Origin of the sequence: Herbaspirillum sp. C7C2, from assembly GCF_022627865.1 — a bacterium.
In the GTDB taxonomy this organism is placed as follows: domain Bacteria; phylum Pseudomonadota; class Gammaproteobacteria; order Burkholderiales; family Burkholderiaceae_D; genus Herbaspirillum; species Herbaspirillum frisingense.
Genome location: NZ_JABXGI010000002.1, coordinates 341,924 through 398,961, shown reverse-complemented (window position 1 = coordinate 398,961; position 57,038 = coordinate 341,924). Strand labels below are relative to the sequence as shown.

Genomic DNA, 57,038 nt, shown 5'->3' with positions numbered 1-57,038 from the left:
CCAGGGTGGCCTGCGGGGTGGGCAGGAACAGCGGCTTGATCCAGTGCAGGCCGGTGGCGATCCACCACAGCAGCAGCAAGGCCACCAGGGTGACGGTGCTGATCAGCCAGGTGCTGCCCTGGCCCGGGGCGCCATAGTTGCGCGGGCGCCGGCGACGGCGCGGGGCAGTGGCCTGGGCGGATGCGGTGGCCGCAGGGCGGGTAGTGGGGGGCATGGTGGTCTCCTGCGCCGGTTTGGTGACGGCGGTGGCGGTGGTGCTGTTCATCAGTGCATCCCGGTCGACGAGGTTTGGTGGACCAGCGCCAGCACGCGTTCGCGGGCGGCGATGAATTCAGGATCGGCCTTGGTGCCGCGGGCATCGCGGGTGGCCAGGTAGCGGCGGGCAAAGGGCATGCTCAGGTCATGCACCACGCGGCCTGGGCTGGGCGCCATCACGATCAGGCGGGTGGCCAGGAACAGGGCTTCCTCCACATCGTGGGTGATGAAGAAGAACACCCCCTGGGATTCGTTCCAGAGGTCCAGCAGCAGTTCCTGGATGGCTTCGCGGGTGAAGGCGTCGAGCGCGCCCAGCGGTTCGTCCAGCAACATCACCGAGGGCGAGGAGGCGATGGCGCGCGCCACCCCCACGCGCTGCTGCATGCCGCCCGACAGTTCATAGACCTGCTTGTGGGCCGAGGACAGCAGGCCCACCTTGTTGAGACATTCGAGGGCGATGCGGCGCCGCTCGTGCAACGGCATCTTGCGCAGCTTGAGGCCGAATTCGACGTTTTCCACCACATTCATCCAGGGCATCAGCGCGTGCTTCTGGAACACCACGCCCCGGTCCGAACCGGGACCGTCCACCGCCTCGCCGGCCAGCCGGATTTCGCCCCGCGTGGGCGGGATGAAGCCGGCAATGGTGTTGAGCAGGGTGGTCTTGCCGCAGCCGGAGGCCCCCAGCGCCACCACGAACTCGCCAGCCGGGATGGACAGCGAGACCTGGTCCAGCGCCAGGCTGGGCGGCCCCTTGCGGGCCGGGTATTCGATCGAGACCTGGTCGATTTCAAGCATGCTCGCGCTCCAAGGATGAATGGGTGAAAAAGGGAAGGGACGACGACCTTACTTGCCGGCCGCGATGGCCTTGACGTACTGGTCGGTCACGCCCACCGAGTAATCCGGCAGGATGGCCTGCAGGGTCTTCTGTTCCTTCAGGAACTCGGCCGTGGCCTGCAGCGACTTGACGGCTCCGGCCTCCTTGCCGCCCGAGAGCCACTTGGTGGAAGCCTGTTCGGCCGGCGTCGGGAACTGGTAGAGCTTCAGTGCTGCCGCCACCTCGCCCGGCTCGCCACCGGAGATGGCCGCCACCGCCTTGCCCTGCGCGGTGTCGCCGGTCCATTGACCCGGGTTGGCGCGATACATGGCGTCATACTTGGCCAGCATGCGGGTGAAGCTGAGCATGAACTTCTCATGCTCCTTGGCCCAGTCGCGGTTGACCACGAAGCCGTCGAAGGTGGCGATGCCGGTCTGGGCGGCGATCTTGCCGGAACTGGTCACCACCGTGCCACTGGCGCTGATCTTGGCCAGCACCGGGTTCCAGACGAAGGCGGCATCGATGTCGCCGCGCTCCCTGGCCGCTGCGATCTCGGGCGGGCGCATGTTGAGCACCTTCACGTCGGCCGCCGACAGGCCGGCCTGCTTGATCGCCATGAGCGCATGGAAGTGGCTGGTGGAGACGAAGGGCACGCCCAGGCGCTTGCCCTTGAGCTGCGCCACCGAGCTGATGCCGGACCCGTTGCGGGCCACCATGGCCTCGGCGTCGTTGATGTTGTCCAGGATCCAGAACAGCTGGATCGGCAGGCCCTGCGACAGGCCGGCCGCCACCGGGCTGGAACCGGCTTCACCGATCTGCACGTTGCCTGAGGCCATGGCGCGGATGACGTCGCCGCCACCGCCGAACTTGCGGTAGTTGACCTTGTAGCCGGTTTCCTTGGCGGCTTCGTCAAGCTGCTGGGCGTAGCGCCAGGGGACCATCATGTCCTGGTAGGCGATGGTGACTTCCTTGTCGGCGGCCAGGGCCAGGGAACTGACGCTGACGGCGGAGAGCAGGCAGACGCCGGCCAGCAGGCCGGTCAGGGTAGGACGCAGTGCGAATGCTTTCATGGAGAACCCCTCGTTATCGTGATGTGGCGATGTGAGCAAGGAACGCGGCCCGTGGCTGGCACGCGGTTGCCCGTTTCGGTGTTGGCAACGCTTAGAACTCATTTCATCGATAGGCGTGAGTGCGAGCGAGTCCCGTTTGGGATGAAGTGCAAGGCGCGAATCTGGGTCAAGACTGGGCGTCTTGACCCAGATTCGTAACGCAGCAATTCGCCCAAACGGGCCGCTCCCTCCGGGTTCTGCCCAGAAAGGGCGCTGGCCGCGTTGCGCTCCTTGCGTGTGGCACCACCACACGACGCGTCGCGCGCCTTGCCAGCGCCCTTTCTGGGCAGAACGCATCTCACGCCTATCGATGAAATGAGTTCTACTGTGACGCAGAAACTGCGCCAGCCGATGGAGCCACAGCGGCCTTTCGATTGGACCAGCGCAGCCATGCCTGGTCCGCCGCGTTCTGGCAATGCCGATATCGCTGCGCTCCGCGCCTCCGCCGGCTTCCCGGCGTGGATGCTGTACAGCGGGCAGGGCGCGGCACTGCTTTCGTGCTGTCTTCGTACCATTGTTGTGCGCCTTGCCCACCTGCGGTGCTGTCGTGGCTGGCTCCATGGAAAGGTCTCGCTGGTCTTATGGTCCAGCCGGTGCCGATGCAATGATTGCACCATGTCCCGACTTATCCCTTCTTCTTGCCGCGTGTGCCATCCCGAGGTGGTCGCATGAGCGCCTCCCTGTCGCTGGTCGCCGGTCTCATGGCGGTCAGCCTGCTGGCCGGTCTCACCAAGGGTGTGACCGGCTTTGGCGGGGCGCTGGTCATGGCGCCGCTGTTCGGCCTGGCGCTGCCGTCTTCAGAGGCGGCGGCCCTGATCGTGCTGGTCAACTGCGCGGCGTCGCTGCAGGGCTGGCGCGGCTGGGTCCGGCAGGCTCACTGGCCGACGGTGTTGCCACTGGCGGCCATCGCACTGGCCTGCACTGCGGTGGGGGTGCGCCTGATCGCCAGCGGCAGCCTGCCCGACATGCATCGTCTGATCGGCCTGTGCGTGCTGGCGGTGACCGCCCTGCACGTGCTGGGCTGGCGCTGGCGCCATGGGGGCGGCGCCACGCCGACGCTGGCGGCCGGTGCGGTATCGGGACTGATGACAGCGCTGTGCGGGATCGGCGGGGTGGCGGCGGTGTACTACTTCAATGGCATCCGGCGCGCTGAGGCAGGAGCGATACCGCAAGCGGCCGATCACGGGCAGGCACATGAGCGGGCACATGAGCAGGCCGCACACCTGCGCGCCAACCTGCTGGCTTACTTCATGGTGCTGTTCTTCGGCGCGGCCATGATCCTGGCCTGGGACGGACAGGTGGGTCTGCCGCAACTGGCGCTGACGGCCTGGCTGGTGCCGGCCTTCGCGGCCGGTGTGCTGGTGGGGGAACGGCTCTATGGCCTGCTGTCACCGTCATGGTTCCAGCGCATCGTGTCGGCGCTGCTGTTCTGTGCGGGGCTGGTGGCGCTGGCGGGATGAGCGGGATGCTGCGCTGATAGCAAGCAGCAGGCAGCAGGTACAGCAGACGGGCTTGCATCAAATGGCCCGCCTGATGGCACAATCACGGCTTGCCCCTGATGTCGCACTTTCCTGATCGCGCAGGCCACGTCCCTGCCCAAGAGCCCGCCATGAACCTGACTTCGCTCGCACTCCTTCTCGTCTTCCAGTGCCTGGGAGAAGGCGTCGCCCAGCTGCTGGGCCTGCCTATCCCCGGCCCGGTGATCGGCATGCTGCTGTTGCTGCTGTCCTTCCTGTCATCACCGCGCCTGGCTGAGCTGATGGAGCCCACTTCCTGGGGCATCCTGCAGCACCTGTCATTGCTGTTCGTGCCGGCCGGGGTGGGCGTGATCGCCGCCGCCGGCCAGCTCAAGGCCGACCTGCCGGCCATCGTGGTGGCGCTGGTGGCCAGCACGGTACTGGCCATCGCCGTGGGTGCGCTGGTGACGCAGGCGGCCATGAAGTGGCTTGGCAAGTCCGGTCCGCCTGCCCCGTCAGATCAGCCGACAACGCCCGACGCCGGCCAGGAGTCGCACTGATGCACGGCCTGGCACGTCTGACCGACATCTGGGTCTATCTCGCCGCCTCGCCGCTGCTGGGGCTGACCACCACGCTGGTGGCCTATCTGGTGGCGCTATGGGTGTATCGCCGGCTTGGTTTCAATCCGCTGGCCAATCCGGTGCTGATCGCCATCGCTATCGTGGTGAGCATCCTGACCGTGACCGGCACTCCCTACAAGACCTACTTCGAAGGCGCGCAGTTCGTGCACTTCATGCTCGGCCCGGCCACGGTGGCGCTGGCCATGCCGCTGTACAAGCAATGGAACAAGCTGCGTCACGCCGCCGTGCCGCTGCTGCTGGGCCTGGCGGCGGGGTCGATCACGGCGGTGGTGTCGGCGGTGGGCATTGCCTATGCCATGGGCGCTTCGCCGCAGATCATGGCATCGCTGGCGCCCAAGTCAGCCACCACGCCGATAGCCATGGCGATTTCGGAACGCTTCGGCGGCCTGCCTTCGCTGACCGCCGTGCTGGTGATCTGCACCGGCATCCTGGGGGCGGTGCTGGCGCGCTATGTGCTGAACTTCCTGCGCATCGACAGCCATCCGGTACGCGGCTTCGCGCTGGGCGTGGCCTCGCACGGCATCGGTACGGCGCGGGCGCTGCAGGTGAGCGCCGAGATGGGCGCTTTCGCTGGCCTGGGCATGGGGCTCAATGGGGTCTTCACGGCGATCGTGGTGCCGCTGGCGATGCCGGTGTTCCTGCGCTGGATCGGCGCCTGAGGCCGTGGCTTCAGCGATTCAGGTGGCCGGCTTGGGGCACCAGGGCGGCACCTTGAACTGTTCCACCAGAAAGTCGCGCATGCGCTGGACCTTGGGTGGCAGGTGGGTGCGGGTCGGGTAGAGCGTATGCACCACCAGTTGCTCGCCGGTGCTCCAGCCCTCGAACAGTTCCACCAGTTGCCCCGAGGCGATGGCGGCATTGACGATGAAGTCCGGCTGGATGGCGATGCCCTGGCCGGCGATGGCCATCTCGCGGCAGGTTACGCCATTGTTGACATAGACGGTGGAACGCACGCGCACATGGCAGGTGTCGCCATGCACATGCTTGAAGCTCCATTCGTCGCCATTGGCGCGGTAGCTGTAGGAAATGAAGGGGTATTCACGCAGCTCGGCCGGGGTCTCCGGCCTGCCGTGGCGGCGCAGGAATTCCGGCGAGGCGCAGGCAATCATGCGCACCGGCGCCAGTGGGCGCGCCACCATGCGGCTGTCGCCCAGGGTGCTGATGCGGATGACCATGTCGAACCCTTCTTCGATCAGGTCGATGGTGCGGTCCGAGAGGGTGATGTTGAGTGTGATCAGCGGATTGTCTTCGGCGAATCGGCTCCATAGCGGCGCCAGCTGCTCCACCCCGAAATCCTGGGGCGCGCCGATGCGCAGGCGGCCGCAGGCCTGGTCGGAATTGAGCCCGACCTCGCTTTCCACGTCCTGTATCGATTCCAGCAATTCCTTGCAGCGGGCGAAATAGACGCGCCCTTCATCGGTCAGCGACAGCCGCCGCGTGGTGCGGTGGAGCAGGCGGATGCCCAGGAATTGCTCCAGCTCCGACACCTGGCGCGAGACGGCCGGCTTGGAAAGGCCGGTGACATCCACGGCGCTAACGAAGCTGCCGCTCTCGACCACGGCGACGAAGGTTTCCATGGCTTGCAACTTGTCCAAGCTGTCTCCGATCTGCAAGAAAAATACCGTCCAGCGTGCCACAGGCGCGCGGGCATGAACATGCTACGTTTGGATAATGGTCAGCATGGCCCCAACCATGCTCGGCACCTGGCGCTGGTGCGCTAGCGCACCCCGGCGGCCCAGCCCACCACCTCGGCCGCCAGCCGCTCGCTGGCCGCGCCGAAGGCGGTGACCACTTCCGGCACCTTGCTGCCAGCCACCGGTTGCACCACGGCAAAGCGGCGCGCCGCCAGTTGCTGGCGTGTGGTGGTATCGACCAGGCGGGCGTCATAGACGATCACCACCTGCGGTACACCGTTGCGATATTCGGTCTGAAAGGCAGCCAGCACGCCATTGAGCTCGACCTCGGCCGCGATATTGGCATTGTCGCCGGACAATCGCGGGAAGCGGCCATCGGCCTGGAAGGCCTCCAGCAGGCGGTCACGCAGCAGTTGCGGGGCCGGATCGCTCCAGCGTACGCCGGCATAGGACTTGATCATGTCGCCCTCGGGCAGCACCAGGATGCGTTCGCTGTCGACGCTGCGATTGGCGCTGGGCGTGACGATGCGCAGCGCCCGGTAGGGGCCGGCGCTGTTGCCTGTGCTGGCAGGCGTAGCCACGGTCGGGGCCGGCAGGCGGTACACCGCCAGCGGGTCGGCCTTGGGCAGGATGGAGCAGGCCGTCAATGCCAGGCTGCCGGCCACGAGGGCGGTGCGCAGGAGCAGGGTCTTCATGGTTGGAATTCCTGGAGATTGTCTTGGCCCAGCAGGTAGGCGCCGGGATTGTTTTCCAGCTTGCGGCTGATGGCCCGGACCGAGGCCAGTGTGCCGCGCAGTTCGGTGATGGCCGGGCCGATCTCGGCCACGCCCTGGGCGCCGTTGTTGAGCGCCGCCTGGTTCTGCTGGATCAGGGTTTCGATCTGCTGGCTGCTGGCGGCCAGCGAACTCATGGCCTTCTGCAGGTTGCCCATGGCGTCGTTGCCCCGGGTGGACAGCAATTGGTTGGCCGACTGCATGGCGATATTGGCCTGGCGCGCCGCCTCGGCCAGGTCTTGCATGGCCTGGCCGACATTGCCGCGCTGCGCGGCCAGGCTGCCGGTCAGCTGTTCCAGGTGGGCCAGGGTCTGGTTCAGGCGCTGCGCATTTTCCGGTGCCAGGAACTGCTTGGCATTGATCAGCACTTCATTGACGTTGGAGAGCAGGTCTTCGCCATTGGCCAGCAGCGAGGTCAACGGCGAAGGGGAGGCGATGATGACCGGATCGTTGCCGTCCCTGGACTCCAGGCGCGGGCTTTGCGGCGATCCGTTGGTCAACTGGATCAGGGCGGTACCGGTGATGCCGGCCAGGGCCAGCTTGGCACCGGTGTCTTCCTTGATCGGTGCCTTGCCCGTCACGCGGATGCGCGCGCGCACCTTGCGCGGATCGGCCGGGTCCAGGCTCAGGCCGACCACATCGCCCACCTTGATGCCGCTGTACTGCACCGGGCTGCCCCGGGACAGACCGCTGACGGCTTCGTTGAAGATCACCGTGTAGTAATCCACGTCGCGGTCCTGGCCGACCTTGGTCAGCCACAGGCAGAACAGCAGCGCCGCCAGCGCGACCAGGATGGTGAAGAGTCCGATGAGGACGTGATGTGCGCGGGTTTCCATCAGGGATGTCCTTGCTGGGTTGCGGTGGCGGCCGATCGCAGCGCAGCCACACTGGCGGCCCGTCCACGCGGGCCCTGGAAATATTGGCGTATCCACGGATCGTCGAAGGCTGCCACCGCTTCGATGCGGTCGGCCACCAGGACCCGTCGTGCCGACAGCACGGCCACCCGGTCGCAGATGGCATAGAGGGTGTCGAGATCGTGCGTGACCAGGAAGACGGTCAGCCCGAGGGCATCGCGCAGGGTCAGGATCAGGCGGTCGAAGGCGGCGGCGCTGATCGGGTCCAGGCCGGCGGTGGGTTCGTCCAGGAACAGGATGTCCGGGTCCAGCGCCAGGGCCCGCGCCAGCGCGGCGCGCTTGATCATGCCGCCCGAGAGCTCGGCCGGGAACTTGTCGCCGGCGGCAATGGGCAGGCCGGCCAGGGCCAGCTTCATGGCCGAGACGCCCCGCGCCTGGTCGGCATCCAGGCCACCGTATTCGGTCAGGGGCAGGGCGATGTTTTCCAGCACCGTCAGCGAGGAGAACAGCGCACCCTGCTGGAACAGCACGCCAAAGCGGCGCTCGTAGCGCGAGCGCGCCTGGGTGGAGAGCGCCGAGAGGTCCTGTCCGAACACCTTCACCTGCCCGGCGGCCGGACGTTGCAGGCCGACGATGCTGCGCAGGAGCACCGACTTGCCGGTGCCCGAGCCGCCCACCACGCCGAGGATTTCGCCGCGCCGCACCTGCAGGTCCAGCTGCTCGTGTACCACCTGGGTACCGAACTGGTTGCGCAGGCCGCGCACGTCGATGATGTTTTCCGTGCCGGTGTGAGCGGGGTCGTGGGGTGCGTTCACCATCCCATCTCCATGAAGAACAGGGCCGCCAGCGCATCCAGCAGGATCACCACGAAGATCGACTGCACCACGCTGGAGGTGGTGTGCTGCCCCACCGACTGCGCGCTACCGCTGACCTTGAAACCTTCATTGCAGCCGATGATGGCGATGACGAAGGCAAACAGCGGCGCCTTGACCATGCCCAGCACGAAATGGCGGATGCCCACGTCCTGCTGCAGCAGCGACAGGAACATGGTGGGGCTGATGTCCAGCGACAGGGCGCACACCATGGCGCCGCCCAGGAGGCCGGACATCATGGCGATGAAGGTCAGGATGGGCATGGACACCAGCAGCGCGAGGATGCGCGGCAGGACCAGCAGGTTGACCGGGTCCATCCCGAGGGCGCGGATGGCGTCGATTTCCTCGTTGGCCTTCATGGAACCGATCTGCGCGGTAAAGGAGCTGGCGGTGCGCCCGGCCATCAGGATGGCCGTCAACAGCACCGCGAATTCGCGCAGGAAGGAAAACGCCACCAGGTCCACGGTGTAGATGCTGGCGCCGAAATCAGCCAGCACCGTGGCGCCCAGGAAGGCCACCACCGCGCCCACCATGAAGGTCAGCAGCGAAACGATGGGCACCGCATCCAGCCCGGTCTGTTCGACCTGTGCCACCACGGCGGTGAAGCGCCAGCGCGAGGGACGCCAGAAGGACGCCACCAGCGTCTGCAGGGATAAACCGGCAAAGCCCAGCAGGCCGCGCGCGCAGGCACGCAGGCTGAGGGTGGCGATGCCGGCACGCTCCAGCACATCGGTGATCCAGGCCTGGGGCGGCGGCGCCGGTTTGGGAATGGCGATTGCCTTGGCGTCGGCCACGGCGGCCAGCAGGCCGCGCCAGGCCGGTGCCAGGTCGCTGTCGTCACCGGTCTGGCGCAGTGCCGCCGGCACGCCCAGCAGATCCACCAGCATCTTGGCGCCCACGGTATCGAAGGCGGTCAGTGCCGAAAACGTCAGCACCAGATCGTCCCCCATGGCCGGCCGCTCCTGCGCGATCCGGCGCGACAGCGCGGGATAGTTGTGCAGCGTCCAGTCGCCCTCCACATGCAGCACGGGCGGGCTGGTCGGTTCCAGGCGGAAGGTGGCAGCGGTATTCAAGTCGGACGCGGGTGGGTGTATGGATGGGGATGCGGCAGTTTACCTACATTTAGCGCGTGCGTGCCAAATCGCTCATGGCACGGCGCCAAGTATTGCATGAGCCCGGTGCTTTGCGCCAGCGTGCCGGCAGGACTATCCCAAGAGGTAATTGTCCCGTGCCGGCGGCGCTTCTACCATGCGCACTTCCTGCCAGGGCGATGCAATGCGCGCCTGTCCATCCATGGAAAGCGTCGCGGCCATCCTGACGTTTTCTGCACCATGCGGCCTGTGCCGCCTTCTCCTCATGAAAAAACTCGTCCTCATTTTTACCGCCTGCGCGCTGGCCCAGACCAGTCTCGCGGCTCACGCAGAAGCCTCCAGCGTCACCGTCTACGGCGTCATCGACATGAGCATGGTCTATACCAGCAAGGTCGGCCCGGGCAACAACAGTCGGGTCAGTCTCGATTCGGGTGATGCCATGGCCTCGCGCATCGGTTTTCGCGGCAAGGAAGACCTGGGCGGCGGCCTGTCGGCCATCTTCCAGCTGGAAACCGGCTTCAGCGCCGACGACGGCGCCATGGCCACGCCCGGCACCCTGTTCGACCGCAAGTCGGTGGTCGGCCTCGCCGGTCGCTACGGCACCCTGACCGTGGGTCGCCAGACCGACTACCTGGAAGAGATCGGCCAGCAATACAGCTCCTTCCAGATCTTTGGCGGGGGCGGCGTGCGGGCTGGCCACTTCAACAGTCTCGACCGCCTGACTGGCGCCCGTACCAACAACTCGGTGCGCTTCGATAGTGCCGAGTTCGGTGGCTTCAGCGGCAGTCTCTTCTATGGCTTTGGTGAAGTCGCCGGCAAGACCGCAGCCGGGCAGGCCTTCGGGGTCGGCGCCAACTACCGCAACGGCAATGCCGGCATCGGCGCGGCCTATTACCAGAGCCGCCTGGCGGCCGACCCCGTACCGGCCAGTGCCGGTGATACCGACCTCAAGACCTTCACCCTGGGCGCCAGCTACCAGGCCGGCCCGGCCAAGCTGTTCGCGGCCTGGTCACAGGTGCGTCGCCCGACCCAGCAGGCCCTGGGCAGTACCGGCCTGGTGGCCATCACCAGCGCCACCCGTGCCAATGTATTCGACGTCGGCGTGAACTATGCGCTCAACGCCAAACTGCACCTGCTGGCCAGCGTCATCCACGACCGCGCCGACCTGGCACGTGCGGGGGCTGGTGCCACCCGTGGGCACACCACCCAGCTCAACCTGGGCGTGGATTACTTCCTCTCCAAGCGCACCGATGTGTACGCGATGGCCAACCGCCAGTCAGCCAGCGACGTGATCAACCCCGGCGTGATCAGCGCCGCCTATTCCTCGGCCCCGTCCGACGACAGCAGCCAGAACGTGCTCCGCATCGGACTGCGGCACAAGTTCTGAGCCATCGAAACCAACGGATGGCAGCCATCAGCGCTGTCATCACCCCCTCACCTGAGCACTTCGCTCAAGACGGCCCCTGTGAATCCGGGGCCGTTTTTCATTTCTCCGCCTGATCTCTGCCTGATTTCCGCATCGTCTTCGCCTGACGACGCTCGGGCTGTCCTTTGCGCCGCCAACAATGGCATCAGAAGTGACAAGAAATTCACCTTGCCCATCGTGCCGTTTCTGCGCAAACAGTCTTTTCAATTGCTGAAGATGTGAAGTTGTTTGCTGGTTCCGATGGTGCGCAAACATTCACTTGTAAAGCCATGAAGAGATGGCGAAGTTGTCCGTGCTCCAGGTCAGTCAAGGCGCCAAAAAACCATGGTGTGAATGATTCTTCATTTAGCCGACAAGTCGTCCTTCATAAACAAATTCTCCTGAATGAACAAGCTTCACCATGGTGCGATTGTCGCCGTTAGCAAGCTTCGATTGAATGGGCACGGGACGAAATATGAAGAATTTTGAAACCAGAAAATTCGGGATGAGCGCGATCGACATGAGCAGGCAATGAACAGATCTGCAAGATCAACGCATGAAACGTGAAGATAAAGGACAGGCTGCCGCCGGTTCCGGTCGTCTTTGCGGGTCATGGGGGTCCCACGCGAAAGGGCCGCGAGAAATGCTCGTCCGTGTCATTTCCTCCATGTCAGACAGCTCAGGAAAAACAATATGTCTATCACCATCACCAGCAATCGCATGAGTGGCCAGGCCGCGGCTTCATTGCCGTCTACGCCTACGCCCACATCCTCATCGACTGCCCGCAGTCGCAAGAGCACGTCCGTCTCCGTGACCAGCACCTCCAGCTTCCAGAGCGCGGGCGCACGGGCCCTGGACAGCATCCTGCCCACCAGTGCCTTTGCCGTACACCGCCCCGTGGCGATCGGCAGCCGGGCGGCCGCCATCCCGTCACTGTCGGCTGGCAAGCCCATACAGCCGACCCAGCCGACCCAGGCCGACAGCGATTTCATCCGGCCCGCCGCCAGCCCCGAGCGCAACGCCGTCGCCAGCTGGAACAGCGGCCCCATCCGCCTGAACGTGGCCAGCACGGTCAAGAACATGGCCGACGCGCTGTCCGGTGCGTGGTCGCGCAGCGCCCCCCTCAGCGCCAGCTTCAGCTCGCCGATCGTGATCAACCGATCGTCCGGCACCACGGCGGGCGGCACCGCGACGTCGGGCGGGTGCGGACCGCTGTCGATGATCAGCTGTCCGTCCCTGCCCATGCGGGTGAGCATGCCGGTATCGAGCTCACCCTATGCCTGCCCGCTGCTGCCGGTGCGCCTGCCCATGCCCGCGCAGACGCCAGTGCAGACGCCAATGCAGACGCCGACGCAGGCCACGCCAAAGCCCAGCTTCGTCTGCCCCTTCCAGCCGGTGACCATGAGCGCGCCGCAGCCCTCGCCGGGTTGTCTGCCGCTCAATGTCCGTCCCTGCCCGTTGACGCCGGTCAGCATCTGCCCGGCGGTCCAAGGCGTGGTACCCACACTCAAGGCCGATCCAGCCAAACCATGGATCGTCACCAAGGAAGTGGTGCCGCTGTCGCAGGCGTTCCCGCCCGGCGTCGTCATCGAGTTCCTGGACTGCACGCCGGTGCCCATCTCCAGCCTGGTCCCATCGGCCGGTCCCAAGCTGGTGCCGACATTGAAACCGCTGCCTGAACCGGTGCTCACGCCCGTGCTGACCCCGGTGGTCAAGCCGGTGCTGAAGAGCGCCGATGCGCCGGTGGTCGCGCCTGGCGACAAGCCGGTTCTGGTCACGACACCGGTGGCGACGCCGAAGTCGGTGCCGGTATCGGTATCGGTACCGGCCAGCACGCCGGCAACATCCTCCCAGCCCGCCGTGGCCGGCCAAGCCAAGGGGGCGGGTGTCACCGACGGTACCAGCGGCAGCGCGGCGCAGACCCTGCCAGTCGTGGCGCTGGGTGCCGCCGTGGCGCTGCCCGTTGCCATGGCAGTGGCCGCACCCAAGCCGCCGGTCCTGCCCGACAGCCAATTCCGCAGCCTGCGCGACAACGACAACACCCTCAAGCTGGAGGGTGGGCGCACCGTCAATTTCAAGCCGGGCGATATCAAGACCAAGGCCGGCGAACCGGACCTGTTGATCGGCACCGACGGCAACGACCGCCTTGATGACTGGGGTACCGGTCTGGACGAGGCCATTCGCCGCAACCGGCCGCGCTTCACCCGCTTTGTCGGCGGCGGTGGCGATGACGTGATCATCGGTGGCGCCAAGGCCGACACCATGTGGGGCGGCACCGGCAACGACATCATGCTGGGCCGCGATGGCGACGATACGCTCTACGGCGAAGAGGGCGACGATCGTCTCGACGGCGACAACGGCAACGACCTGCTGGTCGGCGGTGCCGGCAGGGATGACCTGGCCGGCGGCCTGGGCAACGACACCCTGTTCGGCGGCGATGGCGATGACCTGATGTATGGCTACCAGCTCTTCGGCAACCTGCAGCCCGCCTTGCTCCCGGGGCAGACCGACGACGACGTGATGGATGGCGGCGCCGGCAACGACACCATGAACGGCGGCTTCGGCAACGACCAGATGTGGGGCGGCACCGGTGATGACCGTCTGCGCGGCGGCAGTGGCGACGACAAGCTCTACGGTGACGAGGGCAACGACATCCTCTTCGGCGAAGACGGCAACGATGTCCTCATGGGCGGTGATGGCGACGACGAACTCTACGGCGATTTCCGGCGCGCCTATGCCTCGCCGGACAACGACGTCGGCGGCAACGACCTGCTCTATGGCGGCGCCGGCAAGGACAGCCTGTATGGCGGGGTGGGCGACGACCTGCTCGACGGCGGCAGCGGCGAAGACTACCTGGAAGGCGGCAAGGGCGACGACATCTACGTGGTCGACAACGTCAACGACAAGGTCGTCGAAAACGCCAACGAGGGTCACGACACCGTCATCGCCTCCTGCAGCTATACGCTGTCCGGTGAGGTGGAGGACCTGCGCCTGACCGAAGGCGGCGACTTCAATGCCATCGGCAATGCCCGCGACAACCTGCTCACCGGCAACAGCGGCGACAACGTCCTGGATGGCGGCAAGGGTATCGACACCATGATCGGCGGTCGCGGCAACGACACCTACATGGTCGACAACCTCGGCGACAAGATCGTCGAAAACGCCGGCGAGGGCATCGACACCGTGGTCTCCCGCATCAGCTACACCCTGGGTGACAACCTGGAAAACCTGACCCTGATGGACGCCAGCAAGCCGGAAAGCGAGATCATCAACGGCAAGAAGATGCTGACCTATGGCTCGCCGCGCTTCTACCTGCTCGATTACAAGCAGGGCGATGAGGTGCCGGGTTACAAGGGCACCTGCAGCGAGACCAGCGTGGCCAACGTCTGCGTCATGGCCGGCCTGTCGGTGAGCGAAGGGGACGTGGTCAAGAAGGCCATCGCCAACGGCTGGTGCAACACCTCGGCGGCCGACGAAAGCACCCGTGGCTCCAGCAACCCGTTCTCGCAGGTGGCCATGCTCAACAGCTATGGCCTGCGTGCCGAAATCGTCGACGGCTACAACATCAAGCGCATGGCCGAGCTGGTCCGCGATGGGCGCGGCGTGATGCTGTCGGTCAACGCCGGCAAGCTGTGGGGCGTGCCGGAGTACGTCGAGGGCGGCTGGGTCAACCACAAGATCACTGTCACCGGCGTGGTCTGCGACGCCGAGACCGGTGAGGTGGCCGGCTTCTACATCGCCGATTCCGGACGGGGCCGGACCAGCGACGGCTGCCGCTATCTCACCCTGGAGGAGGTGCGCAATGCCGCCGATGTGATCGGGGCCGGCATGATCACCACGCTGGAACCGATCAAGATGCGCGACCAGAACATGGATGCCATCGGCAACGCGCTGGACAACGTGCTCACCGGCAATCGCGGCAACAACCTCATGAAGGGCGGCAAGGGCAACGACACCCTGATCGGCGAGGCCGGCAACGACACCTATGTCTTCAGCCGGGGCGATGGTCGCGATGTCATTGTCGACAACGACAAGACCCGGGGCAACCTGGACGTGCTGCAGCTGACCGACATCAACCAGAACAACCTCTGGTTCAGGAGGTCCGGCAACGACCTGTGCATCGACATCATGGGCAGCAGCGACCGCGTGACCGTGAAGGACTGGTACGTGGGCGGTGTCAGCGGCAGCGACAACCGCATCGAACGCATCAAGACCGCCGACGGCAACACCCTCTACGACAGCGACGTCGACAAGCTGGTGCAGGCCATGGCCAGCTTCGCCCCGCCCGCCGCCACCCAGACCTCCTGGGTCAACGGGCAGACCAGCCAGGACAAGGTGCTCATGACCGTCACCCACTGAGCCTGAACCCCAAGCAAGTGTAGTACCCGACGCCGGGCCTTGCGCCCGGCGGCGACGCCATGCGTCCCCTGCGAGCAGGCAGGGCGGGGTAGGGCGTGCCGATGGCACTGGCCATCCACGCGAAGTATCTATTCAAGAATCCGGAAATCTATGAACCAGTCCGACAAGGATCCCGATCAGGCGGGGCAAGACAGTGCCCTGCAATGCCTGATGATGATGGCGCGCCTGCATGGCATCGCCGCCGATCCCGCGCAGTTGCAGCACCAGTTCGGGCGCGAGCCCTTCACCCTGGACAAACTCTTGCTGGGCGCGCGCGCCCTGGGCATGAGTGCGCGCTGCGTCACCCAGGACCGCAAGCGCCTGGAACGCACGCCGCTGCCGGCCATCGGCGTGGACCGCCAGGGTCGTTATTTCATCCTGGCCAAGCTGGAGCAGGGACAGGCCAAGGACTGGGGCAGCCTGCGCATCCTCATCCAGCGGCCCGGACAGCCGCCACAGGTGCTGTCACGGCGCGATTTCGAGTCGCTGTGGTCGGGCCGGGTGATTCTGGTGACCAGCAAGGCCAGCTACGCCGGCGAATCGGCGCGTTTCGATTTTTCCTGGTTCATCCCGGCCGTGATCAAGTACCGCAAGGTGCTGGTGGAGGTCCTGGTGATCTCGCTGGTGCTGCAGATCCTGGGGCTGGTCACGCCCCTGTTCTTCCAGGTGGTGATGGACAAGGTGTTGGTCAATCACGCCATGATGACGCTCAACGTGGTGGCCGTGGCGCTGGTGGCCGCTACCCTGTTCGAGGCCGCCCTGACCGGTATTCGTACCGCCGTGTTCGCCCATACCAGCAGCAAGATCGATGTCGAGCTGGGCTCGCGCCTGTTCGCCCATCTGTTGAGCCTGCCGATCGGCTACTTCCAGGTGCGGCGCGCCGGTGACTCGATTGCGCGCATCCGCGAGCTGGAAAACATCCGCTCCTTCCTCACCAGCAACGCCCTGACACTGGTACTGGATATCGTTTTTTCCTTCATCTTCCTGGGTGTGATGCTGTGCTATAGCGTCACCCTGAGTCTGATCGTGCTGGCCTCGATCCCGCTGTACCTGGCGTTGTCGCTGGTATTTACGCCCATGCTGCGGGCGCGCCTGAACGACAAGTTCAACAAGAACGCCGAGAACCAGTCCTTCCTGGTGGAGACCCTGACCGGCATGGACACCGTCAAGTCCATGGCGGTGGAACCGCGCTGGCAACAGCGCTGGGACAAGCAACTGGCCGCCTATGTCGCCGCCAGCCTGGGCAGCACCAACATCGGGCTGCTGGCCAGTGGCGGCGTCACCCTGGTGAGCAAGCTGGTGACCGTGGGCATCATGTGGCTGGGCGCGCTGCTGGTGGTCAAGAACGAATTGACCGTGGGCGAGCTGGTCGCCTTCAACATGCTGGCCGGGCAGGTGGCTTCGCCGATCCTGCGCATGGCGCAGCTGTGGAACGATTTCCAGCAGGTCGGCATCTCCATGAGCCGGTTGGCCGATGTGCTGGACGCCCGCGCCGAAGTGGGCGGCAACCGCACCCGGCTGCCGCAGGTGAGCGGGGCCATCAGCTTTGACCAGGTGTCCTTCCGCTACCGCCCCGAAAGCCCGCCGGTGATCCATTCGGTCTCGCTGGAGATCGCGCCGGGCGAGGTCATCGGCGTGGTAGGCCGTTCCGGCTCCGGCAAGAGCACGCTGGCGCGGCTGGTACAGCGCCTCTACATCTGCGACAGCGGTCGCATCAGTGTGGACGGTCAGGATATCGCCGTCATCGACACCGCCTCGCTGCGCCGGCAGATCGGCGTGGTACTGCAGGAGAGCACGCTGTTCTCCCGCTCCATCCGCGACAACATCGCCCTGGCCGACCCGGCCCTGCCGATCGAAGACATCATCGCCGCCGCACGCCTGGCCGGCGCCCATGATTTCATCTGCGAGCTGCCCGAAGGCTACGACACCGTGGTCGGCGAGCAGGGCAGTGGCCTCTCCGGCGGTCAGCGCCAGCGCATCGCGATTGCCCGCGCGCTCATCACCAACCCCGGCATCCTCATCTTCGACGAGGCCACCAGCGCCCTGGACTATGAGTCCGAAAAGATCATCCAGGACAACATGCGCCAGATCTGCGCCGGTCGTACCGTGCTCATCATCGCGCACCGGCTCTCGGCAGTGCGCGACGCCGACCGCATCGTCGTCATGGATCAGGGACGCATCGCCGAAAGCGGCCCCCACGCCGAACTGCTGGCACGGCCCGACGGCATCTACGCCCATCTCTACGGACTGCAGAGCCAGCAGGCCAGCCCCGCAGTGGCCGGCGCGGCGCTGCCCGAGGGAGGCGCGGCATGAGGATGCAACACCGTCGTCAGGCCTGGAGCGAGCTGGGCAACCGTTACGTCCGGGTGTTTCAGCATCACTGGAAGGCCCGCCACGCGCTGCCCAGCGATTTCTACAATCGCCAGGAGGCCGAGTTCCTGCCGGCGGCCCTTGCCCTGCAGGAGTCGCCCGGTTCGCCCAGTCTGCTGTGGACCGCCCGCCTGATGGTGGCGATGGTGGTCTTCGCCCTGGTCTGGTCGGTAGTGGGGCAGATCGACATCATCGTCAGCGCCAGTGGCAAGCTCATTCCGACGGCCCGCGTGAAAACCATCGCCTCGGTCGACCTGGCCAGCGTGAAGGGCCTGTTCGTTACCGAAGGCCAGCGTGTGGAGGCGGGTGATCTGTTGATCGCACTGGACTCCAGCAACAGCGATGCCGAACGCGCCAAGGCCGCCGATGCGGTGGCCCAGGCCAGGCTGCAGGCCGCGCGCGCCGCCGCCCTGATGGACGCTGTACAGAACCAGCAGCCGCCCGAACTGGGCAAGGTGGACGGCGTATCCCCCGCCCAGTGGGCCTCGGTACGCAGCCAGCTGCAGGGCCAGTACCAGGAGGTGCGCGCTCGCCTGGCACGGCTGGACGACGAAATCTGGCGCTATGGCTCGGCCCTGCGCCTGGCCACCCAGCGCGCCCGCGACTACCAGGCACTGATGGCCGATCGCACTGTCTCCCAGCATGCCTGGCTGGAGCGCGAGCAGGCCCGCATCGACCTGCAGGGTCAGTTGTCCGACGCCCGCAACCAGCGCGCCGCGCTGATCGCCCAGACCCGGAAGGAAGCGCACGACAGCCGCGTGGAAGCCGAAAAGATCATCGAGGCCGCGCAGCAGGACCAGCTTCGCGCCGAGGAACACAGTCGTCTGCTCAGGCTCACCGCGCCGGTGACCGGGACGGTGCAGCAGCTGAGCGTGCATACCGTGGGCGGCGTGGTGCCGGCGGCGCAGCCGCTGATGCAGATCGTGCCGGAAGACAAGGAACTGGAAATCGAAGCCTTCCTGGAGAACAAGGATGTGGGCTTCGTCCAGGTCGGCCAGCAGGCCGAGGTCAAGCTGGACGCCTATGACTACACCAAGTACGGCACCCTGCGCGCCAAGGTCCGACATGTCTCGCGTGACGCCATCCCGGACGAGAAGCGCGGCTTGCTCTATTCGGTACGCGTCGTGCTGGAAGACAAGAGCATCGTCATCGACGGCCAGCGCGTGGCGCTTTCGTCGGGCCTGGCCAGCAATGTGGAAATCAGGACCGGCAGCCGGCGCGTCATCGAATACCTGCTCTCGCCGCTGGTGCGCCACCAGAAGGAGGCCTTGCATGAACGTTGATGGAGCAGGGCGCCGCTGGCCCTTGCCAGAGCGTCCCATGAAGCCTCCCGCGCCCATGCCTTATGCCTCACCCATCACCCCGACCATGAATCAGATGAACCGCAGCAAACCGATGAAGCACCCTATGCCAATAAAACCGGAGTCGCACCTGAAACAGCTCAAGGAAATCACCGCCGTCCTCTTCAGCCTGGCCATCGCCGGCACCATGTTGCCGCCCACGAGCCACGCCGCCATGCTGGACGAGCTGACCACGCCGCTGGCCGACCCGCTGCTGGCGCAGCCTCCGGTGCTGGTGCATGGCAAGCCCCTGCCGGGCGATCAGGAAGGCCTGATCTGCAGCCCCGGCCCGACCGTGCTGCGCGAGCCGCTGTCGCTGGCCGACGCCATCGACCTGGCGCTGTGCCAGCATCCGCAGGTCCAGGCCGCCTGGGCCGGCATCAAGATCCAGGCCGCCCAACTGGGCGAGGCACGTGCGGCCTACCTGCCCAGCGTCAATGCCGGCGCCAGCCAGGTGCGCAGCAAGACCAGCCCGGCCGCAGGCGAGGGCGTGCGCTCCACCCACAGCTACTACGCGGCGCTGACCTGGCGCCTGCTGGATGCGGGTGCGCGTGCGGCCAACCGGCGCGCCGCCGATGCCCTGCTGGAAGCCGCCGCCGCCAGCCATGACGCGACACTGCAAAAGGCCATGGCCAATGTGATCGGCCTGTACTTCGACGCCCAGAGCAGTCAGGCCAGCGAGCAGGCCCGCGCCCAGAGCGAAGCGCTGGCGCGCCAGGTACTGGAGACCGCGCTCAAGCGCGAACAGCGCGGCGTCGGCTCGCGTCCCGAGACCCTGCAGGCCCGCACCTTCGTTGCCAAGGCCGAGCTGGAGCTTGCCCGCGCCCGCGGCCAGCACCAGAAGGCGCTGGTGGCCTTGAACCTGGCCATGGGCGCGCCGGTGGCCGGCGAAGATGCGCAGACACTGTCGCTGGCGCCTCACACGGACGATGACCTGCCGGCGCTGGAACTGGATCTGCGCGAATGGCTGCAGACCGCACGCGAGCAGCATCCGGCCATCCTCGCCGCGCAGGCCCAACTGGACGCCTCCCGTGAAAAAGTCCAGGCCACCCGCGCTGAGGGCTTGCCGAGCGTGGACCTGAGCGCCGGGCAATACATCAACGGCCGGCCCAACCAGTCCCCCGGCGCCCGTGGCGAGCGTGACACCACGGTCGGCGTGAGCCTCAACATCCCGCTCTTCGATGGCTTCTCGCACACCTACAAGGTCAGGGGCGCGCAGGGCCAGGTCGAACTCAGGCAGGCCGAGTTGCGTGATGTCCAGGCCCAGGTACAGGGCGATATCTCCACCGCCTATGTCGAGGCCAGCGCCGCCTTGCGCAACCTGGCCTCCTCGCGCCGCCTGCTGGAGGCAGCGCAATCCTCGGTGGATGCGATCAGTCGCAAATACGACAGCGGCATCGCCGACATCGTGGAAATGCTCAACGCCCAGGCCGCGCTATCGGATGCCAGCCAGGAACGCATCCGCACACTGTCGGACTGGCGCTCGGCGCGCCTGCGCCTGCTGGCCAATGCGGGGCGGATGTCGCGCAGCGTGCTGGCCACCGACGCCAAACCTTGAGTCAACCCAGGTCAACAAGAAGAGCATGGACAGGGCGGCAAGTGCAGCTCACGCGCCGCCCTGAACCTGCCATCTTCCATGACCGCGACAGATCATCAGCCAGGCGCTGATCAATCAGGATCAGATGCCGCTGAACCAGTTGTAGCCCTGATCTTCCCAATAGCCGCCAGGGTTCTGGTTGGTCACGAAGATCGCGGCCACGTGCTTGGGGTTCTTGAAACCGAGCTTGGTCGGCACCCGCACCTTGAGCGGGAAGCCATACTCGGTCGGTAGCGGCTCCTTGCCGAAGTCCAGCGCAAGGATGGTCTGCGGATGCAGGGCGGTGGGCATGTCAAGGCTGGTGTAGTAACGATCGGCGCACTTGAAGCCCACGTATCGGGCCGACAGGTCGGCACCGATGGCCTGCAGGAAGAGCTTGAGTGGCACGCCCGACCACTGGCCGATGGCGCTCCAGCCTTCGATGCAGATATGGCGCGTGATCTGCGCGGCTTGCGGCAAGGCGCGCAGGCGCTCCAGCGTCCATGGCCGTTTGTCGCTGACCATGCCGCTTACTTCCAGACGCCAGTCGGCAGGATCGATGTCGGGCGCGCTGGCCTGGTCGTAGAAGGCGTTGAAAGGGAAGGGGGTGGTGATCTGGCTCGCCGCATAGGTCGGTGCCAGCTTGTCGCCACGGAACAGCAGCGCCTGGACCCGGTCGTTCCAGCGCGACATGGCCCACAGCGCCTTGTCGACACGATCGTTGCTCTGCAGGTCGCAACCGGCCAGCATCGACAGTGCGCCCAGCGACAGCGCCGAGCGCAGTAACAGACGACGTTCCACCTTGACCAGCGACGTGCGGTGGTCGGCCAGTCGGATCTTCTCGGGTTGGCGGGGAGGTTTTTCGTCCGGCCGGCTCATTGCACGTTTCCTTCCGTATGCCCGCGCCCGACCAGCATGGGCAAGAGGGTCTTGGGTACGATGGCGACCAAGGCCAGATGCACGACCACGAACGCGGCGATACCCGCCATTGCGGCGAAATGGACCTTGCGCGCGAAGTCGAAGCCGCCGAAGAAATTGCACAGCGGCTCCAGTTGCACCGGCTTCCAGATGGCGAGTCCGGACAAGACCACGACGACGCCCAACAGCATGACTCCCCAGTACAGCAATTTCTGTACAGCATTATAGGCGCCCGGATGATGCGGCAGGCGAAAACGCAAGGCACTGGTGGTATCGGCCACCACATCGCGCGCGCGCAGCGGCAGCAGGCGCCGGCGGAAATGACCGCTGGCCGCACCATAGCCCAGATAGAACAGGCCATTGACCACCAGCAGCCACATCGCGGCGAAATGCCAGGCGATCGAACCGCCCAGCCATCCACCCAGGGTCATCCAGGCCGGAAACCGGAAGCCGAAGATCGGTGAAGCGTTGTAGATGCCCCAGCCGCTGGTCAGCATGCAGCCGATGGCGAAGGCGTTGAGCCAGTGGGCGATGCGCACCGCCATCGGATGAAGAGCAAGCCTGCCGGACATTGCGTGCCTCTTACATCGGCGGCGTGATGCCGTTGCGACCGACACTGACCGAAGCGGCGGTCAGGCTGCCATCAGGGTTCTTGCGGGCGCGCACCACCACCTTGGCACCGGCCACCAGCATGGAGCGTTCACCGGCTTCGATGTTGACGATGGGTACGTCGTCCGGTACCACGATCTTCTTTTCGCCACCCTTGTACTTCAAGGTCAGCGTGCGGCCGTTGCTGGCCACCACGTCACCCACGGTGCCGTTGGTCATGGTGCTGTTGGGCGCCAGGTCGAACGGACGGTGGCCGTCGCCGGTGCCGGCCATGGCCGGCGGGAAAACGTGCACTTCCAGCGCCTTCTGCGAGCCGTCCGGCTGCGGGATGCCGGCCGCGCCGATGTAGCTGCCGGGCTTGATGTCGTTGATGTTGGCCAGCGAGATAGCGGCGACACGGGTGTCCTTGTCGAGGGCTATGGTCTGCTCGCCGCCACGGTTGCTCTTGACGACCAGCTTGTCGGCGGCAACGGAAACGATGGCGCCACGGATACCGGCCATGGCGGCGGGTGCGGGCGCTTGTGCAAAGGAGGCGGAGGTGGCGAAGATGGCGGATACAGCGATGCCATGGACGAGGTTGCGAAGGGATGCGCTCATGAGATCCTGACCAGTTGAGTGGGTTGGAAAAAGACTCATGCTAGTCACGCAAAGGAGTCATTTGCATGACATTTGAATGACAAAAATGTCAGCTTTGGAGCGACCCGAATAGCCGCAGTCTGGGACGCACTCATCCGCCCTTGAGATTGCGTCAGGTCTGAGACCTTCTCGATACCCACCCGACGGTCTTCGCCTTATCGAAAACTTCCTGTTCCTGCTGGATCGACAATGCCCAGGTTGGCTTTCACTGGCCGGTACCACAGTTCCTGGCAAACCGAAGGATGTTCAGTGTTTCCTTGAAGGTCTCCTGCACGGAGGGAGTCGGATCGATGCACGCCTGAAGATCGCTCTGCACTCCCGCGATCATCTCGTCAAGCTTGACGGCGCCGGTCGCGTCCAATCGTTGAAGCAGCATCGTCATGATGTATTGCATGGCGGCGGTGGTGGTATCCGGGTTCCTCATCGGTTCTTCCTTTTCCACGGGATCTCCAGTTAAAAAATGCTCAGTAGTTGAGAATGGATTTGCTTCTGGTCGATGGCGGCCAATAATGGTGGCATAACGAATCTCGACGAGCCGCTGGAGAGGATAAAAGGATTTCAGTAGAATCGTCGCTCTAGACGAAAAACTAAAAAAACCATCTCCCCACTCGACATGCTCTACAAGAAAATCACGCACCTATCGACGTGGAGAAGGAGGCTACAGCTGCTGCCTGTTCTATCGTTCGATGGGACCTGATCGTCGCACTGGTTGTGGCAATAGTATGTCTGATTGCCGCGAAACGATATCAAATCAACACTCCGGAGAAAGAGTGCTTGTATGAAAAAAAAGACCTGAGGTAGACACGTGAAATCGAATGACTTCTCCGCAACCCTGGAAGGCAAGCGACTGGATATTGTTCAGCGAATCGGCTGTATCGGTTACTGGGAATACGATCCGGCCAAGAAATCGCTCTTTCTGCCCGAGGCTTCGCAGGGGCTGCTAGCCAGTATTACCGGGAGTCCCGGCAATGCTCCGGCCCCGTCCATGCAGGCCTTCGCAAATGGCGGTCTTGAACGTCTCCATGCAGCTTTCGATCAGGCCATGGCCAATCATTTGGCTTTGCAGCTAGAACTTGAGGTGTTCGCCGGAGAGGGCAGGCCCATTTGCCTTGCGTTTCGCGGCGACCAGGTCGAGCTGGCGCCGGGTTTGTTCGGCCTGGCAGGTACGTTTCGCGATATTTCAGACGAAAAACGACGTGAAGCCGACCACCAGCAGTCGAATGCGCAATTGCAGACGCTGCTTGCGCAATTCGAAAGCCTTTCAGTTGAGCGCAATCAGGTTGCTGAAAAATTAAGTGAGCTGGAAGAGCATTTCAAACTGTTGACCGAAGACATCGCCGATGTCGTCTGGAAAGCCGATAGCAATTTGCACATTACCTATATCAGTCCGGTTGACGAACGCGTTCGGGGATACCACGCCAGCGAGGTATTGGGGTGTCACGTGTCTGAAATGTTGACCGATGAAGGTATGGCGGTCATTCGGGAGATGCTTGGCAAACGGCGACAGGCTGAGCTGGAGGGCAAGGAAGATGAATCCCTCGCCTTCGAGGTACAGCATCGCTGCAAGGACGGGCGACTGCTATGGGGCGAGCTGCATTCCAGACCTGTGCGCGACGCCGACGGTACCATCATTGGTTACCACGGTATCACCCGCGAAACCACCGAACGTAGGCAACTCGAAGAGCAGGTGCGTCAACTGGCGTTTTATGACCCGCTGACTCACCTGCCAAACCGCCGCCTGCTGAGCGATCGCCTGAATCAATCCATCGCGGCCAGCCAGCGCAACAATTGCCACTACGCCCTGCTGGTGCTTGATCTGGATAATTTCAAGCCGCTAAATGATGTGCACGGTCATTTGGTGGGTGATCTGTTGTTGATCGAAGCCGCACTTCGCTTGAGGGGTATCGTCCGCGAAGTCGACACGGTAGGTCGCTTTGGCGGTGATGAGTTTGTGGTGTTACTAAGCGACCTTGATGCGAACCTGGCAAAAGCGACAGCGCAAGCAAGGACGGTTGCCGAAAAAATTGGCGCCAGCCTGTCAGCTCCCTATGTGCTTAGCGTGGAGCACGCCACCCAGGAACCTGAGACGGTGAAGCATCGGTGCTCTGCCAGCATCGGCGTGGTGCTCTACTTGGGGACCTTGGCCACACCGGAAGATATTTTCAAATGGGCTGATGCTGCCATGTACCAGGCCAAGGCGGCCGGTCGCAATGCGATCCGGTTTTATGACCACGGGGCGTTGTAGAAAACGGGATTGAGGGAGCAAGGTAACGACAGGCTGGTTCTACAGTTCACAGCGTAGTTGGCGGCTAACGGTGTTCTTGCAGAAGCCAAGCCGCCTGGCGATCTCCCTTGGCGATATCGGGTCACTCAGGTGCAGGCGCCAGATGATTTCTAGTGATGCCATGTCGAGCACTCCAGTCACCTGCCTGATTGCCAAGCGGGTGATACGCACTCAAGTTTTAATCGCAGCGAAGCTTTTGCTCATTGAAGACCGCTTCTGGCCGATTGCGGCCTCTAGAACTCTTCTGATTTCAGTTTGCTAGCAAGCGAATAAACTTCCTGCCGCAATGCTGAAAATTGTTCGTTTTCGGGAAGAGGTACATGCAAAACAGCACCATCTTGATACTGAAAGACCAAGTCGTTCAGGCTCCCCATACCGCCGAACGCCGATAGTAAATGCTCTATCCCATAAAAATCCAAACGATTGATACGGTCTGCATCATTTGCGAGCCAATCTGCCCAGCGCGATTCATGGTGGGCGCGCAGCAACTTCTCTGCTTCGCGAAGCTTCTGCACAAGTGCTTCAATATCAGGGGGCATGTTGCTCATTGTTTTTCGATTTCATGAATGGCTGTTTCTGGCTTAAAGGAGAACTTAAGCATGAAGCTCGTGATACACCTCTCCGAACTCAGGTCGGGAGTCTAGCTGATCAATGGCTTGTCGTATTGCGTCATCACGCGAGGCTCGCGCCTTCATACGGCGCTCAAGATTCCAAGGTAAGGATCATGTACCTGAGAAAGATAGCCGCGGTCAGCGCAGCCAGGAAAAATCCGGATCCCAGCACCTGGGCACGATTCATTGTTGAATGGCATATCAGTTCGATTAATCCCATCATCAGGATCGAGAGTAAAAAAAGCCTGCGTTTGCCGAGTGCGCTGAGATTCTCGCGTGGAATCTCGAAGGAAACATAGGTCATCGCAAACACACCTACCACACCACCGGCGGCCTCGAATGTCTCCATCAGGCTGATGTCATTTCCACGTGTGAGCATGCCTTCATTTGCATGCGCGAAGACATACAGGATCACAATGAGCCAAAGCCATCCTCCAATAAAATCGGCACGAAGAAAGACCTTCGGTCTTTTATCAGACGGGATCATGATGAAATGAAAAACCTGGATCGCATCCTGATGCCGGGTTTCTCAATCGTCTGCAATCTTCAAAATCGGCTTGCCGATTTGCTTTCGCTCCTCTATCAGCGCGTGCGCTTGCTCCACATTGTCAAAGGTGTAGCAACCATTCATGTGGATATTCAGCCATCCATCCTGGAGCGCCGCAAACACATCGTCGGCACGCCGTTGTACAGTCTCCCGGTCCGACATGTGATCGGCCAGTCGTGGCCTGGTCAGGAACAGCGAGCCGGCTTCGCCCAGTTCGATCGGATCCAAATCTTTCAGCGAACCGGAGACGTTGCCGTAATTCACGATGAGCCCATGCCTTTTACATGCGAGAAAGCTCTGGCGCAAGGTCGCCTTGCCGATCGGATCCAGCACAACGTCAACGCCCTTGCCGCAGGTGGCATCGCGCACTTGATCTGCAAAATCATTCAGGGTGCTGTCAAAGGCGTAGTCCGCGCCTCGCTGGAGCGCGACTTGCCGTTTTTCTTCGCTGCCTGCCGTCACGAAAACCGTGGCGCCGCGCCGCTTGGCCATTTGCACCAGTAATTGCCCGATGCTTCCGGAGGCGGCGTGGATAAGGCAGGAACTGTCCTGGTTCAGACGGGCGATGTCTTCCATCAGGTAATGCGCCGTTGCTCCTTGAAACATGGATGCCGCCGCCAGGGCATAGGAAATCCCGTCGGGAATGTGCGCTACCAGATGCTGCGGCACGGCGATGTATTCCGCATAGCTGCCCCAGGCGATGCACCACGCGACACGATCGCCGATGGCAAAGCCGCGCACGTTCGCGCCAACGTCAATGACTTCACCGGCGCCTTCCATGCCCAGCGTGCAAGGCAGGCGCACCGGGTAAGTCTGCGAGTTGGCGTACTTCCCCTGGCGCGTGTGGACATCCATGAAGTTGATACCGGCGCAGACGAGCCGGATCAATATGTCGTCCGCTCCCGCTTTGGGCATAGGGAAGTCATCGTGCTTGAGCAACACTTCCGGCCCGCCGTATTGTTCGATGGTGATGGCTTTCAATTCGATTCTCCCTTAAAAGAAGTCTTTTCAGGATGGTAAAACGATCGCCATTGATAGAAAATTCCCTAATTAATCACACAGTCCGTGAAAATATTAACCCATGATAGATTGGCAAGATTTGCAGGTGCTGACACTGCTGGCCCGAAATGGCTCACTTTCTGCGGCAGCCCGTGAGCTCGGCGTCGAGCATGCGACGATCGGGCGGCGCATCGATTCGCTGGAGAAAAACCTGGGCCTGCGCCTGGTCGATAGGCTTCCACGGAGCCGTCCGCTGACCAAGGACGGCCTAGCCGTGGCGGCATTGGCGCAGAACATGGCGCAGCAGGCCGCATTGATTGAGCAGCGATCGCGCATGGCATCGGCTGGATTGGCTGGAGTAGTGCGCGTCAGTGTGCCGCCGTCACTCGCGCGCGCCTGCATTGCGCCAAAGATTGCCAGGTTGAATGCCTCGCATCCGGATCTGCAGTTGGTGCTGCTGCCCGGGACGGCATTGGCCGCCCTCAACAAGGGGGAAGCTGATGTCGCCATACGCTCGGTGCGGCCAGAAGACGACGGGCTCATTCGCAAACGTATCGGGGCTGTTCGCTTCGGACTCTATGGCACGGCAAAATTCAGCCGGCATCCGCCTGAGGACTGGACGTTCATTTCCTATGATCAGTCGCTGGATCATCTTCCGCAGCAAATGTGGTTGCATCGCATCCGCTCGGGGCGCCGGATTGCATTCTTCGCCAGCGACTTGCTGACCCAGCAGATCGCGGCGAGCAACCACATTGGGGCGGTAGTGCTGCCTACTATTATTGGCGAGCGCGATGCAGTCCTGATCCAGCTCCCGACGAACGAAGCTCCACCCGTCAGGGATATCTGGCTGACGGCTTATCCTGACGTAAAGCGAAGCCCGGTGGTGAACGCGGTCATTGATTTCTTGATAGCTTGTGTTGAGGAGGAGCCGCTGCTAGCTGATCGTACATGACGGACGGTTTATATTGAACGAGAAATTCGCTTTGTTATGTTGGTCAATCCGTGACGCTTTGGTGTCATCAGATCAAGTGACAAATCCGGAACATGAGATTGGCAGGAGCCGGACGTCTGTTTTCGGCCGCAAGCGGAACATCTAATTGTAATTTGGCAAAGCAAGTTGTACAGCCTGAACGCAGGATGTGACAAGTGCCGCAGAACTTGCCGGAAGCTTCTGAGGTGTTTTGCGTAGCCCCCCTAAGACCTCCCCAAGTTCCCCAAGACATTCAGTCCCGCTGGTCCCAGCTACCATGGCGTCATAAATCTCGCGGGCTTCTTTTTTTCCGCCGAAGGAGTGAAAACTCCTTTGCCAATTGCCGGAAGCAGTCATATCCGTCGTTATCCGCCATATTTTATCTTCGAACATTCGGGTCTAAGCAGTTTCATAATAAGTCTGGTTCTTGCCGAAATTACGAGACTGGTTTATGAAGAAATTGCATGTAGCGCTTGGGGGGCAGGCCGACCAGCCGCGTAAATAAAGTTGTGAAGCTGCTCGTGCTTCTGTACCCAAGTTCCAAGGCAGTTTGAGTAATCGAACGTTGCCGTGCGAGTCTATCAATGGCGTTGATGATCTTCAGATAGTCGCGCCAACGAGTGAAAGACATGCCTGTTTCAGTGACGAACAAACGCGCTAGCGTCCGACCGCTGGTATGCACTTTGTGTGCCAGTTCATCGAGGGTGACGTTCTCGCCTGGAGCGGACCGCAGAATCGCAGTGGCCTGCTGTAAGCGCCGGTCACGACCGTGCGGCAAGTAAAGTTTGGGACCCGATTGAGGCAAAGCTATTTGCATCACAACTAAGCGCGCTACTAGATTGATCGCCTCCGATTGTGACTCTACACGCTGCAGACGCAGCGCCTCGAACGCCAAGGCCCTAAGAAAGTCGGTCGCTACTACGGAGACACAATTGCCAGGCAGGGAGGATGTCAGCCCATTAGACAGGCGCAAGTGAATGAGTGAAGAAGATTCGCTATAGTGGGCGCTATGAGGCAGCTGAGGCGGTATCCATATCGCCATCCCGGGCGGCACGACCCGCCATCCGTCGTCACTCGTCACGGCTAGGGTCCCACGAAAGACAACCGAGATTTGCCCACAGTCGTGGTGGTGCTCCGCAACCTGCATTCCGGCTCCGTGCTCGATGGCAAAGGCGGCAATGTCTGAATCAACAATGGCTGCTGGCGGGTGCATTTTGGCAGTTTCGCGAAAGAATGATGATGAAGTTTCTCCAATAATACAGTGCATTGCCTACGATAACGGCCATTCAGACAACGGAAAAGGAAAAACATGGATATCGTCACCGCCGCCAAGAAACGCTACAGCACCAAAGCTTACGACCCTACCCGCCGCGTTCCCGAAGAAACCATGCAGCGCATCTATGAAGTGCTGCACTCATCCCCTTCGTCGGTGAATTCACAGCCCTGGCACTTCATCGTTGCCAGCACGTCGCAAGGCAAGGCGCGGTTGATCAAAGGCTTACATGGTAGCTACAGCAACAACGAAGCAAAGGTCCGCGATGCCTCGCACGTGATCTTGTTCTGCACCCGCATTGATGTCGACGGCAGCTATTTGGACTGTGTATTGCAGCAGGAAGAACGCGATGGCCGCTTCGCCGACGACAACGCCAGGAGAGGCGCGGCGCAGGTTCGCCTGAACTTCACCAACCGCCACCGTTTCTCAACGAAAGACCTGCCACAGTGGTATGAAAAACAGGTCTACATCGCCCTCGGTAACGCCATGCTGGCGTCCGCAGCGCTGGGTGTAGACAGCACCCCAATGGAAGGTTTTGACTCGGCCGCCTTGGACGCGGAACTCAGTTTGAATGAAAAGGGCCTGTCCAGCCTGGTGCTACTAAGCCTCGGCTATCACGCCGATAGCGACTTCAACGCCAAGCTGCCGAAGTCGCGCTTGCCGCGAGAGCATGTCTTCACTTTCCTATGAGCGTGGTAGGGCTATTTTCACAAGATGACCCTCTACCGCCGATAGGGGGACGTGATGCGCGATGCCTTTCATCGGCCACGCTATCTGGCTATCTCGCAACATATTGGCCCGAAGCGGGCAGCAGGAGCGGCAACGGCCTCACGGCCATCATGCCTCGCCCGAAGGCGGGAGTCGTTATGTGTCTCCCCTCGCGCCCTAAAACATCTGGTGAAAAATCCACAGTGCTTTGATTTGCAAAGACTCTTCGGTGCATCAGCGCGACACCTGCGGCGGGCTGCATGTTGGTGCGTTGATTGCGACGTTTGGTCCGCGCCCGTCGCTTAGTGCCGCTTCGTCTTCGCCAGCGCGTCAATGAAGCCCTCGATCTGCTGCGCCACCGCCTCCGGATCTTCCAGCGGCGACAGATGGCCTACGCCAGGCAGGATGTGCAGCTTGGCCTGGGGAATGCGCGGCAAAAGCTCTGCCTGCAGCGTCGCGACCCGGTCCACCTGATCGTGCTCGCCAGAAATAACGAGCGTGGGCACCTCGATGGCGGCCACCTCCGTGGCGATGTTCTCCGCCATCGCTACGTTGGGCCAGGCGTGCTTGGCCTGAGGCGCAGCCCGCAGGCTGTCCTCGATGACCTGGGCGCGGCGGGCCGCCGTCAGCGGTTGTGCCGTCAGCACATGATCGATCACGAACTCCACCGATTCGCGCGTCTGGTAGGCACCTACCAACATGGCGCGCTGTTCGGCGGAAAGCAGCATGGGCGAGGGCGGGGACGGTGCCACCAGAATCAGCCCCTCGAGTCCGTGCGGCCGGCGCGAGGCCACCAGCTGTGCCACCTTGCCGCCCATGGAGTGGCCGACCAGCACATAGCGCTGCAGTCCCAGTGCGGCAATGACGCCCTCGGCATCGGCGGCCAGGTCGGCAATCCGGTAGCCGTCAGCAGGCGCATCAGAGCGGCCCCAGCCGCGATGGTCAGTCGCGACGATGCGGTAGCGGGGCGCCATTTGCGCGGCCACCGCATCCCAGGTGCGCGACGAGCCGCCGTAGTAGTGCAGAAACACCAGCGCCAGTTCGCCGCTGCCCTGCTGGGCCACATGGATGCGTGTTCCGTTGGTTTCGATATGCATTTCTCTGCTCCTTGGTGATGGGGAGACTCCACGATAGATTAGATTGCCAAAAGTTATAATCGCCAATTTGTTAGCGGTAGTCGATACCGGTATGATCGAATAAGGGAGCGGCATGGACAAACTGATGAGCCTGAATGTCTTCGTGGCAGCGGTAGAGGAAGGCAGTTTTGCCGGGGCGGCGCGGCGCTTCGCGCTATCGCCGGCGATGGCGGGCAAGCACGTCAGCCAGATCGAGAAGGAGCTTGGCGCCCGTCTGTTTCAACGCACGACGCGCCGCCTGAGCCTCACCGATGTGGGCCGGAGGTATTACGAACGTTGCCGCCAGATCCTCGCTGCATTCGATGAGGCGAACCGCGAAGTGACTGTTGCGCAAGGGAGCGCAAGCGGCATGCTGCGCGTGGCGGTGCCGCTGACCTTCGGCGCGATGCATCTGGGCCCGGTCGTGGCGCGCTATCTTGCGGATCACCCTGAGGTCAACGTCGAGGTCGTACTCGGCGACCGCTATGTCGATCTGATTGATGCAGGTGTAGACGTGGCAATCCGCATCGGAAAGCTCGACGATCCCGCACTGGTCACACGCCGCCTGGCACCCTGCAGCATGATCGCCTGTGCCTCCCCCGGCTTCATCGCGCAGCATGGCCTGCCCGCCACGCCTCAAGCCTTGTCGCGCCTGCCGCGGCTGGCCTTCAGTGACGCAGTCTCCGCCGGCGACTGGACATTCATCGATGCAGCGGGACAAGCGCATCGCCTCGACGGTCCTTGCCGCGTGACGGCGAACAATATGCAGATGCTCCTGGCTTGCGTGCTGGCGGGCGCGGGAGTGGGCTACGGGCCGGCCTTCGTTTTCGGTGAGCACATCAGGCAGGGGCGCCTGCTTGCATTGCTGCCGGATTACCGGACCACCACATTGACCATCCAGGCCGTCTATCCGAGCGCGCGAGGAATTCCGCTCAAGGTCCGCCGCTTTGTCGATTATCTTGCCGAGGAGTTCGGCGATCATCCGCCGTGGGAGATCCAGGACACCGCGACGCCCCCCCGGCAACGCATCGCAGAATTAATGTGAACAGGCCCTGGATCGATTGGAATCAGCTTGACGTCCGCTTCTGGCCGATAGCTGCCGTCAGTTGCTCTCGGCGTCAGTAGTGAAGACGATTCGATTACCAAATGGGTCCAGAATCGACATATCTCGGCTGCCCCAGGGAGTTGCCTTCACCTCCGGGAAATATCCCATGTATGGACGGCCTTTCAGTTCGAGGTAGAGCTCGTCCACGTTCCCTACCGGGATGCGCAACGCAGATCCCGGGCAGGCATCCCCATGATGCTCCGATAGGTGCAGAATGCAGCTCTCCCGGGAAATCTGCAGATATAGGGGCAGATGCTTGTCAAAACGATGTTGCCAATCAATTTTGAAATTTAGCCACTCAACGTAAAAGGACAGTGCCTTCGCCTCGTCGAAAATCCTGAGTATTGGTATCGGTGAATGAATTCTGTTTGTCATTTCTTTGATGGATTGAGAGCCAAATTTGCTTACACAGACAACGGGATTCCCACTCTGTCCACTCTTGGCCGAATTCGGCCGTTGGGCTCAGCAGAGCAGGGTGCCGCGCTGAAAAGTCAAGAACGGTCACGACCGTCCAAAACTTTCCGACAGCAGCCTGACGCGTACCTCTAAGCTGCCGGTTTGCAACCGCTTTGTTTGAATACTCTTTCGGTCGAGAGCATGGGCGACGATCTACTGGTGACCAGGAACATAGTCACCACAGACCTTGATCGTAGAGGTGATTCAAGCCCTTGAAACGATAGCTTTCGACGGGTAACTTGCCAGAATTACTGACGTGGTAACTGGCCCAAACCGCGCCAGCGCATCGATGGCAGCTTCCAGCTGCGCCATCTCTTCAACGACGACACGCACAATGAAGCAATCTTCCCCAGTTATGCGGTGTGCTTCAATAATCTCCGGCATCGCTTCGAAGGCCAACAAGCAGCGCTTGATCTCCGCGTGGGTGGTACGAATCCGCACCATTGCGGAGATATTGTGGCCCACCAAGCCGGGATTTATTCTTGCCGTGTAGCCTTCAATTACACCTCGGTCTTCCAATTTCCTGATGCGGGCGGTGATGGCTGGTTGAGATAGACCAATCTGCTTTCCCAGCTCTGTATTGCTCATGCGCGCATTGTGTTGAAGGGCCTCCAAGATGCGCCAGTCCAGGCGGTCTAATGCCTCCGCTTTAATTTCATTTGTCGAGTCTATCATCTTCCGTCAATTCATCGGTTCAGTGCCGTCAATTCATTCGAATGCCGATGTTGCCTTAGTTCGGGTCTCAATACAATGAGTGCAGTTTCATCAATGGAGATTTCGCAAATGCATCATTCCGTCCTTGTGGTTCCTGGCATCGGCAACTCTGGCCCTTCGCACTGGCAGAGCCTATGGCAGTCTTCGTATCCGAATTGGCGGCGGCTCATCGTCGAAGATTGGGACAAAGTGGAACGTGACGACTGGGTATCTTCTCTGGAGCGACAACTTGTCAATGCTCCTGCAAACACCCTGCTGGTTGCACATAGCCTGGGATGTCTAGCGGTGGCACATTGGGCTGCACATTCGGAAAAGAAGATTGGCGGCGCCTTGCTGGTTGCCGTTCCCGATCCAGCGGCGCCTTCATTTCCGCGTGGCGCGGCGCATGGATTCGCACCTATACCTCTGGTGCCATTAAGGTTTCCGTCAGTCGTCGTCTGTAGCACGGACGATCCCTACGGCAGCGTCGACCACGGCCGGGAATGCGCCAATGCCTGGGGCAGCGAATTCGTCGAGGTTGGAGCGAAGGGGCACCTCAATGCGGAAAGCAAGCTAGGTGCCTGGCCGGAAGGGCTGGATTTGCTCGCTAGAATGTCCATGTCCAGGGATTACGGCCGAGGGACCCTATAGTCAATATGCGCATTGTTGAAAGAAAACTCCAATCGCATTGCCAAGCGACCGTCACTTCCGTGCTAAACGTTTGATCAGTTCCTGGTGCTGCGGCCAATCTTCCAGCAGCAACTCTGCCTGGGCGATTTCAAACGCATCAAATTCGAAGCCTGGCGCCACCGTGCAGCCCACCAGACTGTGACCGTCTTGAACCGTACACTCCGCCGCAAACCAGGCGCCTGCCGGGACCAGCGCCTGGAAATCGGCACCGTCATGCTCCAGCGGATTACCCAGGCGGAAAGTCTGAAGCGCCCCGTGCGGCTGCAGGACGTGGACGTGCAGAGGATCACCTTCATAGAAGTGCCACATCTCTTCTGAATCAATCCGGTGCCACGTCGATCTATCCTTGCCACCGAGAAGGTAATAGATCGCGGTCGCCGCCGAGCGCGGCGAACCGCGCGCCGAGCGTTCCACACGCTCCTGACTGCGATGGGTCTCGCGATAGAAGCCCCCCTCCGGATGCGGTTGAAGGTCCAGATGGGAAATCAATTCTTCGAAGCGGTGTCGAGACATTTTTCAGTGTGATGGAAAGGTGGAGGGGGGGTATGCGCCCTGATGCTTCCAGTTCTTGACGCGCTCTCGCACTCGCAGATCTGGTGTGAACAGGGCCTAGGTTAGATTCAATCCGCCATCCGATAGCAGGATTTCACCGGTGAGATAGTCCGATGCAACCAACATCGCAACGGCTTGGGCGATGTCTTCCGGACGGGCAGATCGGCGCATCGGCGAGCGCTCCTTCCAGATTTGCTGCGCCTGGGTCCAGTCTGCGGTCAGTGGCGTATCGACCAATCCCGGGGCGACAGCATTTACTCGGATGTCGGGCGCAAGTGAAACAGCGAGTAGCCGGGTCATATGATTCAAGGCCGCCTTGGTCGCTGAATATGGAATCGATGCGCCCTTCGGGCGGACGCCCGCATGTGAACTGATGTTGACTATGCAGCCGGGTCGACCGAAGCGTGTCGAATCACGCAAGGCCGATTCAGCCTCAGCGATCAAACGAAAAGGAGCAACCACGTTCACTTCATACAGCTCATGCCACACATCGGGCGTTGCGGCCGCCAAATCCTGGTGCGAAATAACACGGCTGATTCCTGCGTTATTAACCAGGACATCCAGCCGCCCCCAGGATGCTATCGCTTCGCGGATCAGTCGCACCCTGTCGTCATCATTAGCCAGATCAGCTTGCACATAGATGGCCGATCCGAGTTCGAGTGCCAGTCGTTGTCCGGCCTCTACCGAATTACGCGAGTGCAATACGATTGAATATCCTTCTTTTGCGAGCCGGCGGGCAATTGCCACACCGATGCCAGAAGTTGAGCCTGTGATAAGTGCGACGGGAGCCTGTGACATCGTGGAAGCCTATACGGTTGGGTGCATGACAAGTTGATAAACGTTCGTCTCACTTTGACGAAGGCCTGCTTCTGGCGATTGCGGTCCTCATGAATGGCCGCTTCAGCCCTCCGCTGTCCCTCTGCCGCCCGCTGCAACACCAGCGGTGACGGCAGCGGCGCCTCCTTGGGCTTAGCGCCGATCATCTTGCAGCCGCAGGCCTGGCTGACAAGCCGGCATGCTGGTGGCATGATAACGCCTCTAATTTGCCGCAAGGCAAACATATCAATGACCTGCTGCCCGACATTGTCCTCCGATGGCGATGGCGTTGGTGGCAGCGGGCAAGCGCAGGGGGCGGCGATGTCAGCGGTAACCATCCATCTTCGGGGCGAAGACCGGACTGCACAAATCCATGACTGGAAGATTTACTGGAGCGACAAGCATCAGGCCTGGTTCCTGACCTGTTACTTCCATAGCACCAAATCCTTCAGCCTGCCGCTGGCCGAATGCCGCATCTCTCCGACCCGCGAGCTGGGCGGCGCCTTGCTCGACAAGGGCAAGGGAGGGGCGGCCAAGCGGGTGGAGCAGGCTACGCTCTATGGAAACAAGTATGTGATCGTCAGCTATGCCGGTAACCGCAAGGGCTATCTGCATCGCCTGGATGACGTCAGCGTGGTGGCCGAGACCAAGCTCAAGCAGACGCCGGTCTTCCGCTATTTCCTGGCCGTTGCGCAGGCCCGGGGCGGGCAGGGTGGTGAGGCCTCGCCGGATCAGGACCGCATCGCCGATAACGTACTGCGCCAGCTTAACAAGCTGCCAGCCCATCCGGACAGCGCCTTGCAGGCCTATTGCAGTGGCGCGAATCGCAGCCGCGAACTCTCCCGTCCATTGATCTTCCCCTTCGGCGTCAATGCCAGCCAGATCGAGGCGGTGGAGCAAGCCTTCCGTGCGCAGATCAGCGTGATCGAAGGTCCTCCCGGTACCGGCAAGACCCAGACCATCCTCAATATCGTTGCCAATATCCTGTTGCGGGACGAAACGGTCGCCATCCTCTCCAACAACAACTCGGCCGTGGATAACGTGGTCGAGAAGTTGCAGAAATCTGACCTGGATTATCTGGTGGCCAAACTCGGCAGCAAGGCAAAGCGTTCCGCATTCTTTGAATCCCCGCCTGCGGTGCCGTCGGAACCCCCATTGCCCGCACCCGCGCTGGAAGAAATTGACGCCGCCGTCATCCGCCTCAAGCAGTACCTGCACGCCCACAACCGCGCAGCCCAGCTCAAGGCCGAGATCCAGGAGTTGCAGGTCGAGCAGCGCTATCTGCAGCAGTGGCATGATGAAAACGACGTGCCAGCGGGGCCGGCACTGGAACGATACCGATTGACGCCCGCCCGCGCGGCCGATCTCATGGCCTACTTGTCGCATCTGGGGCAGAAGTCGATCGGACTGCGCGAACGGTTCAGCCTGCTGTTGCGCTTCGGCATCGTCCGCGCCGGTCCCTTCGCTGCCGGCGCCCAGCGCGCACGCAGCTTCCATGCCCTGCAGGCCCACTTCTACCAGCGCCAGCTGCAAGAGAAGGAGAGCGAGCTGGCGGCCTGTCTGGCGACCTTGAAAGAGGGGAGCTTCGATGCCTCGCTGGAGCAGGTGCGCCAGGATTCCATGCTCTGCCTGAAGCAACATCTGCACAGCAGCGCCCCCGCTTCACAAGCCTTCGGGATCGATACCTATCAGGCAGACTTCGGCGATTTTCTGGCACGCTATCCGATCATTGCCAGCAGTACCCATTCCATCATCAATTCGCTGGCCGAGGGCGCCATGCTGGACTACGTCATCATCGACGAGGCGTCCCAGCAGGACATCCTGCCCGGCATCCTGGGCCTGGGCTGTGCGCGCAACCTGATCGTCGTCGGTGACCGCCGCCAGTTGCCGCATATTCCGGTGGAGCTGGGCAAGCCGGCGCCGTCGCCGGCCTATGACTGCGAGCGGCTGAGCCTGCTCGATTCGGTGATGGCGGTCTTCGGGGATGCGCTGCCGCGTACCTTGCTGAAGGAACATTACCGCTGCCATCCGCGCATCATCCAGTTCTGCAACCAGCAGTTCTATGACAATGCCCTGATCCCGATGACGCCCGACGACGGCAGCGAGCCGCTGCGCCTGATCGTCACGGCCAAGGGCAATCACATGCGCACGACCACCAATCTGAGAGAAATCGAATCCCTGCTGGCAGTGCTGGATGAGGCCGGTGAGCGCAGCGGTGTGGATGCCCAGGGCCGTGGCTTCATCGCGCCTTTCCGGGCACAGGTGAAGCTGGCCGGTGCGCAACTGCCGTCGGATTTCGTCAGCGATACCGTGCACAAATTCCAGGGCAGGGAATGCGAGGAAATGGTCTTCTCGACCGTGCTGGACAAGAAGCGCAGCAGCCAGTCGATGTCCGCCTTCGTCGATGCGGCGCAGATGGTCAATGTCGCCGTGTCACGGGCCAAGCGGAGATTCACTCTGGTGACCGGCGATGAGGTCTTCGCCCAGCGCAATGGGCCGGTGGCCGCACTGATCCGCTATATCGAATACTACGCAGACCAGGCGCAAGTGCGGCGCGCGCCGGTGGTGTCCGCCTTCGACCTGCTGTACCAGGAATACGACCGCTCACTGGCCAGGCTGGCCGCCAGCTTGCGCAGCAGCGATTCGCACTTCCGGTCGGAGCAGATCGTGACGCAGCTGCTGCGAGAACTGCTGGCAAGCACGCGCTTTGCCGGCTTGCGCTTCCATTGCCAGGTCCGCCTGCAGCAGCTGGCGTCTGCCCGCAATCCCGCCATGACACCGCGCGAGCTTGAATTCATGGCACAACAGGCCAGTTGTGACTTCGTGATCTATTTCAAGGTCGGCAAGCAACCGCTGGGCGTGATCGAAGTGGACGGGGGCTTGCACCATGGCCAGCAACAGGGCGAACGTGACGCGCTCAAGAACAGCATCCTGCGCAAGAGCGGTATCGATCTGCTGCGCCTGCAGACCATCGATAGTGATATCGAGGCCAGGCTGGGCAGGTTCCTCGCGCAGTGGGTGGATGCCGAGGCGGCTACCGGCGAAACTACACCACCGCCGGCCGCGCCAGCGGCGCTTCATTGAGCGCATCGCGGATGACCTCCAGCGCGTGCTGGATATCGTGGCGGTTGGCCACGCCGCCGATACAGACCCGTACTGCCTGTTCCGGCGCGGCCCCTACGGCAAAGGCGTCGCTGGCCACCACGCCGATGCCGGAGGAGCGCATCTGGGCGGCGAAGCTGGCGGCCTGCCAGCCGCCGCGCAGCTTGATCCAGAGATGGAAGGCCTCGGCTTCGGAGGCGTAGCTGTGCGGGGGCAGGATACGGGCCGCGATCTTCTGGCGGGCCATGGATTCCTTGCGGATGTTGGCCAGCGCCAGGTCGGCCACGCCATCGCGTATCCAGTGCGTGGCCAGGGTCGAGGTGATGGGCGAGGCCATCACCGTGGTGGCCCGTAGCGAGGCGGTGAGGCGTGCCGCCGAGTGGGTGTCCGGCGCCACCATGTAGGCGATGCGCAAACCGGCGCCCACGCTCTTGGCCAGGCCGGTGACGTAGAAGGTCAGTTCACTGCCCAGGCTGGCAATGGCCGGCGGGGTCGAGCGCGGCAGGAAGCCATAGGCGTCGTCCTCGATGATGGCGACTTCGTAGTGGCGGGCGATATCCACCAGCGCCTGGCGCCGTGACAGCGAGGTGGTGCAGGTGGTGGGGTTCAACAGCGTCGGATTGCAGTACAGGGCCTTGGGCGCGTATTGCGCGCAGGCGCCGGCAAAGGCGACGGCGTCGATGCCTTCGTTGTCCATCGGCAAGCCCACCAGCTTGATGCCCAGTTGCCCGGCCAGGGCACGCAGGCCAGGGTAGGTCACGTCTTCACAGCACAGCACGCCACCGGGGCCGACCAGCATGGTCAGGATCGCCAGCAACGCGCATTGCGCGCCGGGGGTGACCAGCACCCGTTCCGGTTCCACCACCAGCCCGCGCCGGCGCAGCCACAGGGCGCCGGCCTCGCGGTCTTCGGGCGAGCCGCCGAAGTCCTGGTAACGCATCAGGTCGCGCAGCCTGCCGTTGACCTTGCTCCATCCTGCCTGCATCAGTTCCACCAGTTCCGGCGACTCCGGCTCGGGCGGCATGTTCATGGACATGTCCACGTTGGGCCGTCCCTCGGTCACGCGGGGGATGCGCGGGCGCCGCTTGCCGCAGACAAAGGTGCCGCGTCCCACCACCGAATCGACCAGTCCGCGCCGGTGCGCTTCTGTATACGCCCGGGCCACCGTGGTGAAGTCCAGGTCCAGCGCTTCGGCCAGCTTGCGCTGCGGCGGCAGGCGCTGCTCGGCCTGCAGGTGGCCGGTGGCGACATCCTCGGCGATGGCATTGGCGATGGCCAGATAGAGCGGGCCGCTGCCCTTCTTCAGTTTGGGGACCCACATGGTGCTGTTCTTCGGCATGACGATTCCTTGGTCGGCGTTCCTGGGGGCTCCCGATCCTTTCCGATCTCTCCTGAGCTTGCCCGGATTCAATATTGACTGCATCGGCAGGCGTCATTGAATGCAATTTGTATTCCATCCAATGCAGCCCCCAGGCGGCTCTCGCTGCACCGCCTTGTGTCATCGGAGACGGCGTGCCTGCACCAAGGTAAAACACGTCGCTACTCCAGAGTGCATGCGGGTTTGCGCGATTGTATGGAGCGATTGAATGGATTGCTGCACGGGCGCTGAAAAGCCCGTCGGGAAGGTCCCCCCGGGAAGCCGCGAGCGTGCTGGAAGCCGGATCGGCGGCCAGCGATTGACGGGATTTTCATGCAGTCAATTCACGCATTGACGGGGCATTGTTGGCACGCGTGATGCATTCAATGCCAGCGTCGCGGCAACGTCGCCGGACCACTTCCACAAGTGACCACCCACAGCAATCAAGAGGAGTCTCACCATGCCCGCAGTCACCAAAGCAGCCCACGCCCCCGGCGATTTCCTGGTGGATTATGAAGAGAAGGTATTCGAAGACGTCAAAGCCCAGCCGGGTGAAAAAGCGCTGGTGACCTTCCATACCGTGGCCTTCGAAGGTTCGATCGGTTTCGTCAACCTGTTGCAGGCCACGCGTCTGAAGCGCAAGGGTTTCGAAACCTCCATCCTGCTGTACGGCCCGGGTGTGACGCTGGGCGTGCAGCGTGGCTTCCCCACCCTGGGCGATGAAGCCTTCCCCGGCCACCAGAACTTCAACAAGCAGATCGTCAAGTTCATGGAAGAGGGCGGCAAGGTCTATGCCTGCCGCTTCGCCCTGCAGGCTCTGTACGGCCACGGCGAGCCCTCGCTGATCCCGGGCATCCGTCCGATCAACCCGCTGGATGTGCTGGACCTGGTGTTGCTGCATCGTCGCGACAACGCCTTCATCCTCGACACCTGGACCCTGTAAGCGGAAGGGCGGCCCATGAGCATCAACAAGAGAACGGTACGGGCGGCGGCGGTGCAGATCGCGCCCGACCTCGATAGTGCCGACGGCACCGTGGCCAAGGTCTGCCAGGCCATCGCCGACGCCGCTGCGCAAGGCGCGCAGCTGGTGGTGTTTCCGGAAACCTTCGTTCCTTACTATCCGTACTTTTCGTTCGTGCGGCCGCCCTTTGCGTCCGGGCCTGAGCACCTGCTGCTCTACGAGCGCGCCGTCGAGGTGCCGGGTCCGGTCACCCAGGCCGTGTCGGCTGCGGCACGCCAGCATGGCACGGTGGTCGTGCTGGGTGTCAATGAACGCGACCACGGCACGCTCTACAACACGCAACTGGTGTTCGATGCCGATGGCGAGCTGGTCCTGAAACGCCGCAAGATCACGCCGACCTATCACGAGCGCATGATCTGGGGCCAGGGCGACGCCAGCGGCCTGAAGGTCGTGCCCACTGCCGTGGGGCGCCTGGGTGCGCTGGCCTGCTGGGAACACTACAACCCGCTGGCACGCTACAGCCTGATGGCGCAGCACGAGGAAATCCACTGCGCGCAATTCCCCGGCTCCATGGTCGGCCAGATCTTTGCCGACCAGATGGAAGTCACCATCCGTCATCACGCCCTGGAAGCGGGCTGCTTCGTCATCAATGCCACCGGCTGGCTGACCGATGAGCAGATCGCCGCCATCGAACCCGATCCCAAGGCGCAGAAGGCGCTGCGCGGCGGCTGCTGTACCGCCATCGTCTCGCCGGAGGGCAAGCTGCTGGCCGAGCCACTGCGCAGCGGCGAAGGCATCCTGGTGGCCGATCTCGATATGGAACTGGTCACCAAGCGCAAGCGCATGATGGATTCGGTGGGCCACTACGCGCGCCCGGAACTATTGCACCTGGTGATCGATGATCGCCGTACTTCCCCCATGTCTTCCCTGTTCCCGGCGGAACAGTCTTCTCCTGTCATCCCATCTTCCGCGAGGCCACATCATGCAGACAGCCGTCATCCAGTTGCATCCCCAGCGTTCGAGCCGCAAGGCGCCCATGGAACTGATCTCGGAGCTGCAATCCTTAGGGCTGCGTCTTGACGATCCCACTGCCGGCGCGCAAAGCCGGCGCGGCGGGGCAGGGCCGTCCGACCACAAGGCGGTGACGGTCGACGGCCATACCGTGATGATCCCGGTGCATACGGCCGGCTCCTGGTCCTCGCCCTATGTGGCCACGCAACCGGGCGCGGATGGCGCCTCGCGCATCCTGCGCGACGGCGTCGAGGTGGGGGTGGTGTCCTTCCCGCGCCAGCCGCGCTTCTACAAGATGCAGACCTTCGATGGCATCCCCTACGGCAAGATCGCCACGCTGCACGGCGCCGACGTGCTGGCCACTACCATCCTGCAGAGCTGCATCCGCTATGAGAGCCGGCGCAAGTCCTGCCAGTTCTGCGCCATCGGCCAGTCGCTGGCGGCCGGCCGCACCATCCTGCGCAAGACCCCCGAGCAACTGGGCGAGGTGGCGCGGGCCGCGGTGCTGCTGGATGGCGTCAAGCACATGGTGATGACCACCGGTACGCCCAACGCCACCGACCGTGGCGCGCAGATCCTGTGCGAGAGCGCTTTCGGCGTGAAGTCGGCGGTGAACCTGCCGATCCAGGGGCAGTGCGAGCCGCCCGATGACGATGCCTGGTTCCGCCGCATGCACGACGCCGGCATCGATACCCTGGGCATGCATCTGGAAGCGGTCACCCCCGAAGTGCGCAAGCGCATCATGCCGGGCAAGGCCAGCGTACCGGTGGAGCGCTATATGGACGCGTTCGCAGCCGCTGTCGATGTCTTTGGTCGCGGCCAGGTCAGCACCTACATCCTGGCCGGGCTGGGCGACAGCGACGAGGCCATCCTGGGCATGAGCGAGCGCCTGATCGCGCTGGGTGTCTATCCCTTCGTGGTGCCCTTCGTGCCGATCTCCGGCACGCCACTGGAAGACCATCCCTCGCCCGATGCCGCTGCCATGCGGCGCCTGTTGAGCCCGCTGGCCGACATGCTGGAAGCGGCCGGCATGCGCTCCGGCGACGCCAAGGCCGGTTGCGGCAAGTGCGGCGCCTGCTCCTCCCTGTCTTCGTTCGAAAGGAAGTGATCATGAGCGATGTGGTCGAGAAAGCTGTTGCCCCCGTCACTGCGCTGGCGCCGTCAGCCCCGGTAGTGCGCATCAAGCTGGCGTTGGACAAATGGGAGCGCGAGCAGGCGCGCCAGTTGCGCCGCGAAGTGTTCTGCGCCGAGCAGGGCGTGTTTCAGGACGACGATACCGACGCCATCGACGCCATCGCCATGCCCATCGTGGCTGTGATGGAGGCGCCCGATGGCAGCCGCAGCGTGGTCGGTACCGTGCGCATCCATGAATCCGCACCCGGCGTGTGGCACGGCTCGCGCCTGGCGGTGGCGCAGCATGCGCGGCGCATCGGCTCGGTCGGCAGCGGCCTGATCCGGCTGGCGGTCTGCACCGCCCATGCCCATGGCTGCCATACCTTCCTGGCCCAGGTGCAGAGCCAGAATGCGCCGCTGTTCCGGCGCCTGCACTGGCAGACCCTGGCCGAGATCGAGGTACACGGTCTGCCGCATCACCAGATGCAGGCCGACCTGGCCTTCTATCCGCCCATCAGCGACGGCGAGCGGGGTTTCCTGGCCGGCCAGCGCGAGGAGCGTGCAGCATGAATGCGCGAGACAGCGCGCCCACGCTGGCGCAGATCGTGACGACCCTGCGCGCCGCCCGTGGCATCGCGCACAAGCGCGATATCGATGCGGTGGTCCAGGTGCTGGACCCGGCGCCAGCGGTGCGGCATCAGGGCCACACCCTGGCCGTGGGCGACGACTGTGCCGCCATTCCCGATGGCGATGGCTATCTGCTGTTCGCCATCGAAGGTTTCATCAACGAATTCGTTGAACAGCAACCGTGGTTTGCCGGCTATTGCGGCGTGATGGTCAACGTCAGCGACATCTATGCCATGGGCGGCCGCCCGGTGGCGGTGGTCGATGCCCTGTGGAGCCGTGACGGCGATGCCGCGCGGCCGGTGCTGGAAGGACTGGCCGAGGGTGCGCGCGTGTATGGCGTGCCACTGGTGGGCGGGCATAGCAACCGGCGCAATGACCGCGAGCAGTTGTCGGTGTCCATCATCGGTCGCGCCCGGCGCCTGCTGACCAGCTTTGATGCCCGCAGCGGTGATCATCTGGTGGCCGTGATCGATCTGCGTGGCCGCTTCCAGGAACCCTATGCCTACTGGAACGCCAGTTCCGGCGCGCCTGCCGAACGCCTGCGCGCCGATCTGGAATTGCTGCCGGCCATCGCCGAGGACGGGCTGGCCAGTGCCGCCAAGGACATCAGCATGGCCGGTGTGATCGGTACCGCGCTGATGCTGCTGGAGTGCTCCGGCAAGGGCGCGCTGATCGATCTGGACGCCATTCCCTGCCCACCGGGTGTGGATTTCCAGCGCTGGCTGACGGCCTTCCCCAGTTATGGTTTCTTGCTCAGCGTGTCGGCGCCGGACCTGGAACAGGTACTGGGCCGCTTCGCCGCCCGTGGCCTGTCGGCCGCGTCCATCGGCCGCATCGATGACAGCCGCACACTGCGCCTGTCCATGCAGGGCCAGACGGAGACCTTCTGGGACCTGGCCGAAGAAGCCCTGATCGGCTGCGGCCCGGTGCGTGCCGGGCAGGGTGGTGTGTGATGACGCGACCAGTCTCGGCCCTGATGCGGCCCCTGCGGATCGCCATGCTGACTCATTCGGTCAATCCCCGGGGTGGCGTGGTGCATGCCCTGCAACTGGCCGAGAGCCTGCAGGCACTGGGACAGGAGACCACGCTGTTCGCGCCCGATGCCCGTGGACGCGGGCTGTTCCGCGAAGCCGCCTGTGGTTTTCATCCCGTGCCGGGGTCGGTGCACTGCGCCGACGTGGTGGACATGGTGCGCCAGCGTATCGACGACTATCTGCGCTGCTTCGAACAGCCCGGCATGGACCGCTTCGATCTCTACCACGCCCAGGATTCGATCAGTGCCAACGCCTTGGCCACGCTGGTTGCCCGTGGCGTGATCCCGGGCTATGTGCGCACCGTGCATCACCTGGACCAGTTCGACGACCTGCGGCTGCACGCCTGGCAGGAACGCGGCTATCGCGCCGCTGACCGTCTGCTGTGCGTGAGCCGCACCTGGCAGGACATCCTGGCCCGCGAGCATGGGGTGCGGGCCGAGCTGGTCTCCAATGGCGTCGATCTGCAGCGCTACACCGCTACACCTGCGGTGCAGGCAGCCCAGCGCGACCCACTGCTGCGCCAGGAACTGGGGCTGGATGGCGCACCGGTGCTGCTGGCGGTGGGCGGGGTGGAACCGCGCAAGAACACCTTGGGCATCCTGCGTGCCTTCCTGCGGCTGCGGCGCGTCTATCCGCAGGCGCAACTGGTGATTGCCGGTGGCGCCAGCGTGCTGGACCACGCCGACTACCAGCGCAGTTTCCAGGATGAACTGCAGGCAGCCGATCTGCCGCCGGGCGCGCTGCGCATCCTCGGCCAGGTGCCGGACGCCGACATGCCGGCCCTGTTTCGCTGTGCCGATGCGCTGGTGTTTCCCTCGCTCAAGGAAGGCTTCGGCCTGGTGGTGCTGGAAGCCATGGCCAGCGGCGTGCCGGCGGTGGTCTCGCGCATCGCCCCCTTTACCGAATATCTGGACGGCGGTTGCTGCGCCTGGGTCGATCCCCAGGACCCAGCCTCGATTGCCGCCGGCATTGCGCATGCGCTTGATCCGGCCGGCCGCGCCGCGATGGTGGCCGCTGGCCAGGCGATCTGCGCGCGATTTTCCTGGTCGCGCTCGGCGCGACGCCATCTTGAGCTTTACCACGATTACCTGGGCCAGCGCGCCCCATCTGCAACACGCCAAGAGGAACACCATGCCTGAAATGCACTTTCGCGTCCGCTGGCCGGACGATACCGTCAGCGACTGCTATTCGCCCTCGCTGGTGGTCAAGGAACACCTGCAAGCCGGTAGCCGTTATCGGCTGGCCGATTTCGTCGAGCGTAGCGCCACTGCGCTCAACATCGGCAGCGAGCGCGTGCGCGAGAAATACGGCTTCGCCTGCTCATCGGCCATGGACCAGCTGCGCCGTATCGAAGAGACCGCCGCCCGTTTCGAGGGCCAGGCCGACGCCGAGGTGGTGGTCGAAGCCTTCCTGCCCTGATCTGCTCATCCAACCCGACAACATCCCACGAGGAACATCATGTCCATTGCAAGCCAAGGCGCAGTGCGCCATCACAGTGTCATCATCATCGGCGGCGGCCAGGCCGGGCTGTCCATCAGCTGGTACCTCAAGCAAGCCGGGGTCGATCATCTGGTGCTGGAAAAGCACCAGGTCGGCCACGCCTGGCGCAACGAGCGCTGGGATACCTTCTGCCTGGTGACCCCCAACTGGCAATGCAACCTGCCGGGTTACCCGTATCGCGGCAACGATCCTTTCGGCTTCATGAAGAAGGATGAGATCGTCGAGTACCTGGACGGCTTCGTCGCCAGTTTCCAGCCGCCGGTGCGTGAAGGCGTGAGCGTGAACAAGCTGTGGCGCGAGGACGGGCTGTGGCGCATCACCGCCAGCGATGGCGCCTATTCGGCTGATCAGGTGGTGGTGGCGGTGGGTGGCTATCACATCCCGGTGGTGCCGCGTGCGGCCGAGCGCCTGCCGGCCGATATCGTGCAGATCCACTCCAGCCAGTATCTCAATCCGCAATCGCTGCCGGAGGGCGAGGTGCTGGTGGTGGGCACCGGCCAGTCCGGTTGCCAGATCGCCGAAGACCTGCACCTGGCCGGCCGTCGCGTGCACCTGGGCGTGGGCGACGCGCCCCGCGTGGCGCGCACCTACCGGGGCAAGGATGTAGTGGAGTGGCTGGACAAGATGAAGTATTACGACCTGCCGGTGGACAAGCATCCGCTGGGCACGGGCGTACGCGAAAAAACCAACCACTACGTCACCGGCCGCGATGGCGGGCGCGATATCGACCTGCGCAAGTTCGCCCTGGAAGGCATGCAGCTCTATGGCAAGTTCGAGAGTCTGGCGGGCGAGGTGGCGCACTTCGGCGGCGGCGTGAAGGGTTACCTGGACGAGGCCGACGCCGTCTCCGAGAGCATCAAGGACAGTATCGACCGCTTCATCGACGCCAACGGCATCGAGGCGCCGACCGAAGCCCGCTATGTGCCGGTCTGGCAGCCGCCTTCGGATACGGCACGGGCGCTGGACCTGCGCGCCTCGGGCATTTCGGCGGTGGTCTGGTGCATCGGCTTCCGTACCGATTTCAGCTGGATCAACGAACCCATCTTCGACGGCCGTGGCTACCCAGGTCACGAGCGTGGTGTGACGGCGGCTCCCGGCCTCTACTTCCTGGGCCTGCCGTGGCAATACACCTGGGGCTCGGGCCGCTTCTCCGGCATCGACCGCGATGCGCGCTACCTGTTCGACCACATCAGCGCCTTGCGTGCCGGGGCGACGTCGTCCACAGAATCGACACCATCGGCGCTGTCACAGGCCGCCTGAGCCCAAGGGAGTTTCCCATGCCGCAGCAAGCCGTACTTTCGCCCGTGGACGCTGCCAGTTCCGCCTATGGCCGCCTGATGCAGCGCTCGCAGCAGGACCCCGAGGGTTTCTGGCGCGAGCAGGCCGGCCGCATCAGCTGGCAGCGCGATTTCGATCAGGTTCTCGACGACAGCCGGGCGCCGTTTGCACGCTGGTTTGTCGGCGGGCTGACCAATCTCTGCCATAACGCCGTGGACCGCCATCTGCCGGCGCGGGCAGAGCAGGCGGCCCTGATCTGCATTTCTAACGAGATGCAGGGCGAGCCGAAGGCGCAGCAGGACGGCGGCCACGAGCGGGTATTGAGCTATCGCCAGCTGCATTGCGAGGTCAATGCGATGGCCGCCATCCTGCTGGAACGCGGGGTGCGGCGCGGTGACCGGGTGCTGGTATATCTGCCCATGGTGGCCGAGGCCGCCATCGCCATGCTGGCCTGCGCCCGCATTGGCGCGGTGCACGCGGTGGTGTTCGGCGGCTTCGCACCGGCCAGCCTGGCGAGCCGCATCGTCGATGCGCGCCCGGCGCTGGTGGTGTGTGCCGATGCCGGTTTCCAGAATGGCGTGGCGGTGGGCTACAAGACCTGGGTCGATCAGGCCCTGGAGATCGCCGGTCATGCCTGCCCGGTGCTGGTGGTGGATCGCGGCGTGTTGCCCTGGACGCGGGTGGTCGGGCGCGACCACGACTACGCGGCGCAGCGCGAACGCCATCTGCAGGCCGACGTGCCCTGTGTCTGGCTGGAATCGAACGAACCCAGCTATCTGCTCTACACCTCCGGCACCACCGGCCAGCCCAAGGGCGTGCAGCGCGATACCGGCGGCCACGCGGTGGCGCTGGCGACTTCGATGGACCTGTTGTTCCAGGCCCGGCCCGGGCAGACCCTGTTCACCACCTCCGACCTGGGATGGGTGGTCGGTCACAGCTATGGGTTGTATGGTCCTTTGCTGCTGGGCATGCGCAGCGTGCTCTATGAAGGTTCGCCGCTGCGGCCCGATGCCAGTGCATGGTGGCGGCTGGTGGAGCGGCATGGCGTGGATCTGATGCTGTCCTCGGCCACGGCGATGCGGCTGCTCAAGCGAGGCGGGCGCCGCGCCTTCCGTAGCGCCGACCTGTCGTCCTTGCGCTGCCTGTTCCTGGCCGGCGAACCGCTGGACGAACCGACCGCCGACTGGCTGGAAGAGGCGCTGGGCAAGCCCGTCATCGATCACTACTGGCAGACCGAGACCGGCTCGCCCATGATCGGCCTGCCGCTGACCGATCTCGATGGTCACACCCCGTTACGGCGCCAGCGGGGTTCACCGGGATTGCCGGCGGCCGGCTACCGGCTGGCCGTGCTGGCCGTGCTGGAGGGGCAGGGAGGGCAGGGCAGTCAGCCCTGCGCCCCCGGTGACAAGGGTTTGCTGGTCGCCAGCGGCGTCTTGCCGCCCGGTTGCCTGACTACGCTGTGGCAGCGTGACGAACAATTCCTGAGCACCTACTGGCGGCGCGAGCAGGGCCAGTGGCGCTATGCCACCTTCGACGTGGCGGTGGCCGGGCCGGATGGTCATCTGCGCGTACTGGGCCGGGCCGACGACGTCATCAATGTGGCCGGCAAGCGCCTGGGCACGCGCGAGGTGGAGGAAGTCCTGCTGGCCGACGATGCCGTGGCCGAGGTGGCCGTGATCGGCATGCCGCATCGTCTGCGCGGGCAGGTGCCGATGGCGGTGGTGGTGCCGCGTGCCGGTATCCAATACCTGCCCAGCCTGCTGGAACACCGGCTGGGGGAAGCCGTGGTGTCGGCCATCGGTGCCTGGGCGCGGCCGCGTCGCATCGTGCTGGTGGAGAGCCTGCCGCGCACGCGCTCGGGCAAGGTCCTGCGCCGTCTGATGCGCGAGATGGTCAATGGCGAACTGCCGGACGCCGCCTGCCCGCCGGAACTGGCGGCCTTGCACACGCTGCTGGCCGGCACGCCGCAGAAGTTGCCCGAAGCCGGCCTGCACCTCTCCGCGGGCGCGGAGGCAATGCCGCTACCAGCCTGAGCGCTTGCGCGAACGCAGGCGGGCGGCTATCGTGCTGGCTTGCACAACGGGGAAACGGGAAGGAATCAGCATGCATCACATCGGCTACTTGCTCACTGACGGTTTCCAGGTCATGGGGCTGGCGACGCAGACCGTCTTCGAGTACGCCAACAAGGTGGCCGGCGAGGACTTCTATGCCCTGCGCAATTTCTCGGTAGGTGGTGGCGATGTGCGCTCCTCGCTGGGCATGTCCATCGCCACGCTCCCGGTGGAGCAGGCCGAGCACATCGACAGCTGGATGGTCTGCGGCGTGGGCAATCCGCTGGAGTCGCCCTCCAGCCAGGAGGAACGTAGTTTCCTGCAGACCACCGGCCAGCGTGCCCGACGCATTGCGGCCATCTGTACCGGTGGTTTCGTGTTGGCCGAATCGGGCCTGTTGTCCAAGCGCCGAGCCACCACCCACTGGTTTTTCGCTCGCGACATGCAGGCGCGCTTCCCGGACATCCAGGTCGAGGACGACCGCATCTATATCGTCGACGGCGCCATCTGGACCTCGGCCGGCATGACCGCCGGGCTGGATATGGCGCTGGCCATGGTCGGCAAGGACCTGGGCGAGGACGTGGCACGCGGTGTGGCACACAACCTGGTGATGCACCAGCATCGCACCGGTGGTCAGACCCAGCATTCTGAAATGCTCTCCCTGGCCCCCAAGACCGATCGCATCCAGAATGCCCTCAACTACGCCCGCAAGAACCTGATGCGGCCGCTCACGGTGGAAGAACTGGCCGAGGAGGCCAATCTCAGCCCGCGCCAGTTCAGCCGCGTCTTCACCGCCGAGACCGGCTTGTCGCCTTCCAAGGCGATCGAAGGCCTGCGTCTGGAAGCGGCGCGCCTGATGATCGAGCAGAGCCGCCATCCGATGGAGGTGATCGCCCGCGAAACGGGTTTCCGCGACCGTCGCCATATGCGCGAGGTCTTCATGCGTGGTTATGGCGTGCCGCCGCAATCGATGCGGCGGGAAGTCAGGGCCTGAGGGGGGCTGATCCAGGCCCCAGGGCCCAGGCACCCCGTACCGGCCTGCTCAGGCCTGCTTGCGGGTGCGGATGTCGCGCAGGATCTTTTGCGGAGATTCCCCCAGCACGCGGGCAAAGGCGCGTCGCATCCGCTCGTCATCGCCAAAGCCGGTCTGCACTGCAATGCGGGACGGGGTGGAGTGACCGCTTTCCATCAGTGACTGCGCAGCCTGCACACGCAATTTTTCGATGGCCTTGGCGGGGGACAGGCCAGTCTCGGCCTGGAAAGTACGGCTGAAGTGGCGCGCACTCCAGTTGACCTGGTCTGCCAACTGCTGGATGGTCAGTGGTTCACGCAGGTTTTCCCGGATGAAACTGAGCACGCGCTGGATGCGTTCCTGCTTGGGATCGATCTCGGCCAGTACCGAGAACTGGCTGGTGCCTCCCGGACGACGATGACTGAGCACCATGGTCTTGCAGATGGCCCGCGTGACCTCGTGGCCGAGATCGGACTCCACCATACCCAGCACCATATCGATGCCGGCCGTCATGCCGGCCGAACTCCAGAACTTGCCATCGCGCACGTAGATCTGGTCCGGCTGTACCCGCAGCTGCGGGAACCGCGTCGCCAGCGTGTCAGCGAAACTCCAATGAGTGGTCACGGCGCGGCCGTCGAGCAGGCCGGCTTCGGCCAGCAGGAAGGCGGCGGTACAGATACCGGCGATGCGACGACTATCCCGCTCGGCCTGGCGCAGGCGATCCAGCAGGCCCGGGCAGGGCGTGGGTACGGCCGGTGTGCTGGCCACCAGCAGGGTGTCGTAGGGGGTGTCGTCAATGGCCTGGGTGCCGATGGGGACTCCGGAGCGGGTCTCGATGTTGCCGCCCCGCATGGAGACGATGTCCACGGCATAGCTGCCCGGCGCAAAGTGGTTGGCGATTCCCAGGATGGTGAGAACGGAGAGATCCAGGATATGGAATCCGGGATAGACAAGCAATGCGACACGGGCAACCACGGGACCTCACGAACGTAGAAAACAGGTCCCGCCAGCATACAAGCGCACTCTCTTGGCAACAAGACCTCATCCATGCAGCGGCCGCCCCCGATGGTGGGAGCAGCCATGACAGCGAGGCCGGCCAGTGATTCTTTCGATACGGCAAGCAACAGGAACGCCGCCTCTCCAGACGCAGCGCGCGTCCGGGTACGAGCGAGCGGGACGGCTGAATATAGCACCGGCCAGGACCTTGCGAAGGACAGGAAAACAGGTGATTCCTGCCATCGGCATGGCGCTTTCCGTGGCCGATGCAAGCTCATCTTGATGGCCGGTTTTGCATGCTTTCCTGACTGTTGCAGGATGGTCGGCTCCGTATAATTTGCCTGGTCCCGAGCGCAAGAACGCACTGTGGTATGCCACATCTTCCTTGCCCGGACTGTCCATTCTCCGCCACGGGTGTCAGGCCAGGTCATGACCGTTGATCGATGACCGAGACCGATGTCCGCGGGACTCTTTCCAACCAGCCTTGACGTGGCACTCCCGTGACAGGGATGGCTGCAGCATGGACACGCCAGGATCGCCCATGACCGACCGTCGACTTTTTCTCAAAACCCTGGCTGCCGGCGGCGGTGGCCTGATGCTGGGGGTGCTGTTGCCCCAGGCCGGTGCGCACGCCCGTACCAAGCCTGGCGCTGCGGACACCGGCAGCAGCTGGGAGCCCAGTGCCGTACTGCGCATCGCCAGTGATGGCCGGGTCACCATGACCATGCCTTATGTGGAAATGGGGCAGGGGACCTATACCTCGGTCCCCATGCTGATTGCCGAAGAACTGGAGATCGATCTCAACGACGTCGTCCTGGAACATGCCGGCGCCGATGACAAGCGCTACATGAACCCGGCCCTGGGCTTCCAGGTCACCGGTGGTTCCACCACCATGCGCGCAGCGTGGATGCCGATGCGCCAGGCCGGCGCCGCCGCCCGCATGTTGCTGGTGCAGGCGGCCGCGCAACGCTGGCAGGTCGACCCCGCCAGCTGCCTGGCACGCAGTGGAACCGTGATGCATCCCGCCAGTGGCCGCAAGCTGGGCTACGGTGAACTGGTCGAGGCGGCCGCTGCCATGCCGCTGCCTGCACCGGCCAGCATCGTGCTCAAGCAGCCGGCCGATTTTCGCCTGATCGGCAAGCCAGCCCGTCGCCTGGACACTGCCGGCAAGCTGGATGGTTCGGCCCGCTACGGCATGGACGTGCAACTGCCCGGTATGAAGGTAGCCGCACTGGCCATCACCCCCACCATCGGGGGACGCCTGGACAGCGTGGACGAAGCGGCCGCACTGCGCGTGCGCGGAGTGCGCCAGGTGGTACGTCTGGACGACTGCGTGGCGGTCATCGCCGACCACTATGGCGCCGCGCAAAAGGGTTTGCTGGCGGCTCGTCCGACCTGGCATGCCGGCTCGCATGCGAGTCTGTCCACCGAGGACATCGTTGCCGACATGCGACGCGCCAGCCAGAGCGCGGCCGCCCGCGTGCGCAGCGAGGGGGACCCCGAGGCTCGCATCGCCGGGGCGGCCAAGGTGCTGGAGGCGACCTACGAATTACCCTTCCTGGCGCACGCCGCCATGGAGCCGATGAACTGTACCGTGCATGTCACCCCCGACCACTGCGAGGTATGGACCGGCACCCAGGTGATGACGCTGGCGCGGGCTGTGGCCGCCAAGGTCACCGGGCTGCCACAGGACCGCGTGACGGTGCACAACTTCTTGCTGGGTGGCGGCTTCGGTCGTCGTCTCGAAATCGACGGCGTCGAGCGTGCCGTGCGCATCGCCACCCAGGTCAAGCACCCGGTCAAGGTGATCTACAGTCGCCAGGACGATATCCGCCACGACATGTACCGCCCCTACTGGTTCGACCGCCTGCGCGCCGGCATCGATGCCCAGGGCCGGCCAGTGGCCTGGTTCCATCACCTGACCGGTTCGTCGGTCCTGGGGCGATTCCTGCCACCGGCCTTCAAGAATGGCTATGACGAGGAGACCCTGGATGGCGCCGAGCGCCCGCCGTATGCCTTCCCGGCCATCCAGGTCGATTACACCCGCCACGAACCGCAGTTGCCGACTGCCTTCTGGCGCGGCGTGGGGCCCACCCACAATGTCTTCGTGGTGGAAAGCTTCATCGACGAACTGGCCTTTGCGGCCGGCATCGATCCGCTGCAGTACCGGCTCTCCCTGCTGGGGGACAATCCGCGCGCTCGCAAGGTGCTGGAGGTGGCGGCCCGCGAGGCCGGCTGGCACGGTCCGCGTGAAGGCAAGACCGGACGCGGCCTGTCGGTGCAGTTCGCCTTCGGCACCTACATGGCCATGGTGGTCGATGTCGAGGTGGAGCAGGGCGAGGTCAGGGTGCAGCGCGTGGTCTGCGCGCTGGACTGCGGCGTGGTGGTCAATCCCGATACCGTGCAGGCCCAGGTCGAAGGGGCGGTGATCTTTGGTCTGTCCGGCGCATTGTGGGGCAACATCACGCTGCGCAATGGCCAGGTGGAGCAGGGCAACTTCGACGATTATCGCGTCATGCGCATGTTCGAGACCCCGCGTATCCAGACCCACATCGTGGCCAGCCAGGAAGCCCCTGGCGGCATGGGCGAACCAGGTACCTCCGGTGTCATGCCGGCACTGGCCAACGCCGTGCATGCGGCCACGGGAACACGAATCCGCAAGCTGCCCATCGTGGCCGCCTTGCAAGCAAGCTGACAGGAGCACACATGATTTCTCTGAACATCAACGGCAAGGTGGTCAAGGTCGAGGCCGAGCCGGATACGCCCCTGTTGTGGGTACTGCGCGATGAACTGCAGATGGCCGGCACCAAATACGGGTGCGGTGCGGCCCTGTGCGGCGCCTGTACCGTGCATGTCGACGGCCAGCCGGCACGTGCCTGCGTCATGCCGGCCTCGGCGGCGGTGGGAAAGAAGCTCACCACCATCGAAGCCATCGGCGCCACCCCGGTGGGACAGCGGGTGCAGGCGGCCTGGGCCGAGATCGACGTGCCGCAATGCGGTTACTGCCAGTCGGGCCAGATCATGGCGGCAGTGGCCTTGTTGCGCGCCATCCCCAAGCCTAGCGACAAGGACATCGACCAGGCCATGTCCGGCAACATCTGCCGCTGCGGGACCTATCCGCGCATCCGCGCGGCGATCCACAAAGCGGCGGGGCAGTCATGATGCGCGCACTGATGGTGATGCTGCTGGCCCTGTGTTCGCTCACCCAGGCGCAGGCGCAAGGCAAGGGCAAGCCGGCCCGGGATGATGGAACGCTCTTCGAACCGATTGCCAGCGTAGTGATGTCGCCGCGCTGCCTGAACTGCCACCAGGCCGAAGCTCCGCACCAGAAAGACATGGGCGTGCTGCATGCCCAGCAGGTGGTGCGCGGCAAGGATGGTCATGGCTCGGCCGTGCTGCAATGTGCGGCCTGCCACCAGGCCACCAACACTGCCCAGGGCAAGGTCCCCGGCGCGCCCAACTGGCACCTGGCACCGCTCTCCATGCGCTGGCAGGGTCTGGACAAGAAGGGCGTATGCGAGCAGATGCGTGACCCGGCCCGCAACGGCAACCGCAAGACCGGTGCCCAGGTCATCGAACATATGAAGACCGATCCACTGGTGCTGTGGGCCTGGTCGCCCGGTGCCGACCGGACCATCCCGCCGATGTCGCATGCGCAGTTCGTGCAGATGCTGGAGATGTGGTCGGCTGCCGGTATGCCCTGCCCGGGTTGATTCGCGGCGGCATGGACAGTATCGATCTGCAGGTTTTGCAGGCCTGCGTGCAATGGTTGCAGCAGGGGCATGCCTGCGAATATGTCACGGTGGTGCGGACCTGGGGCTCCAGTCCCCGGCCACCGGGCTCCACCATGGCCATCCGTGCCGATGGCGTGGTGGTCGGTTCAGTCTCGGGCGGTTGCATCGAGGATGACCTGATCGCCCATGCCCGCGCTGACGGCATGACGCGGCGTACGCCGCAACGGCTCAGTTATGGCATTTCCGCCGATGAGGCGCACCGCTTCGGGCTGCCTTGCGGCGGCACGTTGGAACTGCTGGTCGAACCCCTGGGGCCGCACAGCCAGATGGCCGCCTTGCTGGCGCGCCTGCAGCGCCGGGTGCTGACCCGACGCCGACTGGACCTGGCCAGTGGCACGGTCCTGCTGGAAGACGCCGGCGAAGACGCACCGTTGCAGCTCGACACGCATAGCCTGACGACACTCCATGGCCCCCGGCTGCGGCTATTGATCATCGGCGCCGGCCAGCTCTCGCAGTTCCTGGCCCAGATTGCCACTGCCCTCGATTACCAGGTCACCGTCTGCGATCCGCGTGAAGAACACCGGTTGGCATGGTCATTGCCGGGCGTGGCGGTGGTGCATGCCATGCCCGATGATCTGGTGCTGGAGATGCGGCTGGACCACCGCAGCGCCGTGGTGGCTCTGACCCATGATCCGCGCCTGGACGACATGGCCCTGATGGAAGCGCTCAAGACCGACGCCTTCTACATCGGCGCCATCGGCTCGCGGCTGAACCAGTCACGGCGCCGTGAACGTCTGCTGCAGCTGGACCTCGATGCCGATCAGATCGCCAAGCTGCACGGCCCGGTCGGGCTGGACATCGGCAGCCGCACGCCGCACGAGATTGCCATCTCCATCATGGCGCAGATGATCCAGGTCCGTGGCGGAACCAGGGAAGCGGCCATGCCGGCGTACTGATCCTGTCCATTGCGCCCAGCGCAAAAGGCCTTGCGATCCGGGATGCATTCCCACCCATGGGCACTCAGGGCATAGTGGGGACAGTCCAATATCGGGGTCAGATCGTGTCCACTTCCTTGCCTTCCTCTTCCGCTGTTTCCTCCCCATCGCCATCCCGCCCGCGACACGCCGTCATCATCGGTGGCTCGCTCGGCGGTCTGTTTGCCGGCACCATGCTGCGCCAGATCGGCTGGGACGTTGACATCTACGAGCGCTCGGCCAGCGATCTCGACAGCCGGGGCGGCGGCATTGTGTTGCAACCGGAGGTGCTGGAGGTGTTCCGCCGCATTGGCGTCGATATCCGCCGCCAGGCACTGGGCGTGCCCTCGATCAACCGCGTCGTTCTCGACAAGGATGGCAGCGTGCGGGTACGGCGACCGGCGCCGCAGACCCAGACTTCCTGGTCCCTGATCTATAGCACGCTGAAGTCGGTCTTCGGCAGCGAGCACTACCATCAGGGCCGGGTGCTGTCGCATGTGGAGCAGGACCCGGACAGCGCCCGCGTGACGGCCTGCTTCGAGGATGGCAGCCGCGCCAGCGGCGACCTGCTGATCGGCGCCGACGGCGGGGATTCCCGCGTGCGCAGCCAATTCTGGCCGGCGCAGCGGCCCGGCTATGCCGGCTACCTGGCCTGGCGTGGGCTGCTGCCCGAGGCCGATATGCCGGCCACCACCCGCGCTGTGCTGCATGGCGACT

52 protein-coding genes (2 of these 52 running past the window's edge) are annotated in these 57,038 nt (G+C 63.7%); 29 read left to right on the top strand and 23 right to left on the bottom strand.

The window, feature by feature from the left end:
• The 3 genes in view from HWE04_RS05465 to tauA are tightly spaced (at most 48 nt apart) and all read right to left on the bottom strand, a layout consistent with a single transcriptional unit that may run on beyond the window.
• A protein-coding gene (locus tag HWE04_RS05465) for an ABC transporter permease subunit (RefSeq protein ID WP_241811769.1) crosses the window boundary here: on the bottom strand, positions 1–265 show its start. The gene continues 647 nt to the left of window position 1, outside the view; the window shows 265 of its 912 coding nt (coding positions 1–265); its start codon is at positions 263–265; the stop codon falls past the left edge of the window.
• A complete protein-coding gene (locus tag HWE04_RS05460; RefSeq protein ID WP_006462986.1) occupies positions 265–1,050 on the bottom strand; it encodes a taurine ABC transporter ATP-binding protein in 786 nt (261 codons plus the stop codon). The genes HWE04_RS05465 and HWE04_RS05460 overlap by 1 nt, the downstream gene beginning before the upstream one ends.
• A 48-nt stretch (positions 1,051–1,098) precedes the next feature.
• A complete protein-coding gene (tauA, locus tag HWE04_RS05455) occupies positions 1,099–2,139 on the bottom strand; it encodes a taurine ABC transporter substrate-binding protein (protein WP_241811768.1) in 1,041 nt (346 codons plus the stop codon).
• 707 nt (positions 2,140–2,846) lie between these two features.
• On the opposite strand from tauA, the gene HWE04_RS05450 reads away from it, so the two are divergent.
• From HWE04_RS05450 to HWE04_RS05440, 3 genes are all read left to right on the top strand, one after another.
• Positions 2,847–3,638: a sulfite exporter TauE/SafE family protein gene (locus HWE04_RS05450; protein WP_241811767.1), complete on the top strand. Its 792-nt coding sequence runs from the start codon at positions 2,847–2,849 to the stop codon at positions 3,636–3,638.
• Positions 3,639–3,787: 149 nt separating this feature from the next.
• Positions 3,788–4,195, top strand: a complete 408-nt coding sequence (locus HWE04_RS05445; protein WP_241811766.1) for a CidA/LrgA family protein — start codon at positions 3,788–3,790, stop codon at positions 4,193–4,195.
• Positions 4,195–4,935: an LrgB family protein gene (locus HWE04_RS05440; RefSeq protein WP_006462990.1), complete on the top strand. Its 741-nt coding sequence runs from the start codon at positions 4,195–4,197 to the stop codon at positions 4,933–4,935. Before HWE04_RS05445 ends, HWE04_RS05440 begins: the two co-directional genes overlap by 1 nt.
• Before the next feature lie 18 nt (positions 4,936–4,953).
• Here the strand turns inward: HWE04_RS05440 and HWE04_RS05435 are convergent, their stop codons facing one another.
• From HWE04_RS05435 to HWE04_RS05415, 5 genes are all read right to left on the bottom strand, one after another.
• Entirely contained in the window at positions 4,954–5,871 is a 918-nt protein-coding gene (locus HWE04_RS05435) for a LysR family transcriptional regulator (protein WP_241811765.1), read from the bottom strand.
• Between the two features lie 122 nt (positions 5,872–5,993).
• Entirely contained in the window at positions 5,994–6,605 is a 612-nt protein-coding gene (locus tag HWE04_RS05430; protein ID WP_241811764.1) for an ABC-type transport auxiliary lipoprotein family protein, read from the bottom strand.
• Positions 6,602–7,519 (bottom strand): MlaD family protein, encoded by a 918-nt coding sequence (locus HWE04_RS05425; RefSeq protein WP_241811763.1) that lies wholly within the window; start codon positions 7,517–7,519, stop codon positions 6,602–6,604. Before HWE04_RS05425 ends, HWE04_RS05430 begins: the two co-directional genes overlap by 4 nt.
• Complete coding sequence (locus HWE04_RS05420) at positions 7,519–8,355, bottom strand: ABC transporter ATP-binding protein (RefSeq protein ID WP_006462994.1); 837 nt, start codon at positions 8,353–8,355, stop codon at positions 7,519–7,521. Before HWE04_RS05420 ends, HWE04_RS05425 begins: the two co-directional genes overlap by 1 nt.
• Positions 8,349–9,482: an MlaE family ABC transporter permease gene (locus HWE04_RS05415; RefSeq protein ID WP_241811762.1), complete on the bottom strand. Its 1,134-nt coding sequence runs from the start codon at positions 9,480–9,482 to the stop codon at positions 8,349–8,351. Before HWE04_RS05415 ends, HWE04_RS05420 begins: the two co-directional genes overlap by 7 nt.
• Before the next feature lie 283 nt (positions 9,483–9,765).
• Here HWE04_RS05415 and HWE04_RS05410 point away from each other — a divergent pair, with 283 nt between their 5' ends.
• From HWE04_RS05410 to HWE04_RS05390, 5 genes are all read left to right on the top strand, one after another.
• Positions 9,766–10,887: a porin gene (locus HWE04_RS05410; protein ID WP_241811761.1), complete on the top strand. Its 1,122-nt coding sequence runs from the start codon at positions 9,766–9,768 to the stop codon at positions 10,885–10,887.
• 711 nt (positions 10,888–11,598) lie between these two features.
• The gene (locus HWE04_RS05405) at positions 11,599–15,264 is read left to right on the top strand and encodes a calcium-binding protein (protein WP_241811760.1); all 3,666 of its coding nucleotides are present in this window, start codon (positions 11,599–11,601) and stop codon (positions 15,262–15,264) included.
• Between the two features lie 150 nt (positions 15,265–15,414).
• Positions 15,415–17,616 (top strand): type I secretion system permease/ATPase, encoded by a 2,202-nt coding sequence (locus tag HWE04_RS05400; RefSeq protein WP_241811759.1) that lies wholly within the window; start codon positions 15,415–15,417, stop codon positions 17,614–17,616.
• A complete protein-coding gene (locus HWE04_RS05395) occupies positions 17,613–18,956 on the top strand; it encodes an HlyD family type I secretion periplasmic adaptor subunit (protein WP_241811758.1) in 1,344 nt (447 codons plus the stop codon). The genes HWE04_RS05400 and HWE04_RS05395 overlap by 4 nt, the downstream gene beginning before the upstream one ends.
• A 37-nt stretch (positions 18,957–18,993) precedes the next feature.
• Positions 18,994–20,571, top strand: a complete 1,578-nt coding sequence (locus tag HWE04_RS05390) for a TolC family protein (protein ID WP_241811757.1) — start codon at positions 18,994–18,996, stop codon at positions 20,569–20,571.
• A 120-nt stretch (positions 20,572–20,691) separates the two neighbouring features.
• On the opposite strand, the gene HWE04_RS05385 is transcribed toward HWE04_RS05390, so the two are convergent.
• From HWE04_RS05385 to HWE04_RS05370, 4 genes are all read right to left on the bottom strand, one after another.
• Complete coding sequence (locus tag HWE04_RS05385) at positions 20,692–21,468, bottom strand: molybdopterin-dependent oxidoreductase (protein WP_241811756.1); 777 nt, start codon at positions 21,466–21,468, stop codon at positions 20,692–20,694.
• Entirely contained in the window at positions 21,465–22,079 is a 615-nt protein-coding gene (locus HWE04_RS05380; protein WP_241811755.1) for a cytochrome b/b6 domain-containing protein, read from the bottom strand. Before HWE04_RS05380 ends, HWE04_RS05385 begins: the two co-directional genes overlap by 4 nt.
• Before the next feature lie 10 nt (positions 22,080–22,089).
• Positions 22,090–22,713, bottom strand: coding sequence for a DUF5666 domain-containing protein (locus HWE04_RS05375; RefSeq protein WP_241811754.1), 624 nt, complete (start codon positions 22,711–22,713; stop codon positions 22,090–22,092).
• A 244-nt stretch (positions 22,714–22,957) separates the two neighbouring features.
• Positions 22,958–23,389, bottom strand: coding sequence for a hypothetical protein (locus tag HWE04_RS05370; RefSeq protein WP_241811753.1), 432 nt, complete (start codon positions 23,387–23,389; stop codon positions 22,958–22,960).
• 168 nt (positions 23,390–23,557) lie between these two features.
• Between HWE04_RS05370 and HWE04_RS05365 the strand changes: the two genes are divergently transcribed.
• The gene (locus tag HWE04_RS05365) at positions 23,558–24,997 is read left to right on the top strand and encodes a diguanylate cyclase domain-containing protein (protein ID WP_241811752.1); all 1,440 of its coding nucleotides are present in this window, start codon (positions 23,558–23,560) and stop codon (positions 24,995–24,997) included.
• 272 nt (positions 24,998–25,269) lie between these two features.
• Here the strand turns inward: HWE04_RS05365 and HWE04_RS05360 are convergent, their stop codons facing one another.
• The 3 genes from HWE04_RS05360 to HWE04_RS05350 all read right to left on the bottom strand — a co-directional run bounded on the left by HWE04_RS05360 (position 25,270) and on the right by HWE04_RS05350 (position 27,175).
• On the bottom strand, positions 25,270–25,584 hold the full coding sequence (locus tag HWE04_RS05360; RefSeq protein ID WP_241811751.1) for a DUF6966 domain-containing protein: 315 nt from the start codon (positions 25,582–25,584) through the stop codon (positions 25,270–25,272).
• 154 nt (positions 25,585–25,738) lie between these two features.
• Positions 25,739–26,134 (bottom strand): hypothetical protein, encoded by a 396-nt coding sequence (locus HWE04_RS05355; protein ID WP_241811750.1) that lies wholly within the window; start codon positions 26,132–26,134, stop codon positions 25,739–25,741.
• Between the two features lie 42 nt (positions 26,135–26,176).
• Positions 26,177–27,175: a quinone oxidoreductase family protein gene (locus HWE04_RS05350; protein ID WP_241811749.1), complete on the bottom strand. Its 999-nt coding sequence runs from the start codon at positions 27,173–27,175 to the stop codon at positions 26,177–26,179.
• A 100-nt stretch (positions 27,176–27,275) separates the two neighbouring features.
• Between HWE04_RS05350 and HWE04_RS05345 the strand changes: the two genes are divergently transcribed.
• Positions 27,276–28,145 (top strand): LysR family transcriptional regulator, encoded by an 870-nt coding sequence (locus HWE04_RS05345; protein ID WP_274620045.1) that lies wholly within the window; start codon positions 27,276–27,278, stop codon positions 28,143–28,145.
• Between the two features lie 454 nt (positions 28,146–28,599).
• On the opposite strand, the gene HWE04_RS05340 is transcribed toward HWE04_RS05345, so the two are convergent.
• Positions 28,600–29,430: an AraC family transcriptional regulator gene (locus tag HWE04_RS05340; protein WP_241811747.1), complete on the bottom strand. Its 831-nt coding sequence runs from the start codon at positions 29,428–29,430 to the stop codon at positions 28,600–28,602.
• A 42-nt stretch (positions 29,431–29,472) separates the two neighbouring features.
• Here HWE04_RS05340 and nfsB point away from each other — a divergent pair, with 42 nt between their 5' ends.
• Positions 29,473–30,126 carry an oxygen-insensitive NAD(P)H nitroreductase gene (gene nfsB, locus HWE04_RS05335; RefSeq protein WP_241811746.1) on the top strand — a complete coding sequence of 218 codons (654 nt, stop codon included), beginning with the start codon at positions 29,473–29,475 and terminating at the stop codon, positions 30,124–30,126.
• Positions 30,127–30,446: 320 nt separating this feature from the next.
• On the opposite strand, the gene HWE04_RS05330 is transcribed toward nfsB, so the two are convergent.
• Positions 30,447–31,241 carry an alpha/beta fold hydrolase gene (locus HWE04_RS05330; RefSeq protein ID WP_241811745.1) on the bottom strand — a complete coding sequence of 265 codons (795 nt, stop codon included), beginning with the start codon at positions 31,239–31,241 and terminating at the stop codon, positions 30,447–30,449.
• Between the two features lie 112 nt (positions 31,242–31,353).
• Here HWE04_RS05330 and HWE04_RS05325 point away from each other — a divergent pair, with 112 nt between their 5' ends.
• Positions 31,354–32,304 (top strand): LysR family transcriptional regulator, encoded by a 951-nt coding sequence (locus HWE04_RS05325; protein WP_241811744.1) that lies wholly within the window; start codon positions 31,354–31,356, stop codon positions 32,302–32,304.
• A 57-nt stretch (positions 32,305–32,361) separates the two neighbouring features.
• Here HWE04_RS05325 and HWE04_RS05320 read toward each other — a convergent pair whose 3' ends face one another.
• Complete coding sequence (locus HWE04_RS05320) at positions 32,362–32,739, bottom strand: glyoxalase superfamily protein (RefSeq protein WP_241811743.1); 378 nt, start codon at positions 32,737–32,739, stop codon at positions 32,362–32,364.
• Positions 32,740–33,024: 285 nt separating this feature from the next.
• Positions 33,025–33,495 carry an Lrp/AsnC family transcriptional regulator gene (locus tag HWE04_RS05315; RefSeq protein WP_241811742.1) on the bottom strand — a complete coding sequence of 157 codons (471 nt, stop codon included), beginning with the start codon at positions 33,493–33,495 and terminating at the stop codon, positions 33,025–33,027.
• Positions 33,496–33,603: 108 nt separating this feature from the next.
• On the opposite strand from HWE04_RS05315, the gene HWE04_RS05310 reads away from it, so the two are divergent.
• Positions 33,604–34,164 carry an RBBP9/YdeN family alpha/beta hydrolase gene (locus HWE04_RS05310; protein ID WP_241811741.1) on the top strand — a complete coding sequence of 187 codons (561 nt, stop codon included), beginning with the start codon at positions 33,604–33,606 and terminating at the stop codon, positions 34,162–34,164.
• 51 nt (positions 34,165–34,215) lie between these two features.
• Here HWE04_RS05310 and HWE04_RS05305 read toward each other — a convergent pair whose 3' ends face one another.
• Together HWE04_RS05305 and HWE04_RS05300 are read right to left on the bottom strand one after the other, a co-directional pair.
• Positions 34,216–34,716, bottom strand: coding sequence for a cupin domain-containing protein (locus HWE04_RS05305; RefSeq protein ID WP_241811740.1), 501 nt, complete (start codon positions 34,714–34,716; stop codon positions 34,216–34,218).
• 96 nt (positions 34,717–34,812) lie between these two features.
• The gene (locus tag HWE04_RS05300) at positions 34,813–35,553 is read right to left on the bottom strand and encodes an SDR family NAD(P)-dependent oxidoreductase (RefSeq protein WP_241811739.1); all 741 of its coding nucleotides are present in this window, start codon (positions 35,551–35,553) and stop codon (positions 34,813–34,815) included.
• A 339-nt stretch (positions 35,554–35,892) separates the two neighbouring features.
• Here HWE04_RS05300 and HWE04_RS05295 point away from each other — a divergent pair, with 339 nt between their 5' ends.
• Complete coding sequence (locus HWE04_RS05295) at positions 35,893–38,655, top strand: AAA domain-containing protein (protein ID WP_241811738.1); 2,763 nt, start codon at positions 35,893–35,895, stop codon at positions 38,653–38,655.
• Here the strand turns inward: HWE04_RS05295 and HWE04_RS05290 are convergent.
• The gene (locus tag HWE04_RS05290) at positions 38,618–40,012 is read right to left on the bottom strand and encodes an aminotransferase-like domain-containing protein (protein ID WP_180669746.1); all 1,395 of its coding nucleotides are present in this window, start codon (positions 40,010–40,012) and stop codon (positions 38,618–38,620) included. The two genes, HWE04_RS05295 and HWE04_RS05290, sit on opposite strands and share 38 nt — an antisense overlap.
• A gap of 478 nt (positions 40,013–40,490) precedes the next feature.
• Between HWE04_RS05290 and HWE04_RS05285 the strand changes: the two genes are divergently transcribed.
• From HWE04_RS05285 to HWE04_RS05240, 10 genes are all read left to right on the top strand, one after another.
• Positions 40,491–40,973, top strand: a complete 483-nt coding sequence (locus HWE04_RS05285; RefSeq protein ID WP_006463016.1) for an MSMEG_0572/Sll0783 family nitrogen starvation response protein — start codon at positions 40,491–40,493, stop codon at positions 40,971–40,973.
• Between the two features lie 15 nt (positions 40,974–40,988).
• Positions 40,989–42,071: a Nit6803 family nitrilase gene (locus HWE04_RS05280; protein ID WP_241811737.1), complete on the top strand. Its 1,083-nt coding sequence runs from the start codon at positions 40,989–40,991 to the stop codon at positions 42,069–42,071.
• Positions 42,028–43,110: an MSMEG_0568 family radical SAM protein gene (locus HWE04_RS05275; RefSeq protein ID WP_241811848.1), complete on the top strand. Its 1,083-nt coding sequence runs from the start codon at positions 42,028–42,030 to the stop codon at positions 43,108–43,110. Before HWE04_RS05280 ends, HWE04_RS05275 begins: the two co-directional genes overlap by 44 nt.
• Positions 43,111–43,112: 2 nt before the next feature.
• Positions 43,113–43,685, top strand: a complete 573-nt coding sequence (locus HWE04_RS05270; protein WP_182992214.1) for an MSMEG_0567/Sll0786 family nitrogen starvation N-acetyltransferase — start codon at positions 43,113–43,115, stop codon at positions 43,683–43,685.
• Positions 43,682–44,695: a sll0787 family AIR synthase-like protein gene (locus HWE04_RS05265; protein ID WP_241811736.1), complete on the top strand. Its 1,014-nt coding sequence runs from the start codon at positions 43,682–43,684 to the stop codon at positions 44,693–44,695. Before HWE04_RS05270 ends, HWE04_RS05265 begins: the two co-directional genes overlap by 4 nt.
• Before the next feature lie 44 nt (positions 44,696–44,739).
• Positions 44,740–45,915: an MSMEG_0565 family glycosyltransferase gene (locus HWE04_RS05260; RefSeq protein ID WP_241811735.1), complete on the top strand. Its 1,176-nt coding sequence runs from the start codon at positions 44,740–44,742 to the stop codon at positions 45,913–45,915.
• Entirely contained in the window at positions 45,908–46,195 is a 288-nt protein-coding gene (locus HWE04_RS05255; RefSeq protein WP_006463022.1) for an MSMEG_0570 family nitrogen starvation response protein, read from the top strand. The genes HWE04_RS05260 and HWE04_RS05255 overlap by 8 nt, the downstream gene beginning before the upstream one ends.
• A gap of 39 nt (positions 46,196–46,234) precedes the next feature.
• Positions 46,235–47,536 carry an MSMEG_0569 family flavin-dependent oxidoreductase gene (locus tag HWE04_RS05250; protein ID WP_241811734.1) on the top strand — a complete coding sequence of 434 codons (1,302 nt, stop codon included), beginning with the start codon at positions 46,235–46,237 and terminating at the stop codon, positions 47,534–47,536.
• A 17-nt stretch (positions 47,537–47,553) separates the two neighbouring features.
• Entirely contained in the window at positions 47,554–49,587 is a 2,034-nt protein-coding gene (locus HWE04_RS05245) for an AMP-binding protein (RefSeq protein ID WP_241811733.1), read from the top strand.
• Positions 49,588–49,657: 70 nt separating this feature from the next.
• Complete coding sequence (locus HWE04_RS05240; protein ID WP_241811732.1) at positions 49,658–50,599, top strand: GlxA family transcriptional regulator; 942 nt, start codon at positions 49,658–49,660, stop codon at positions 50,597–50,599.
• Between the two features lie 48 nt (positions 50,600–50,647).
• Here the strand turns inward: HWE04_RS05240 and HWE04_RS05235 are convergent, their stop codons facing one another.
• A complete protein-coding gene (locus HWE04_RS05235) occupies positions 50,648–51,592 on the bottom strand; it encodes a GlxA family transcriptional regulator (protein ID WP_241811731.1) in 945 nt (314 codons plus the stop codon).
• 562 nt (positions 51,593–52,154) lie between these two features.
• Here HWE04_RS05235 and HWE04_RS05230 point away from each other — a divergent pair.
• The 5 genes from HWE04_RS05230 to HWE04_RS05210 form a co-directional block, all read left to right on the top strand.
• A complete protein-coding gene (locus HWE04_RS05230; protein ID WP_241811730.1) occupies positions 52,155–54,308 on the top strand; it encodes a xanthine dehydrogenase family protein molybdopterin-binding subunit in 2,154 nt (717 codons plus the stop codon).
• Positions 54,309–54,319: 11 nt separating this feature from the next.
• On the top strand, positions 54,320–54,775 hold the full coding sequence (locus HWE04_RS05225; RefSeq protein ID WP_006463028.1) for a (2Fe-2S)-binding protein: 456 nt from the start codon (positions 54,320–54,322) through the stop codon (positions 54,773–54,775).
• On the top strand, positions 54,772–55,326 hold the full coding sequence (locus HWE04_RS05220) for a hypothetical protein (RefSeq protein WP_077235239.1): 555 nt from the start codon (positions 54,772–54,774) through the stop codon (positions 55,324–55,326). The genes HWE04_RS05225 and HWE04_RS05220 overlap by 4 nt, the downstream gene beginning before the upstream one ends.
• Before the next feature lie 11 nt (positions 55,327–55,337).
• A complete protein-coding gene (locus tag HWE04_RS05215) occupies positions 55,338–56,303 on the top strand; it encodes an XdhC family protein (protein ID WP_039875143.1) in 966 nt (321 codons plus the stop codon).
• Positions 56,304–56,407: 104 nt separating this feature from the next.
• Positions 56,408–57,038, top strand: partial view of an FAD binding domain-containing protein gene (locus tag HWE04_RS05210; protein ID WP_241811729.1) — the 5' portion only. It continues 557 nt past the right edge of the window; 631 of the gene's 1,188 nt are visible here — the first part of the coding sequence; it begins with the start codon at positions 56,408–56,410; the stop codon falls past the right edge of the window.

Coding starts and splice junctions, on each gene's coding strand:
- HWE04_RS05395 (WP_241811758.1), top strand. CDS start 17,613: ATGAGGATGCAACACCGTCGTCAGGCCTGGAGCGAGCTGGGCAACCGT.
- HWE04_RS05290 (WP_180669746.1), bottom strand. CDS start 40,012: ATGCCGAAGAACAGCACCATGTGGGTCCCCAAACTGAAGAAGGGCAGC.
- HWE04_RS05215 (WP_039875143.1), top strand. CDS start 55,338: ATGGACAGTATCGATCTGCAGGTTTTGCAGGCCTGCGTGCAATGGTTG.
- HWE04_RS05420 (WP_006462994.1), bottom strand. CDS start 8,355: ATGGTGAACGCACCCCACGACCCCGCTCACACCGGCACGGAAAACATC.
- HWE04_RS05250 (WP_241811734.1), top strand. CDS start 46,235: ATGTCCATTGCAAGCCAAGGCGCAGTGCGCCATCACAGTGTCATCATC.
- HWE04_RS05380 (WP_241811755.1), bottom strand. CDS start 22,079: ATGTCCGGCAGGCTTGCTCTTCATCCGATGGCGGTGCGCATCGCCCAC.
- nfsB (WP_241811746.1), top strand. CDS start 29,473: ATGGATATCGTCACCGCCGCCAAGAAACGCTACAGCACCAAAGCTTAC.
- HWE04_RS05385 (WP_241811756.1), bottom strand. CDS start 21,468: ATGAGCCGGCCGGACGAAAAACCTCCCCGCCAACCCGAGAAGATCCGA.
- HWE04_RS05405 (WP_241811760.1), top strand. CDS start 11,599: ATGTCTATCACCATCACCAGCAATCGCATGAGTGGCCAGGCCGCGGCT.
- tauA (WP_241811768.1), bottom strand. CDS start 2,139: ATGAAAGCATTCGCACTGCGTCCTACCCTGACCGGCCTGCTGGCCGGC.
- HWE04_RS05390 (WP_241811757.1), top strand. CDS start 18,994: ATGAAGCCTCCCGCGCCCATGCCTTATGCCTCACCCATCACCCCGACC.
- HWE04_RS05445 (WP_241811766.1), top strand. CDS start 3,788: ATGAACCTGACTTCGCTCGCACTCCTTCTCGTCTTCCAGTGCCTGGGA.
- HWE04_RS05360 (WP_241811751.1), bottom strand. CDS start 25,584: ATGAGCAACATGCCCCCTGATATTGAAGCACTTGTGCAGAAGCTTCGC.
- HWE04_RS05275 (WP_241811848.1), top strand. CDS start 42,028: ATGGAACTGATCTCGGAGCTGCAATCCTTAGGGCTGCGTCTTGACGAT.
- HWE04_RS05310 (WP_241811741.1), top strand. CDS start 33,604: ATGCATCATTCCGTCCTTGTGGTTCCTGGCATCGGCAACTCTGGCCCT.
- HWE04_RS05295 (WP_241811738.1), top strand. CDS start 35,893: ATGTCAGCGGTAACCATCCATCTTCGGGGCGAAGACCGGACTGCACAA.
- HWE04_RS05230 (WP_241811730.1), top strand. CDS start 52,155: ATGACCGACCGTCGACTTTTTCTCAAAACCCTGGCTGCCGGCGGCGGT.
- HWE04_RS05325 (WP_241811744.1), top strand. CDS start 31,354: ATGGACAAACTGATGAGCCTGAATGTCTTCGTGGCAGCGGTAGAGGAA.
- HWE04_RS05315 (WP_241811742.1), bottom strand. CDS start 33,495: ATGATAGACTCGACAAATGAAATTAAAGCGGAGGCATTAGACCGCCTG.
- HWE04_RS05260 (WP_241811735.1), top strand. CDS start 44,740: ATGCTGACTCATTCGGTCAATCCCCGGGGTGGCGTGGTGCATGCCCTG.
- HWE04_RS05460 (WP_006462986.1), bottom strand. CDS start 1,050: ATGCTTGAAATCGACCAGGTCTCGATCGAATACCCGGCCCGCAAGGGG.
- HWE04_RS05440 (WP_006462990.1), top strand. CDS start 4,195: ATGCACGGCCTGGCACGTCTGACCGACATCTGGGTCTATCTCGCCGCC.
- HWE04_RS05410 (WP_241811761.1), top strand. CDS start 9,766: ATGAAAAAACTCGTCCTCATTTTTACCGCCTGCGCGCTGGCCCAGACC.
- HWE04_RS05245 (WP_241811733.1), top strand. CDS start 47,554: ATGCCGCAGCAAGCCGTACTTTCGCCCGTGGACGCTGCCAGTTCCGCC.
- HWE04_RS05280 (WP_241811737.1), top strand. CDS start 40,989: ATGAGCATCAACAAGAGAACGGTACGGGCGGCGGCGGTGCAGATCGCG.
- HWE04_RS05355 (WP_241811750.1), bottom strand. CDS start 26,134: ATGATCCCGTCTGATAAAAGACCGAAGGTCTTTCTTCGTGCCGATTTT.
- HWE04_RS05320 (WP_241811743.1), bottom strand. CDS start 32,739: ATGACAAACAGAATTCATTCACCGATACCAATACTCAGGATTTTCGAC.
- HWE04_RS05340 (WP_241811747.1), bottom strand. CDS start 29,430: ATGCACTGTATTATTGGAGAAACTTCATCATCATTCTTTCGCGAAACT.
- HWE04_RS05450 (WP_241811767.1), top strand. CDS start 2,847: ATGAGCGCCTCCCTGTCGCTGGTCGCCGGTCTCATGGCGGTCAGCCTG.
- HWE04_RS05400 (WP_241811759.1), top strand. CDS start 15,415: ATGAACCAGTCCGACAAGGATCCCGATCAGGCGGGGCAAGACAGTGCC.
- HWE04_RS05220 (WP_077235239.1), top strand. CDS start 54,772: ATGATGCGCGCACTGATGGTGATGCTGCTGGCCCTGTGTTCGCTCACC.
- HWE04_RS05430 (WP_241811764.1), bottom strand. CDS start 6,605: ATGAAGACCCTGCTCCTGCGCACCGCCCTCGTGGCCGGCAGCCTGGCA.
- HWE04_RS05305 (WP_241811740.1), bottom strand. CDS start 34,716: ATGTCTCGACACCGCTTCGAAGAATTGATTTCCCATCTGGACCTTCAA.
- HWE04_RS05345 (WP_274620045.1), top strand. CDS start 27,276: ATGATAGATTGGCAAGATTTGCAGGTGCTGACACTGCTGGCCCGAAAT.
- HWE04_RS05330 (WP_241811745.1), bottom strand. CDS start 31,241: ATGCATATCGAAACCAACGGAACACGCATCCATGTGGCCCAGCAGGGC.
- HWE04_RS05255 (WP_006463022.1), top strand. CDS start 45,908: ATGCCTGAAATGCACTTTCGCGTCCGCTGGCCGGACGATACCGTCAGC.
- HWE04_RS05265 (WP_241811736.1), top strand. CDS start 43,682: ATGAATGCGCGAGACAGCGCGCCCACGCTGGCGCAGATCGTGACGACC.
- HWE04_RS05375 (WP_241811754.1), bottom strand. CDS start 22,713: ATGAGCGCATCCCTTCGCAACCTCGTCCATGGCATCGCTGTATCCGCC.
- HWE04_RS05425 (WP_241811763.1), bottom strand. CDS start 7,519: ATGGAAACCCGCGCACATCACGTCCTCATCGGACTCTTCACCATCCTG.
- HWE04_RS05240 (WP_241811732.1), top strand. CDS start 49,658: ATGCATCACATCGGCTACTTGCTCACTGACGGTTTCCAGGTCATGGGG.
- HWE04_RS05270 (WP_182992214.1), top strand. CDS start 43,113: ATGAGCGATGTGGTCGAGAAAGCTGTTGCCCCCGTCACTGCGCTGGCG.
- HWE04_RS05285 (WP_006463016.1), top strand. CDS start 40,491: ATGCCCGCAGTCACCAAAGCAGCCCACGCCCCCGGCGATTTCCTGGTG.
- HWE04_RS05300 (WP_241811739.1), bottom strand. CDS start 35,553: ATGTCACAGGCTCCCGTCGCACTTATCACAGGCTCAACTTCTGGCATC.
- HWE04_RS05225 (WP_006463028.1), top strand. CDS start 54,320: ATGATTTCTCTGAACATCAACGGCAAGGTGGTCAAGGTCGAGGCCGAG.